At 71.2% G+C, this 56,062-nt stretch carries 54 protein-coding genes and 2 riboswitches (1 of these 56 cut by a window edge); of the genes, 20 read left to right on the top strand and 34 right to left on the bottom strand.

Going from position 1 to position 56,062, the window contains the following annotated elements; translation table 11 throughout:
• The 3 genes from thiE to ACGFU6_RS12725 all read right to left on the bottom strand — a co-directional run.
• Positions 1-409: the 5' portion of a thiamine phosphate synthase gene (gene thiE, locus ACGFU6_RS12735; RefSeq protein WP_393610276.1), read on the bottom strand. Its footprint begins 245 nt before the window's first position; only the first 409 of its 654 coding nucleotides appear in the window; its start codon is at positions 407-409; its stop codon lies beyond the left edge, outside the window.
• A gap of 137 nt (positions 410-546) precedes the next feature.
• Entirely contained in the window at positions 547-912 is a 366-nt protein-coding gene (locus ACGFU6_RS12730) for an Rv2175c family DNA-binding protein (RefSeq protein ID WP_393610275.1), read from the bottom strand.
• Between the two features lie 82 nt (positions 913-994).
• Positions 995-2,179, bottom strand: coding sequence for an NAD(P)/FAD-dependent oxidoreductase (locus ACGFU6_RS12725; RefSeq protein WP_393610324.1), 1,185 nt, complete (start codon positions 2,177-2,179; stop codon positions 995-997).
• A gap of 193 nt (positions 2,180-2,372) precedes the next feature.
• Positions 2,373-2,485, top strand: a riboswitch (TPP riboswitch).
• On the opposite strand from ACGFU6_RS12725, the gene thiO reads away from it, so the two are divergent.
• The 6 genes from thiO to ACGFU6_RS12695 all read left to right on the top strand — a co-directional run bounded on the left by thiO (position 2,483) and on the right by ACGFU6_RS12695 (position 8,202).
• Entirely contained in the window at positions 2,483-3,661 is a 1,179-nt protein-coding gene (gene thiO / locus ACGFU6_RS12720) for a glycine oxidase ThiO (protein WP_393610322.1), read from the top strand. It overlaps the preceding riboswitch by 3 nt.
• Entirely contained in the window at positions 3,658-3,876 is a 219-nt protein-coding gene (gene thiS, locus ACGFU6_RS12715) for a sulfur carrier protein ThiS (RefSeq protein ID WP_393610274.1), read from the top strand. The genes thiO and thiS overlap by 4 nt, the downstream gene beginning before the upstream one ends.
• 2 nt (positions 3,877-3,878) lie before the next feature.
• On the top strand, positions 3,879-4,673 hold the full coding sequence (locus ACGFU6_RS12710) for a thiazole synthase (RefSeq protein WP_393610272.1): 795 nt from the start codon (positions 3,879-3,881) through the stop codon (positions 4,671-4,673).
• A gap of 124 nt (positions 4,674-4,797) precedes the next feature.
• Complete coding sequence (pknB, locus tag ACGFU6_RS12705; protein WP_393610271.1) at positions 4,798-6,717, top strand: Stk1 family PASTA domain-containing Ser/Thr kinase; 1,920 nt, start codon at positions 4,798-4,800, stop codon at positions 6,715-6,717.
• 6 nt (positions 6,718-6,723) lie between these two features.
• Complete coding sequence (locus tag ACGFU6_RS12700; protein ID WP_393610269.1) at positions 6,724-7,581, top strand: deoxyribonuclease IV; 858 nt, start codon at positions 6,724-6,726, stop codon at positions 7,579-7,581.
• A 156-nt stretch (positions 7,582-7,737) separates the two neighbouring features.
• Positions 7,738-8,202 (top strand): DUF4396 domain-containing protein, encoded by a 465-nt coding sequence (locus ACGFU6_RS12695; protein ID WP_393610268.1) that lies wholly within the window; start codon positions 7,738-7,740, stop codon positions 8,200-8,202.
• A 14-nt stretch (positions 8,203-8,216) separates the two neighbouring features.
• Here the strand turns inward: ACGFU6_RS12695 and ACGFU6_RS12690 are convergent, their stop codons facing one another.
• Positions 8,217-8,849: a sulfite oxidase-like oxidoreductase gene (locus ACGFU6_RS12690; protein WP_393610267.1), complete on the bottom strand. Its 633-nt coding sequence runs from the start codon at positions 8,847-8,849 to the stop codon at positions 8,217-8,219.
• 154 nt (positions 8,850-9,003) lie between these two features.
• Between ACGFU6_RS12690 and bfr the strand changes: the two genes are divergently transcribed.
• On the top strand, positions 9,004-9,483 hold the full coding sequence (gene bfr, locus ACGFU6_RS12685; protein ID WP_123470058.1) for a bacterioferritin: 480 nt from the start codon (positions 9,004-9,006) through the stop codon (positions 9,481-9,483).
• A gap of 37 nt (positions 9,484-9,520) precedes the next feature.
• Here bfr and ACGFU6_RS12680 read toward each other — a convergent pair whose 3' ends face one another.
• Together ACGFU6_RS12680 and ACGFU6_RS12675 are read right to left on the bottom strand one after the other, a co-directional pair.
• Positions 9,521-9,787 carry a bacterioferritin-associated ferredoxin gene (locus tag ACGFU6_RS12680; RefSeq protein WP_393610265.1) on the bottom strand — a complete coding sequence of 89 codons (267 nt, stop codon included), beginning with the start codon at positions 9,785-9,787 and terminating at the stop codon, positions 9,521-9,523.
• Positions 9,788-9,957: 170 nt separating this feature from the next.
• On the bottom strand, positions 9,958-11,304 hold the full coding sequence (locus tag ACGFU6_RS12675; RefSeq protein ID WP_164494414.1) for a class II 3-deoxy-7-phosphoheptulonate synthase: 1,347 nt from the start codon (positions 11,302-11,304) through the stop codon (positions 9,958-9,960).
• Positions 11,305-11,500: 196 nt separating this feature from the next.
• On the opposite strand from ACGFU6_RS12675, the gene ACGFU6_RS12670 reads away from it, so the two are divergent.
• The 3 genes from ACGFU6_RS12670 to ACGFU6_RS12660 all read left to right on the top strand — a co-directional run bounded on the left by ACGFU6_RS12670 (position 11,501) and on the right by ACGFU6_RS12660 (position 15,826).
• Positions 11,501-13,558 carry an N-acetylmuramoyl-L-alanine amidase gene (locus tag ACGFU6_RS12670; protein WP_393610264.1) on the top strand — a complete coding sequence of 686 codons (2,058 nt, stop codon included), beginning with the start codon at positions 11,501-11,503 and terminating at the stop codon, positions 13,556-13,558.
• A 206-nt stretch (positions 13,559-13,764) separates the two neighbouring features.
• Entirely contained in the window at positions 13,765-13,821 is a 57-nt protein-coding gene (locus tag ACGFU6_RS12665; RefSeq protein WP_073735655.1) for a trp operon leader peptide, read from the top strand.
• A gap of 100 nt (positions 13,822-13,921) precedes the next feature.
• On the top strand, positions 13,922-15,826 hold the full coding sequence (locus tag ACGFU6_RS12660) for an anthranilate synthase family protein (protein ID WP_393610262.1): 1,905 nt from the start codon (positions 13,922-13,924) through the stop codon (positions 15,824-15,826).
• A gap of 33 nt (positions 15,827-15,859) precedes the next feature.
• Here ACGFU6_RS12660 and ACGFU6_RS12655 read toward each other — a convergent pair whose 3' ends face one another.
• The 5 genes from ACGFU6_RS12655 to ACGFU6_RS12635 all read right to left on the bottom strand — a co-directional run bounded on the left by ACGFU6_RS12655 (position 15,860) and on the right by ACGFU6_RS12635 (position 20,879).
• Positions 15,860-16,864, bottom strand: coding sequence for a 2-hydroxyacid dehydrogenase (locus ACGFU6_RS12655; RefSeq protein WP_393610260.1), 1,005 nt, complete (start codon positions 16,862-16,864; stop codon positions 15,860-15,862).
• Positions 16,865-16,995: 131 nt separating this feature from the next.
• Complete coding sequence (locus tag ACGFU6_RS12650; RefSeq protein ID WP_393610259.1) at positions 16,996-18,024, bottom strand: 6-phosphofructokinase; 1,029 nt, start codon at positions 18,022-18,024, stop codon at positions 16,996-16,998.
• 111 nt (positions 18,025-18,135) lie between these two features.
• Positions 18,136-18,828: a response regulator gene (locus ACGFU6_RS12645; protein WP_393610258.1), complete on the bottom strand. Its 693-nt coding sequence runs from the start codon at positions 18,826-18,828 to the stop codon at positions 18,136-18,138.
• Positions 18,825-20,051, bottom strand: a complete 1,227-nt coding sequence (gene macS, locus ACGFU6_RS12640) for a MacS family sensor histidine kinase (protein WP_393610320.1) — start codon at positions 20,049-20,051, stop codon at positions 18,825-18,827. Before macS ends, ACGFU6_RS12645 begins: the two co-directional genes overlap by 4 nt.
• Positions 20,052-20,105: 54 nt before the next feature.
• Complete coding sequence (locus ACGFU6_RS12635) at positions 20,106-20,879, bottom strand: lysophospholipid acyltransferase family protein (RefSeq protein ID WP_393610256.1); 774 nt, start codon at positions 20,877-20,879, stop codon at positions 20,106-20,108.
• Between the two features lie 194 nt (positions 20,880-21,073).
• On the opposite strand from ACGFU6_RS12635, the gene ACGFU6_RS12630 reads away from it, so the two are divergent.
• Both ACGFU6_RS12630 and ACGFU6_RS12625 read left to right on the top strand, forming a co-directional pair.
• On the top strand, positions 21,074-21,853 hold the full coding sequence (locus ACGFU6_RS12630) for an alpha/beta hydrolase (RefSeq protein WP_393610254.1): 780 nt from the start codon (positions 21,074-21,076) through the stop codon (positions 21,851-21,853).
• Positions 21,846-22,529, top strand: a complete 684-nt coding sequence (locus ACGFU6_RS12625; protein WP_393610252.1) for a hypothetical protein — start codon at positions 21,846-21,848, stop codon at positions 22,527-22,529. Before ACGFU6_RS12630 ends, ACGFU6_RS12625 begins: the two co-directional genes overlap by 8 nt.
• Before the next feature lie 6 nt (positions 22,530-22,535).
• Here ACGFU6_RS12625 and ACGFU6_RS12620 read toward each other — a convergent pair whose 3' ends face one another.
• The 6 genes from ACGFU6_RS12620 to ACGFU6_RS12595 form a co-directional block, all read right to left on the bottom strand.
• Positions 22,536-23,294, bottom strand: a complete 759-nt coding sequence (locus tag ACGFU6_RS12620; RefSeq protein WP_393610250.1) for an endonuclease/exonuclease/phosphatase family protein — start codon at positions 23,292-23,294, stop codon at positions 22,536-22,538.
• Between the two features lie 79 nt (positions 23,295-23,373).
• The gene (locus tag ACGFU6_RS12615) at positions 23,374-24,315 is read right to left on the bottom strand and encodes an ROK family glucokinase (RefSeq protein ID WP_393610248.1); all 942 of its coding nucleotides are present in this window, start codon (positions 24,313-24,315) and stop codon (positions 23,374-23,376) included.
• 74 nt (positions 24,316-24,389) lie between these two features.
• On the bottom strand, positions 24,390-24,848 hold the full coding sequence (locus ACGFU6_RS12610; protein ID WP_393610247.1) for a DUF5304 domain-containing protein: 459 nt from the start codon (positions 24,846-24,848) through the stop codon (positions 24,390-24,392).
• A gap of 83 nt (positions 24,849-24,931) precedes the next feature.
• The gene (locus ACGFU6_RS12605; protein WP_393610245.1) at positions 24,932-26,188 is read right to left on the bottom strand and encodes an ArsA family ATPase; all 1,257 of its coding nucleotides are present in this window, start codon (positions 26,186-26,188) and stop codon (positions 24,932-24,934) included.
• Between the two features lie 4 nt (positions 26,189-26,192).
• Positions 26,193-26,642: an SRPBCC family protein gene (locus ACGFU6_RS12600; RefSeq protein ID WP_123526541.1), complete on the bottom strand. Its 450-nt coding sequence runs from the start codon at positions 26,640-26,642 to the stop codon at positions 26,193-26,195.
• 117 nt (positions 26,643-26,759) lie between these two features.
• Positions 26,760-27,566, bottom strand: a complete 807-nt coding sequence (locus ACGFU6_RS12595; protein ID WP_393610243.1) for a metallophosphoesterase — start codon at positions 27,564-27,566, stop codon at positions 26,760-26,762.
• Positions 27,567-27,845: 279 nt separating this feature from the next.
• Between ACGFU6_RS12595 and ACGFU6_RS12590 the strand changes: the two genes are divergently transcribed.
• Positions 27,846-29,642 carry an AMP-dependent synthetase/ligase gene (locus tag ACGFU6_RS12590; protein ID WP_393610242.1) on the top strand — a complete coding sequence of 599 codons (1,797 nt, stop codon included), beginning with the start codon at positions 27,846-27,848 and terminating at the stop codon, positions 29,640-29,642.
• A 102-nt stretch (positions 29,643-29,744) separates the two neighbouring features.
• Here ACGFU6_RS12590 and ACGFU6_RS12585 read toward each other — a convergent pair whose 3' ends face one another.
• Complete coding sequence (locus ACGFU6_RS12585; RefSeq protein ID WP_393610240.1) at positions 29,745-30,887, bottom strand: glycosyltransferase family 4 protein; 1,143 nt, start codon at positions 30,885-30,887, stop codon at positions 29,745-29,747.
• A gap of 101 nt (positions 30,888-30,988) precedes the next feature.
• On the opposite strand from ACGFU6_RS12585, the gene ACGFU6_RS12580 reads away from it, so the two are divergent.
• Positions 30,989-32,218: a glycosyltransferase 87 family protein gene (locus ACGFU6_RS12580; protein WP_393610238.1), complete on the top strand. Its 1,230-nt coding sequence runs from the start codon at positions 30,989-30,991 to the stop codon at positions 32,216-32,218.
• 17 nt (positions 32,219-32,235) lie between these two features.
• On the opposite strand, the gene ACGFU6_RS12575 is transcribed toward ACGFU6_RS12580, so the two are convergent.
• The 5 genes from ACGFU6_RS12575 to ACGFU6_RS12555 all read right to left on the bottom strand — a co-directional run bounded on the left by ACGFU6_RS12575 (position 32,236) and on the right by ACGFU6_RS12555 (position 37,726).
• On the bottom strand, positions 32,236-33,489 hold the full coding sequence (locus tag ACGFU6_RS12575) for a hypothetical protein (protein ID WP_393610237.1): 1,254 nt from the start codon (positions 33,487-33,489) through the stop codon (positions 32,236-32,238).
• 16 nt (positions 33,490-33,505) lie between these two features.
• Positions 33,506-34,537: an NlpC/P60 family protein gene (locus tag ACGFU6_RS12570; protein ID WP_393610235.1), complete on the bottom strand. Its 1,032-nt coding sequence runs from the start codon at positions 34,535-34,537 to the stop codon at positions 33,506-33,508.
• Between the two features lie 236 nt (positions 34,538-34,773).
• Positions 34,774-35,799, bottom strand: a complete 1,026-nt coding sequence (locus ACGFU6_RS12565; RefSeq protein ID WP_393610318.1) for an NlpC/P60 family protein — start codon at positions 35,797-35,799, stop codon at positions 34,774-34,776.
• Between the two features lie 285 nt (positions 35,800-36,084).
• Complete coding sequence (locus ACGFU6_RS12560; protein ID WP_393610233.1) at positions 36,085-37,449, bottom strand: NYN domain-containing protein; 1,365 nt, start codon at positions 37,447-37,449, stop codon at positions 36,085-36,087.
• A gap of 34 nt (positions 37,450-37,483) precedes the next feature.
• Positions 37,484-37,726, bottom strand: coding sequence for a hypothetical protein (locus ACGFU6_RS12555; RefSeq protein WP_024494175.1), 243 nt, complete (start codon positions 37,724-37,726; stop codon positions 37,484-37,486).
• A gap of 160 nt (positions 37,727-37,886) precedes the next feature.
• On the opposite strand from ACGFU6_RS12555, the gene ACGFU6_RS12550 reads away from it, so the two are divergent.
• Entirely contained in the window at positions 37,887-38,624 is a 738-nt protein-coding gene (locus tag ACGFU6_RS12550; protein ID WP_123526533.1) for a rhomboid family intramembrane serine protease, read from the top strand.
• A complete protein-coding gene (locus ACGFU6_RS12545; protein ID WP_123526532.1) occupies positions 38,621-38,902 on the top strand; it encodes an Lrp/AsnC family transcriptional regulator in 282 nt (93 codons plus the stop codon). The genes ACGFU6_RS12550 and ACGFU6_RS12545 overlap by 4 nt, the downstream gene beginning before the upstream one ends.
• 76 nt (positions 38,903-38,978) lie before the next feature.
• Here ACGFU6_RS12545 and ACGFU6_RS12540 read toward each other — a convergent pair whose 3' ends face one another.
• The 6 genes from ACGFU6_RS12540 to ACGFU6_RS12515 all read right to left on the bottom strand — a co-directional run bounded on the left by ACGFU6_RS12540 (position 38,979) and on the right by ACGFU6_RS12515 (position 46,135).
• Complete coding sequence (locus ACGFU6_RS12540) at positions 38,979-40,394, bottom strand: aminotransferase class V-fold PLP-dependent enzyme (protein WP_393610231.1); 1,416 nt, start codon at positions 40,392-40,394, stop codon at positions 38,979-38,981.
• Between the two features lie 172 nt (positions 40,395-40,566).
• Positions 40,567-40,684: riboswitch (SAM riboswitch) on the bottom strand.
• A 96-nt stretch (positions 40,685-40,780) separates the two neighbouring features.
• Positions 40,781-41,845 (bottom strand): anthranilate phosphoribosyltransferase, encoded by a 1,065-nt coding sequence (trpD, locus tag ACGFU6_RS12535; protein ID WP_393610229.1) that lies wholly within the window; start codon positions 41,843-41,845, stop codon positions 40,781-40,783.
• A 126-nt stretch (positions 41,846-41,971) separates the two neighbouring features.
• Positions 41,972-43,597 (bottom strand): cytochrome bc complex cytochrome b subunit, encoded by a 1,626-nt coding sequence (locus ACGFU6_RS12530; RefSeq protein WP_393610228.1) that lies wholly within the window; start codon positions 43,595-43,597, stop codon positions 41,972-41,974.
• A complete protein-coding gene (locus tag ACGFU6_RS12525; protein WP_393610226.1) occupies positions 43,594-44,646 on the bottom strand; it encodes a Rieske 2Fe-2S domain-containing protein in 1,053 nt (350 codons plus the stop codon). Before ACGFU6_RS12525 ends, ACGFU6_RS12530 begins: the two co-directional genes overlap by 4 nt.
• A complete protein-coding gene (locus tag ACGFU6_RS12520; RefSeq protein WP_123526527.1) occupies positions 44,643-45,452 on the bottom strand; it encodes a c-type cytochrome in 810 nt (269 codons plus the stop codon). The genes ACGFU6_RS12525 and ACGFU6_RS12520 overlap by 4 nt, the downstream gene beginning before the upstream one ends.
• Before the next feature lie 62 nt (positions 45,453-45,514).
• Positions 45,515-46,135, bottom strand: a complete 621-nt coding sequence (locus ACGFU6_RS12515) for a heme-copper oxidase subunit III (RefSeq protein ID WP_024494183.1) — start codon at positions 46,133-46,135, stop codon at positions 45,515-45,517.
• Positions 46,136-46,337: 202 nt separating this feature from the next.
• Here ACGFU6_RS12515 and ACGFU6_RS12510 point away from each other — a divergent pair, with 202 nt between their 5' ends.
• Entirely contained in the window at positions 46,338-46,739 is a 402-nt protein-coding gene (locus tag ACGFU6_RS12510) for a hypothetical protein (RefSeq protein ID WP_123526526.1), read from the top strand.
• Positions 46,740-46,818: 79 nt separating this feature from the next.
• Here the strand turns inward: ACGFU6_RS12510 and ACGFU6_RS12505 are convergent, their stop codons facing one another.
• The 4 genes from ACGFU6_RS12505 to coxB form a co-directional block, all read right to left on the bottom strand.
• A complete protein-coding gene (locus ACGFU6_RS12505; protein ID WP_393610224.1) occupies positions 46,819-48,072 on the bottom strand; it encodes an Ig-like domain-containing protein in 1,254 nt (417 codons plus the stop codon).
• Positions 48,073-48,194: 122 nt separating this feature from the next.
• Positions 48,195-48,593 (bottom strand): cytochrome c oxidase subunit 4, encoded by a 399-nt coding sequence (locus tag ACGFU6_RS12500; protein WP_393610222.1) that lies wholly within the window; start codon positions 48,591-48,593, stop codon positions 48,195-48,197.
• A complete protein-coding gene (gene ctaD / locus ACGFU6_RS12495; protein WP_073735590.1) occupies positions 48,590-50,326 on the bottom strand; it encodes a cytochrome c oxidase subunit I in 1,737 nt (578 codons plus the stop codon). The genes ACGFU6_RS12500 and ctaD overlap by 4 nt, the downstream gene beginning before the upstream one ends.
• Positions 50,323-51,285 carry a cytochrome c oxidase subunit II gene (gene coxB, locus ACGFU6_RS12490; RefSeq protein WP_393610220.1) on the bottom strand — a complete coding sequence of 321 codons (963 nt, stop codon included), beginning with the start codon at positions 51,283-51,285 and terminating at the stop codon, positions 50,323-50,325. Before coxB ends, ctaD begins: the two co-directional genes overlap by 4 nt.
• A gap of 270 nt (positions 51,286-51,555) precedes the next feature.
• Between coxB and ACGFU6_RS12485 the strand changes: the two genes are divergently transcribed.
• The gene (locus ACGFU6_RS12485; protein ID WP_393610218.1) at positions 51,556-52,938 is read left to right on the top strand and encodes a cysteine desulfurase/sulfurtransferase TusA family protein; all 1,383 of its coding nucleotides are present in this window, start codon (positions 51,556-51,558) and stop codon (positions 52,936-52,938) included.
• Between the two features lie 6 nt (positions 52,939-52,944).
• On the opposite strand, the gene ACGFU6_RS12480 is transcribed toward ACGFU6_RS12485, so the two are convergent.
• Positions 52,945-53,919, bottom strand: coding sequence for a carbohydrate kinase family protein (locus ACGFU6_RS12480; RefSeq protein ID WP_393610216.1), 975 nt, complete (start codon positions 53,917-53,919; stop codon positions 52,945-52,947).
• Positions 53,920-54,073: 154 nt separating this feature from the next.
• Here ACGFU6_RS12480 and ACGFU6_RS12475 point away from each other — a divergent pair, with 154 nt between their 5' ends.
• Positions 54,074-54,271, top strand: a complete 198-nt coding sequence (locus ACGFU6_RS12475; RefSeq protein WP_393610214.1) for a hypothetical protein — start codon at positions 54,074-54,076, stop codon at positions 54,269-54,271.
• A 184-nt stretch (positions 54,272-54,455) separates the two neighbouring features.
• Positions 54,456-55,925 (top strand): hypothetical protein, encoded by a 1,470-nt coding sequence (locus ACGFU6_RS12470; protein ID WP_393610212.1) that lies wholly within the window; start codon positions 54,456-54,458, stop codon positions 55,923-55,925.
• The last annotated feature ends 137 nt before the right edge of the window (positions 55,926-56,062 follow it).

Here is a 56,062-nt window from a genome sequence, read left to right as displayed (position 1 = left end):
AGGGGCCGGTGCAGAAGTAGTCCACGCCCGCCTCGGCGACTGCGGCGTCGACCTCGGCCTCGGCGTGCGTGGAGCGGCCGATGACCACGTCCTGGCCGATGATCGCGCGGGCGGCCGGCACCGGCAGGTCGCCCTGGCCCAGGTGCAGCACGTCGGAGCCGATGGCGTGGGCGACGTCGGCCCGGTCGTTGACCGCGAGGAGCTTGCCGTGCCGCCGGCAGGCGTCGGCGAGGACCGCGAGGTGGTCGAGCTCCTCGGCCGCCTCCATGCCCTTGTCGCGGAGCTGGACGATGTCCACCCCGCCGGAGAGGACCGCGTCGAGGAACTCGGGGAGGTCTCCCTGGCGCCTGCGGGCGTCCGTGCACAGGTAGAGCCGGGCGTCGGACAGCTGCGCGCGAGGCGTGGACATGGTGCGGTTCCCCCCGGGAAAACGATGACGTTCGGTAGGCGGTGCGGATTCGGCAGGCGGTGCGGATTCGGCAGGCTGCGCTGAGGAGGGGATGCGGGCCGCGCCGTGCGGCCCGCATCCCCCTGTACGGCTGTCGGTCAGACGGCGAGCGCCTGGGCGCGGCGCTTCACCTCCGTGCCGCGATTCTCACTCAGCGCCTGCGCGGGCGTGCCCGGCAGGCTCGGGTCGGGGGTGAAGAGCCATTCCAGCATCTCCTCGTCGGAGTAGCCGTCGTCCCTCAGGAGCGTCAGGGTCCCCGCAAGGCCCTTGACCACCTTGTCGCCGTCGATGAAGGCGGCAGGCACCTGGAGCGCCCGGTTCTCACCACGTCGTACGGCGATGAGCTGGCCCTCCTTGACCAGCTGCCGCACACGCGCCACCTGGATATCGAACATTTCGGCGATATCGGGCAGGTGGAGCCAGGCAGGGACGAGAGCATCGATCTTTGCGTCAATCTCGGTCACGGGACAAGCCTGCCATCCCGGGCTGACAGCCGATACCCGGACTCCGCCCTTCAGGGCCCCGCGCCCCCCGGAGGAGGCCCGGCTACCGGGGCAGGGCCGACTTCAGCGGCACGGAGGCGTCGCCGGCCCGCTCCGGGTCGAGCCGTGTGCCGGCCTCGATGAGCCTGCGCCCCTGGATCAGGTCGCGCGGCCGGCCGACGGAGAGCACCGCGACCAGCACGCCGTCCCGCAGCCAGCACACGGACCAGGCGGGGCCGGCCGGATCACCGCGCCACAGCAGGGTGTCCGCGCCGTCGTGGTGGCCCGCGTACTGCACGAACCGGCCGAACTGCTCGGACCAGAAATAGGGCACGGGATCGTAGGCGGGCGACTCCTCACCGCCCTCCCCCGCCGCCCCGATGATGTGGGCGGCCGCGGTCCGCGGGCCCTGCAGCGCGTTGTCCCAGTGGTGGACCAGCAGCCGCGCCCCGTAGCGCGCGGAGGGGAAGGAGGCACAGTCCCCCACGGCGTACACGTCGGGCAGCGAGGTGCGCAGCGCCGCGTCGGCGGTCACCGATCCGTCGGGCCCGAGCTCGACGCCGGAGCCGGCGAGCCAGCCGGTGGCGGGCCGTGCGCCGATCCCGACGACGACGGCGTCGGCCGGGAGGGCGCGGCCGTCCGCCAGGACCACCCGGCCGGGCTCGACGCGGGCCACCCGCGCCCCGGTGAGGAGTTCGGCGCCGCTCTGCGCGTACCAGGCGGCCATCGGGGCGGCGACCTCGGCGGGCAGGGCGCCCGCCAGGGGCCGGGCGGCGGCCTCGACGACGGTGACCTCGCAGCCTGCGGCGCGGGCCGCGGTGGCGAACTCGGCGCCGATCCAGCCCGCGCCGACGACCACGACGGCGTGCCGGGCCTCCAGGACGGGCCGCAGCCGCGCCGCGTCGTCCAGGGTGCGCAGCAGATGGACGCCGGGCACACCCTCGGAGCCGGGCAGCACGACGGGTTCCGCGCCGGTGGCGACGACCAGGACGTCGTAGGGGACGGGCCCGTCGGAGGTGTCCAGTTCGTGGTCGGCGGCGCGCAGGCCCGCGACCTCGACGCCCAGCCGGAGCCCGATGCCGAGTGTCTCGAAGTCGATGTCGAAGGCGGATTCCTCGGCCTTGCCGAGCAGCACCGCCTTGGACAGCGGTGGGCGGTCGTAGGGCTGGTGGGGTTCGGCGCCGATGAGGGTGAGCGCGCCGGTGAAGCCCTGCTCCCGCAGGGCCACCGCCGTCTGCACGCCCGCCATGCCCGCACCGACGACGACCACCCGCCGCCCGGCCCGCTCCGACTGCCGTTCCGGTCGCTCCGCCCGCTGCTGCTCGTTCACCCGACCACCTTAATCAACTGACGGCCCGTCAGGAAAGGGGTTCCTCGCCGCCCCCGTACCGCCGCCCTCCTGCTTTACCCGGTGCGGGGGGCGGGGTCTAGGGTGGCCCACGTAAAAGACTCGCGGGAGCCCGGACGCACCGGGCTGAGAGGGAGGCTGGACGGCCTCCGACCGTACGAACCTGATCCGGGTCATGCCGGCGAAGGGAGGGGCTGGATGCCCATGCCTGTCCACCGCGCGAGCGGGTCCGACGTCCTCGTCATCGGGGGCGGGATCATCGGCCTGGTGACCGCCTGGCGGGCCGCGCAGCGCGGTCTGTCGACCGCCGTCGCCGACCCCGACCCGGGCGGCGGCGCCGCCCGGGTCGCGGCCGGGATGCTGGCCGCCGTCACCGAACTGCACTACGGCGAGGAGATGCTGCTGGGGCTCAACGTCGCCTCCGCCGCGCGCTATCCGGCGTTCGCGGCCGAGCTGGAGGCGGCGAGCGGGCAGGACATCGGCTTCCGCGCCTGCGGCACCCTGGCCGTCGCGCTGGACACCGACGACCGCGCCCATCTGCGGGAGCTGCACGAGCTGCAGCGCCGCTCCGGGCTGGAGTCGGAGTGGCTGACCGGCCGCGAGTGCCGGCGTCTGGAACCGATGCTCGCGCCGGGCGTACGCGGCGGCCTCCGGGTCGACGGCGACCACCAGGTCGACCCGCGCCGGCTGGCCGCCGCGCTGCTGACGGCGTGCGAGCGGGCCGGGGTCGTCTTCCACCGGCAGCGGGCCGAACGGCTCCGCGTGGTGCGCGACCGGGCGACCGGGGCCGTGCTGGCCGACGGTTCGGAGCCGGCCGCCGATCAGGTCGTGCTCGCCGCCGGCAGCTTCAGCGGCCGGCTCGCGGGCGTGCCCGATCAGGTCCTGCCGCCGGTCCGCCCGGTCAAGGGCCAGGTGCTGCGGCTGACCGTACCCACCGCGTACGCCCCCTTCCTCAGCCGCACCGTGCGGGCCGTGGTGCGCGGCAGCCACGTCTATCTCGTACCGCGCGAGAACGGCGAGCTGGTGGTCGGCGCCACCAGCGAGGAGATGGGCTGGGACACCACCGTCACGGCCGGTGGGGTGTACGAGCTGCTGCGCGACGCCCACGAGCTGGTGCCCGGCATCACCGAACTGCCGCTCACCGAGACCCGGGCCGGTCTGCGCCCCGCCTCCCCCGACAACGCCCCGCTGCTCGGCCGCACCGCGCTGCCCGGCCTCCACCTCGCCACCGGCCACCACCGCAACGGGGTGCTCCTCACCCCGGTCACCGGTGACGCCATGGCGCAGCTGCTGGCCGACGGCGAGCTGCCCGAGGTGGCCCGCCCCTTCTCCCCCGGCCGCTTCCCGGCCGCCGCCCCCGTCCGACAGGAGCAGCACGCATGACCGCGCCCACTTCCCTGGCCGTCTCCGTGAACGGCGAGGCCGTCACCGTCGCCGGGGGCACCACCCTGGACGCCCTCGTCGCGACCCTGACCCCAGCGCCGTCGGGTGTCGCGGCGGCGCTCAACGAGACCGTCGTACCGCGCGGGCAGTGGTCCGCCGCGACGCTCACCGACGGCGACCGGGTCGAGGTCCTGACCGCTGTCCAGGGAGGCTGACCGTGTCCGACGACCTCTTCACCCTCGGGGACACCGTCTTCGGCTCCCGGCTGATCATGGGGACGGGCGGGGCGGCCGGCCTCGACGTGCTGGAGCGCTCGCTGACCGCATCCGGCACCGAGCTGACCACCGTCGCGATGCGCCGCCTGGACCCGACCGTGCGGGGTTCCGTGCTCTCGGTGCTGGAGAAGCTCTCCATCCGCGTCCTGCCGAACACCGCGGGCTGCTTCACGGCGGGCGAGGCCGTGCTCACCGCCCGCCTGGCCCGCGAGGCGCTCGGCACGGACTGGGTCAAGCTGGAGGTGGTGGCCGACGAGCGCACCCTGCTGCCCGACCCGGTCGAGCTGCTGGACGCCGCGGAGATCCTGGTGGACGACGGTTTCACCGTGCTGCCGTACACCAACGACGACCCGGTGCTCGCCCGGAAACTGGAGGACGTGGGGTGCGCGGCGGTCATGCCGCTCGGCTCCCCCATCGGTTCGGGGCTCGGTATCCGCAACCCGCACAACTTCCAGCTGATCACCGAGCGGGCCCGGGTCCCGGTGATCCTGGACGCGGGCGCCGGGACGGCTTCGGACGCGGCGTTCGCCATGGAGCTCGGGTGCGCGGCTGTGATGCTCGCCTCGGCGGTGACCCGGGCCCAGGAGCCCGAGCTGATGGCCGCCGCGATGCGGCACGCGGTGGCGGGCGGGCGGCTCGCGTACCGCGCGGGCCGCATCCCGCGCCGCCACTTCGCCGAGGCATCGTCGCCGGTGGCGGGGCGTGCGGCGCTCGATCCGGAGCGCCCGGCGTTCTGATCCGGGCGTTCCCGGAGCCGAGGCGGCCGCGGATCGCGTGTCCCTGTCACGACTCGGCTGCAGTACGGCTCCGGGATCGCCCCGGGCAGTCGGCGGTGTCCGTGGCGGCTCGTAGACTCGCTGCGTGGATACGACCCTCCAGGACCCTCTCGTCGGGCAGCTGCTCGACGGCCGCTACCGCGTCGATGCGCGCATCGCCGTGGGCGGCATGGCCACGGTCTACCGGGCCATGGACACCCGCCTCGACCGGGTGCTCGCCCTCAAGGTGATGCACCCGGCGCTCGCGACCGACGCCTCGTTCGTCGAGCGCTTCATCCGCGAGGCCAAGTCGGTGGCGGGGCTCGCGCACCCCAACGTGGTCGGGGTGTTCGACCAGGGGGCCCAGGAGCAGTACGTCTACCTGGCGATGGAGTACGTCGCGGGCTGCACGCTGCGCGATGTGCTGCGCGAGCGGGGGGCGCTGCAGCCCCGGGCCGCTCTGGACATCCTGGAGCCGGTGCTCGCCGCGCTCGGCGCCGCGCACCGGGCGGGCTTCGTCCACCGGGACATGAAGCCGGAGAACGTGCTCATAGGCGACGACGGCCGGGTCAAGGTCGCGGACTTCGGCCTGGTGCGGGCCGTGGGCACGGTCACCAACACCACCGGGTCGATCCTGGGCACCGTCTCCTATCTCGCCCCCGAGCAGATCGAGCGCGGCACCGCGGACACCCGCGCCGACGTCTACGCGTGCGGTGTGGTGCTGTACGAGATGCTCACCGGCGCCAAGCCGCACACCGGGGAATCCCCCGCCCAGGTCATCTACCAGCATCTGAACGAGGACGTCCCGGCCCCCTCCGCCCTCGTCCCCGGTCTCCCGTCCGGGCTCGACCGGCTGGTGGCGAGCGCCACCGCACGGGACCCCGAGGTGCGGCCGTTCGACGCGGTGGCGCTGCTCGCCGAGTCCCGCACGGCCCGCTCCGGCCTCACCGACGCCCAGCTGGACGCCCTACCGCCGCAGGCCCTGGCCGAGGCGCGCGACGCCGCCGAGGACCGTACGAGCGTGATCCACCGGGTGCTGCCGGCCGGCCAGGGCACCGCGCACCACACCAGCCGGCTGGAGATGCCCCCGCCGCTGCCGCCGGAGCGGCCCGCCCGCCGGGCCGGGCTCCTGGGCGGACCGCGGCGCGGCATGATCGCGGCGGTCATCGCGGTGCTGCTGGTCCTGGGGGTCGGCGGCGGCGTCTGGTACATCAACTCCGGACAGTTCACCCATGTCCCCTCGCTCCTCGGCCAGAGCGAGAAGGCGGCCAAGGGGCGGCTGTCGGACGCCGGTCTCGAACTGAAGGGCGTCGAGCGCGCCTACAGCGACACCGTCGACCGCGGCAAGGTGATCGACAGCGACCCGAAGTCGGCCGCCCGCATCCGGGGCAACGGCTCGGTGGAACTCGTCGTCTCGCGCGGACCGGAGATCGTGCAGGTGCCCGACGTCGAGGGCATCGCACTGGCCGAGGCCAAGCGGAAGCTGACGAAGGCGGGCCTGGTGCCCGGCATGGTCACCAAGGAGTTCAGCGAGGACGCGGCGGCCGGTGAGGTGGTGCGCACGGACCCGGAGGCGGGCACCGATCGCCATCCGGACACCGCGGTCGCGATGGTGGTCTCCAAGGGCAGCCCGGTCGACGTCCCCGACGTCACCGGCCTCTCCGTCGAGGACGCCACCGACGCGCTGGACGACGAGGGGCTGAAGGCCAAGGTGCTGCCGGACCGGGTGAACTCCCCACAGGACGCGGGCGACGTCGCCCAGCAGTCCCCCGCCGAGGGCCGGGAGGCCGCCGAGGGCGACACCATCACGCTGACGATCTCCAAGGGCCCGCGGATGACCGACGTGCCGGACGTCACCGGCAAGGACGTCGACGACGCCCGCAGCGAGCTGGAGGACGCGGGCTTCGAGGTCAAGGTCGACCGTCCGTTCCTCTCCTTCAGCGACACGGTCGCGAGCCAGTCCGTGGACGGCGGCGACCGGGCCCCCGAGGGCAGCACCATCACCATCAAGACCAAGGGGCTCTAGATCCGTATGCGCAACCCTGTCGGCGGCCATGTCCCGGTGGCCGGCGGCCTCGCCAAGGTCGGCCTCCCCTACGCCCGCGAGATGGGCGCGGAGGCCGTCCAGGTCTTCGTCGCCAATCCGCGCGGCTGGGCGGCCCCGGCCGGGAGCCCGGCACAGGACGAGCGTTTCCGCGCCGAGTGCGCCGCCGGGTCGATACCTGCGTACGTCCATGCCCCGTACCTGATCAACTTCGGCTCGCACACCGCGGCGACCGTCGAGAAGTCCGTGGACTCGCTGCGTCACTCCCTGCGCCGGGCCCGCGAGATCGGTGCCCTGGGGGTCGTGGTGCACACCGGGTCGGCGACCAACGGCCGGCCGCGCGAGGAGGCGCTGGCCCAGGTGCGCACGCACATGCGGCCGCTGCTGGACGAGCTGACGCACGACGACGACCCGTTCCTGCTGCTGGAGTCGACCGCCGGCCAGGGCTTCTCGCTCTGCTCGCGGACCTGGGACTTCGGCCCGTACTTCGAGGCGCTCGACGCCCATCCGAAGCTCGGCGTCTGCCTCGACACGTGCCACATCTTCGCGGCAGGACACGATCTGGCCGGTCCCGGCGGGATGAAGGAGACGCTGGACCTGCTGGTGGAGACGGTCGGCGCGGGACGGCTGAAGCTGATCCACGCCAATGACTCCAAGGACGTGGCCGGCGCCCACAAGGACCGGCACGAGAACATCGGCGCCGGTCACATCGGTGAGGAGCCGTTCCGGGAGCTGTTCTCCCACCCGGCCACCGAAGGCGTGCCGCTGATCATCGAGACACCGGGCGGCAAGGAGGGCCACGCGGCGGACGTGGCCCGGCTGAAGGAGCTGCGCGACCGGAGCTGACCGAGCCCGCCCACGGATGAGGGAATACCCCAGGGGGGTATATGGTTCCAGTAGTCGACAGGAACCGCCATCCGGCATTGGGGGATCGACATGCGGGACCACGCAGAGCACGCAGAGCCCACAGCCCGCTCAGGCCACGCAGGGCACGTTGAGCACATGAGCCACTCCGGTCATTCTCCCGGCGCCGTCGGGTGGCGGACGGCGGCTCGGGCCACCCTGCACTGCCTCACCGGATGCGCCATCGGCGAGGTGCTCGGCATGGTGATCGGCACGGCGCTCGGCTGGGGCAACACGGCGACGATGATCGTGGCGATCACGCTGGCCTTCTTCTTCGGCTACACGCTGACGCTGCGCTCCATCCGGAAGGCCGGCGTCGGCTTCCGCACGGCGTTCCGCGTCGCCCTCGCCGCCGACACCCTCTCGATCGCGGTGATGGAGCTGATCGACAACGGGCTGATCGCCCTGTGGCCCGGCGCCATGGACGCGACACTCGCGGACACGCTGTTCTGGGGGACGCTCGCGCTCTCGCTCGCCTTGGCCTTCGTCGTCACCACACCGGTCAACAAGTGGATGATCGCCCGGGGCAAGGGGCACGCGGTGGTGCACCAGTACCACCACTGAGTGGGGCCGGGGCCTCAGAGCTCGGGGCCGTCCCCGGGCTCCTCCTGGTAGGAGTAGCGCTGCTCCCGCCACGGATCGCCGATGTTGTGATAGCCGCGCTCCTCCCAGAAGCCGCGGCGGTCGGCGGTCATGTACTCGATACCCCGGACCCATTTGGGGCCCTTCCAGGCGTACAGCTGCGGAACGACGAGCCGGAGCGGGAAGCCGTGCTCGGCGGTAAGCAGCTCGCCGTCCTTATGGGTGGCGAAAAGAGCCCGATCGGCCATGAAGTCGTCGATCCTGAGGTTCGAGCTGAATCCGTATTCGGCCCAGACCATCACATGGGTGACATGGGGTGCGGGCGGCGCGAGTGCGACGACGTCACGGACGAGCACCCCGCCCCACTCTGCGCCGAGCATGCTGAATTTCGTCACGCAGTGCAGATCGGCGACGACCGAGGAGAACGGCAGCGCCGAGAATTCCCGATGGTCCCAGCAGTGCTTGTCACCATCGGCCGTGGCCCCGAAAACGCGGAATTCCCAGCGGTCGGGTTTGAACTTCGGCACCGGCCCGTAATGGGTGACCGGCCAGCCGCGCTGCAGTCGCTGTCCCGGCGGAAGCTCGGACTGCTCTGATGCGCGGTTTTCCCGGCTTTCCGGCTGACCCATGACTCCATGGTGACAGACAGGCAGGGGTGGTCATGACCAGCGCAGAGACGATTCGGGCATGCCTTACTAAGCATGTACTTACTGGACGGCCACCGGGTGCGATGCGAAGATGCGGCCAACTTGCCCAGTTCACCGGTTGGAAGGAGCCTCTGCGATGCAGGGCGACCCCGAGGTCCTTGAGTTCCTGAACGAGCAGCTGACCGCCGAATTGACTGCCATCAATCAGTATTTCCTGCACGCGAAGATGCAGGACAACTTCGGCTGGACGAAGCTCGCGAAGTACACCCGCTCCGAGTCGTTCGACGAGATGAAGCACGCCGAGATCCTGACCGACCGGATTCTGTTCCTCGACGGACTGCCGAACTACCAACGGCTCTTCCACGTCCGCGTGGGCCAGACGGTCACCGAGATGTTCCAGGCGGACCGCCAGGTCGAGGTGGAGGCGATCGACCGCCTCAAGCGGGGCATCGAGCTGATGCGCGGCAAGGGCGACATCACGTCCGCGAACATCTTCGAGTCGATCCTGGCCGACGAGGAACACCACATCGACTACCTCGACACCCAGCTGGAACTGGTCGAGAAGCTCGGCGAGCCGCTTTACATCGCGCAGCTGATCGAGCAGCCGGAGAGCTGACCTGCCCGCACGTTCCGGTGCCCGCGCCCGGCCGGGCTCAGGCGGCTTCGGGGAACCCGGCCGCCGGCGCGGGAGCGGTGCCCGCGTCGAGGCGCTCGACGGTGCCGGCCGGCTGCTTCTGGTCGAGCAGATCGCGGCGCGGACAGGCGCCGCGGCCGAGCATCGCCTGGATGGTGCGCACACAGCCGCCGCAGTCGGTGCCCGCCTTGCAGGCGGAGGCTATCTGGCGGGGCGTGCAGGCGCCGGCTTCCGCATGCTTCTTGACCTGCTGCTCCGTAACGCCGAAGCACGAGCAGACGTACATGCGGTTTCACCTCCCGGCGGGATGGGTCATGGCGGCCGCCCCGATAATCGGTGAGGCTAACCTAACCTTACCCGCCACTCAAGGTGGGTAAAAGCCCCGGAACGCCCTGTGGGGCACGGATCACATCGATCCGTGCCCCACAGTCGTAGCCGTGCTACCGGTGGTGATGCCTACTGGTCCCGGTACATCTCGGCGACCAGGAACGCGAGGTCCAGCGACTGGCTACGGTTGAGCCGGGGGTCGCAGGCCGTCTCGTAGCGCTGGTGCAGATCGTCCACGAAGATCTCGTGGCCGCCGCCGACGCACTCGGTGACGTCGTCACCGGTGAGCTCGACGTGGATGCCGCCCGGGTGGGTGCCGAGGCCCTTGTGCACCTCGAAGAAGCCCTTGACCTCGTCCAGGACGTCGTCGAAGCGGCGGGTCTTGTGGCCGGACGCGGCCTCGAAGGTGTTGCCGTGCATCGGGTCGGTGACCCAGGCGACGGTCGCGCCGGAGGCGGTGACCTTCTCGACCAGCTCGGGCAGCTTGTCGCGGACCTTGTCGGCGCCCATCCGGACGATGAAGGTCAGCCGGCCGGGCTCGCGCTCGGGGTCGAGGCGGTCGATGTAACCGAGCGCCTCGTCGACGGTGGTCGTCGGTCCGAGCTTGATGCCGATGGGGTTGCGGATCTTCGAGGCGAACTCGATGTGCGCGCCGTCCATCTGGCGGGTGCGCTCACCGATCCACACCATGTGGCCCGAGGTGTCGTACAGCTCGCCGGTGCGCGAGTCGGTGCGGGTCAGCGCCGACTCGTAGTCCAGCAGCAGGCCCTCGTGCGAGGCGTAGAACTCGACGGCCTTGAACTCGGCCGGGTCCGTGCCGCACGCCTTCATGAAGTTCAGCGCGTTGTCGATCTCGCGGGCCAGTGCCTCGTAGCGCTGGCCGGACGGGGACGACTTCACGAAGTCCTGGTTCCAGGCGTGCACCTGGCGCAGGTCGGCGTAACCGCCGGTGGTGAAGGCGCGGACGAGGTTCAGCGTGGAAGCGGACGCGTGGTACATCTGCTTCAGCCGGTCCGGGTCCGGAACGCGCTCGGCCTCGGTGAAGGCGAAGCCGTTGACGGAGTCGCCACGGTAGGTCGGCAGGGTCACGCCGTCGCGGGTCTCGGTCGACTTGGAGCGGGGCTTGGAGTACTGGCCGGCGATCCGGCCCACCTTGACGACGGGCACGGAGGCCGCGTAGGTGAGGACGGCGCTCATCTGGAGCAGCGTCTTCAGCTTGGCGCGGATGTGCTCGGCCGACACGGCGTCGAAGGCCTCGGCGCAGTCACCGCCCTGGAGCAGGAACGCCTCGCCCTTGGCGACGGCTCCCATGCGGGCGCGCAGCTGGTCGCACTCGCCGGCGAAGACGAGCGGCGGATACGACGCGAGGTCCGCGAGTACATCGCGCAGCGCCTCGGAGTCGGGGTACTCGGGCTGCTGCGCCGCGGGAAGGTCTCGCCAGGTGTTGCCACCGGCGACGGAGGTATTGGCGTTCACGGTCACGGGTCCCACATTACGGGGTCGTGTCGACTGCTTTTTCTGGTGCTCAGGGTCTGAGACGGATGACCTGGCGCGCCAGTGACGCGGGACACAGCCGGGGACTGCTAGCGTCTCGCTTTTCGCATTTGACGCATTCGACCACAGGGGTGGGGTTTTGAAGCGGAACCACCGCAAAGATCTCAGGAAGCGGCGAGTGTTCCACGGGGTGGGGGCGGCGGTCGTGGCGACCGCCGCGATCACGACCGTCGCCATGGCGTCCCAGGCCCCCGTGGCGGCCGACAGCAAGGCGGCCCCGGTTGCGACCGCCGCGCTGCAGGCCCAGTTCAGCGCCGCGGCGCGCGAGTTCGGCGTACCGCAGAGCGTGCTGATGGCGGTCTCGTACCGCCAGACGCTGTGGGAGAGCCACGACGGCGAGCCGAGCACCAGCGGCGCGTACAACGTGATGGGGCTCACCCGGGTCACCGCGGACGACGTCGAGCAGCCGACGGACGCGGAGCGGCTCGCGCACCTCGACATGAGCGGCGACCCGGCGGTGACGAAGCACTTCGACGCCGCCCGCGCGCTGCGCACCCTGCCGAAGCGGGTGGACACCGGCGCGGCCGAACTGCACACGCTGGACGAGGCCGCGAAGCTCATCGGCAGGCCGGCCGGCGCGGTGCGGGAGGACACGGCGCAGTCCGTCCGCGCGGGCGCGGCGCTGCTCGCGAAGTACCAGCGCGAGGCCACCGGCTCGCTGCCCGACGACGCCGGGGCGTGGTACCCGGCCGTGGCGCGCTACAGCCAGGCGGCGGACACCAAGGGCGCCACGCTCTTCGCCGACCGGGTCTTCGACTCGGTCAGGAGCGGTGAGAGCCGGCTGACGGCGGACGGCCGGCAGCTGTCGCTGCCCGCCGACCCGTCGGTGACCCCGGTCAGGCCCGCGGACATGCCGCCGGCGGCGGCCGACGCGAGCACCACCGCCGCCCCGGCGCCGGAGTGTCCGTCCGGGCTGAACTGCGACTTCAAGCCCGCCGGGTACAAGCAGAACAGCTCCACCCCGGACCACTTCGGCAACTACAACGTCGCGAACCGTCCGGCGAGCGGCGAGGACATCCGCTACATCGTCATCCACGACACGGAGGGCGGGTACGAGGGTTCGCTGGCCACCTTCCGGAACCCGGCGTCCTACGCGAGCGCGCACTATCTGATCCGGGCCAAGGACGGCCTGGTCACCCAGATGGTCGAGACCAGGAACGAGGCGTGGCACGCGGCGAACAAGACCGTGAACATGCACTCGGTGGGCATCGAGCACGAGGGCTACGCGATCAAGTCGGGCAGCTGGTACACCGAGCCGCAGTACGAGTCCTCCGCGGCGCTCGTGAAGTACCTCGCCGCCCGGTTCGCCATCCCCCTGGACCGTGAGCACATCATCGGCCACGACGAGGTGCCGGGCCCGCTGGACGCCAACGTCGCGACCCAGCACTGGGACCCGGGCCCCTTCTGGGACTGGAACCACTACATGTCCCTGATCGGCGCCCCGACCGGGGCGGGCGGCGCGGGCGGCCCGGTCAAGGCCGGCCAGGTCGTCAGGGTGGTGCCGCCGTTCACCACGGCCAACCGGCCGACGCTGACGTACGACGGCGGCACGGTGGCCAGACAGCCGGCGAACTTCGGCTACCTCTACACCTCGGCCTCCACGGCGTCGGCGATGATCACCGACCCGTACATGCCGAACGTGAAGGCCACCGACGGCCCGAACTGGGGCAACAAGGTCGTCGCCGGCGGCAGGTACGTCGTCGCGGCGGCCGAGGGCGACTGGACGGCCATCTGGTACGGCGGGAAGAAGGCCTGGTTCCAGAACCCGGGCGGCCGGTTCACCGAGGCGGTGGCCAAGACCGCCCAGCCGGTGCTGAAGCCCAGGGCCGGCCGGGCGTCCATCCCGGTGTACGGGCGCGCCTACCCGGAGGACGGCGCCTACCCGGGCACCGGCGTCCCGGTGCAGGAGAAGAACAGCGAGCCGTTGTCGAAGTACACCGTCCCGGCCGGCCAGGCATATCCCCAGGCCGGTCCGGCGCAGGCCGGTGACTACTGGTTCGCGGGTACGTTCGCCGGCACGGCCGACAACGACCGCACCCTGGTGAAGGGGAGCACGAACCTCTTCTACCCGATCCGGTTCAACCACCGCATCGGCTGGGTGAAGGCGAGCGACGTCCAGCAGGCGAGCAGTGCCGTCCCGGATGCCGGGACGGCATCCGGGATCCGGTCGGGGTGAACGGATCGGGGGAGCTCCGGTCCGTCAAGGGCACCGGCGGTGCGGCCAAGCCCTTCTCCGCCAGGGCGAAGGCCGGCACCGGCCGGCAGCTCAGCAACTCGCTGTTCTGATCCCGGCCCGGCACAAGACCTGTTCCGTCCGAGGCCCGTTCCGCCCATCGGGTGGGACGGGCCTCCTGGTGCCCGATCGTGGGTTATGGTTCAGCCATGTTCGCGCACTCGACCCGTAATTGGTGGTGGACCGCTCATCCGGCGGCCCACTGACTGCGCGTACACCGAAAGACGCAGAGGCCGCCCGAGGGGCGGCCTTTTTCCGTTTCACGGGGCCGTTCCTCCCAGCTGATCCACTGGAAGGAACCCCGGCATGACACCGCACCTGACCCCCCGCCCGGCACCGCACACGATCATCCAGCGACTCCTGGGCGAGGACTGCCCGCCGTTCGCACTGCTCCGCAGGCGCACCCCCGGCCATGACCACGACACCGTAGAGGTGCTGATCGGTGACGTGCGGGAGGTGGACCGGCTGGCGGACCTCCCGGTCGGTGAGCGGCCCTCGCTCGCCCTGGTGCCGTTCCGGCAGATCGCCGAGCGCGGCTTCGACGTGCGGGACGACGGGACGCCGCTGTCCGTACTGGTCGCGGACGAGACGTACGCGCTGCCGCTCGACGAGGCGCTGGAACTGCTCCCCACGCACGAGGTGCGGGTCATGGACGGGGCGTTCGACGTCGCGGACGAGGAGTACGCCGGGACCGTCCGGCGGGTCATCGAGGACGAGATCGGCCGGGGCGAGGGCGCGAACTTCGTCATCCGGCGGACCTTCCGGGGCGAGATCCCCGGGTTCGGGCGGGCGGACGCGCTGGCGCTGTTCCGGCGGCTGCTGGCGGGCGAGCGGGGCGCGTACTGGACGTTCGTCGTGCACACCGGGACCAGGACGCTGGTCGGGGCCAGCCCCGAGGTGCATGTGCGGATGTCCGGCGGAACGGTCGTGATGAACCCGATCAGCGGCACCTACCGCTACCCCGCCGAAGGGCCGACCGCCGAGAACCTGCTGGCGTTCCTCGGGGACCGCAAGGAGACCGAGGAGCTCTCCATGGTGGTCGACGAGGAACTCAAGATGATGTGCACCGTCGGCGACATGGGCGGCGTCGTGATCGGCCCCCGGCTCAAGGAGATGGCCCATCTCGCGCACACGGAGTACGAGTTGCGCGGGCGCTCCTCGCTGGATGTGCGCGAGGTGCTGAAGGAGACCATGTTCGCGGCGACGGTCACCGGGTCCCCGGTCCAGAACGCCTGCCGGGTCATCGAGCGCTACGAGTCCGGCGGGCGCGGCTACTACGCGGGCGCGCTGGCGCTGCTGCGGCAGGGCCCGGACGGGGCGCAGACCCTGGACTCGCCGATCCTGATCCGGACCGCCGACATCTCGCCCGGAGGTGAGCTGCGGGTTCCGGTCGGGGCGACGCTGGTGCGGCACTCCGACCCGGAGAGCGAGGTGGCGGAGACCCACGCCAAGGCGGCCGGCGTGCTGACCGCGCTGGGGGTGCGGCCGGGACGGCCGAGGGCCGAGGGCTCCCGGCCCCGGCTGGCCGACGACCCCCGGGTGCGGGCGGCGCTGGATGCCCGGCGGGACGGGCTCGCGCCGTTCTGGCTGCGGATGCAGGAGCGCACCGACGCGCTGTCCGGCCACGCCCTGGTGATCGACGGCGAGGACACGTTCACCGCGATGCTGGGGCACGTGCTGCGCGCGTCGGGGCTCGATGTGTCGGTGCGCCGCTACGACGAGCCGGGGCTGCGCGAGACCGTGCGGGCGCACGAGGGGCCCGTGGTGCTGGGCCCGGGGCCGGGGAATCCGGGCGACCAGGACGATCCGAAGATGCGGCTGCTGCGGGCGCTGGCCGCGGAGCTGGTCCGGGATCACCGGCACGGGCTGCTGGGGGTGTGCCTGGGCCATGAGCTGATCGCGGCGGAGCTGGGGCTCGACATCGTCCGCAAGGCGGTGCCGTACCAGGGTGCGCAGACCCGGATCGATCTGTTCGGCCGCCCGGAGACCGTCGGCTTCTACAACAGCTTCACCGCGCGCTGCGACGAGGCGGCTGTCACCGAGCTGGCGGCGCACGGCATCGAGGCGAGCGTGGACGGTGCGACCGGGGAGCTGCACGCACTGCGCGGGGACGGCTTCGCCTCGGTGCAGTTCCACCCGGAGTCGGTGCTGACACTGCGCGGCGCGGCGATCGTGGGCGAACTGCTGGCGGGGCTGCCGGTGCGCGGCTGAGAGGCCGTCGGAGGCTGCCCGGGTCCGCCGCGGTCAGGACCCGGGCGCCGCCGGGACCAGGACGTTCTCGCCGTGGCGGCGGGCCAGGTAGTCGTCGACGTTGCGGACGGTGGCCTCGATGATCTGGCCCACCGCGTCCTCGGTGTAGTACGCCTGGTGCGAGGTGACGATGACGTTGGGGAAGGTGACCAGCCGGGCCAGGGTGTCGTCGTCGACGCCCTCCAGGGACTTGTCCAGGAAGAAGAGCCCGGCCTCGGCCTCGTACACGTCGAGCCCGACCCCGAGGAACCGGCCGGCCCGCAACTCCCCCACCAGGGCGTGGGTGTCGACGAGTCCGCCCCGGCTGGAGTTGATCAGGATCGCGTCGTCCTTCATCCGGGCCAGCGCGTCCCTGCCGATGACGTGGTGGGTCGCGGGCAGCAGCGGGACGTGCAGGCTGATCAGGTCGGACTCGGCCAGGAGCTGCTCCTTGTCGACGTAGCGCATGCCGAGCTCGACGCAGGCCGGGTTCTCCGTGACGTCCCAGCCCAGCAGATTCATGCCGAAGCCATGGGCGATACGGGTGAAGGCCTCACCGATCTTGCCGGTGCCGATGACACCGGCCGTGCGGCCGTGCATGTCCCGGCCGAGCAGCCCGTCGAGGCGGAAGTCGAAGTCGCGGGTGCGGCTCGCGGCCCGGATGACGCGGCGGTTGACCGCCATGGCGAGGGTCCAGGCGAATTCGGCGACGGAGTACGGGGAGTAGTAGGAGACCCGGGCGACGCGCATGGCCAGGCGCTCGGCGACGTCCAGGTCGATGTTGTTGAAGCCGGTGGAGCGCTGGGCGATCATCTGGGTGCCGCCGGCCGCGAGGGTCTGCAGCACACCGCTGCCCAGGTCGGCGTTGACGCTGGTGGAGATGATCTCGTAGCCGGCGGCGATGGGTGCGGTGTCCCGGTTCAGGAAGACGTCCAGGCAGCGGACCTCGTGCTTCCCGGCGAAGGCTTTCTCGATCAGCGGCTTCTCGTCGGACTGCACACCGAAGGCCAGGATTTCCACGACGTCTCCCGTGACTGGTGCGGGCGGGCTGCCGGGTCCGGCCCGCACCGGGGGTGCGGGCCGGACCCGGCCCGGTCTTCGCGAATATAAGGCCGGGCTCCCCGGCCCGCCGCCCGGCCGGACGCGGCGGCTCAGCCGAAGAAGACCTCCGCCTCCGCGTAGAGCGCCGGGTCGACCGTCTTGAGCCGGGCGGTCGCCTCCGCGATCGGCACCCGCACGATGTCCGTGCCGTTCAGGGCGACCATCTTCCCGAAGTCGCCGTCGTGCACGGCGTCGATGGCGTGCAGCCCGAACCGGGTGGCGAGCCAGCGGTCGAAGGCGCTGGGGGTGCCGCCGCGCTGGACGTGGCCCAGGACCGTGGTCCTGGCCTCCTTTCCGGTGCGGCGCTCGATCTCCTTGGCCAGCCATTCACCGACCCCGGAGAGCCGGACATGGCCGAAGGAGTCCTGCGAGCCGTCCTTGAGGACCAGCTCGCCCTGCGCGGGCATGGCCCCCTCGGCGACCACCACGATCGGGGCGTAGCTCGCCCGGAACCGGGAGGCCACCCAGGCGCAGACCTGGTCGACGTCGAAGCGCTGTTCCGGGATGAGGATGACGTTGGCGCCGCCGGCCAGTCCCGAGTGGAGCGCGATCCAGCCGGCGTGGCGGCCCATCACCTCGACGACCAGGACGCGCATATGGGACTCGGCCGTGGTGTGCAGCCGGTCGATGGCCTCGGTCGCGATGTTGACGGCGGTGTCGAAACCGAAGGTGTAGTCGGTGCCGGACAGGTCGTTGTCGATGGTCTTGGGTACGCCGACGCAGTGGATGCCGTACTCCTCGGACAGGGTCGCCGCCACTCCGAGGGTGTCCTCGCCGCCGATGGTGACGAGTGCGTCGACCTCGTACCTGTCGAGGTTGTCCCGGATCCGGCGGACGCCGTGCTCCGCCTTGAGCGGGTTGGTGCGCGAGGAGCCGAGGATGGTGCCGCCGCGCGGCAGGATGCCGCGCACCGCCGGGATGGAGAGCGGGACCGTCACTCCCTCCAGCGGCCCCCGCCAGCCGTCCCGGAATCCGATGAAGTCGTAGTCGTACTCCTGCACGCCCTTGCGGACGACGGCACGGATGACCGCGTTGAGCCCGGGGCAGTCGCCGCCCCCGGTCAGTACTCCGACCCGCATGGAAGCATCCCTTCGCCGAAGTGAGCCCATTCATCACCACGCTAAGGGTGATCCAGGTCACTTCGGGATGGGTCGGACGGTCAATTCCCGTGCAATGCGGGGGAATTGATCTCAGGCGTCGTCGAGGCCGCGCTCGATCGCGTACCGCACCAGCTCCACCCTGTTGTGCAACTGGAGCTTGCCCAGGGTGTTCTGGACGTGGTTCTGGACGGTGCGGTGCGAGATGACCAGCCGCTCCGCGATCTGCTTGTACGAGAGTCCCTTGGCGACCAGCCGCAGCACCTCGGTCTCCCGGTCGGTGAGCTCCGGGGCCTTGGGTTCGTCGGAGGCGGCCGGCGCGGGCTCGGAGGCCAGCCTGCGGTACTCACCGAGTACGAGCCCGGCCAGTCCGGGGGTGAAGACCGGGTCGCCGGCCGCGGTGGAGCGGACCGCCTCGGTCAGCTCCTGGGTGCTCGCGGACTTGAGCAGGTAGCCGGTGGCACCCGACTTGACCGCCTCCAGCACGTCGGCGTGCTCGCCGCTCGCGGAGAGCACCAGGACCCGCAGCCCGGGGTGCGAGCCGACGAGCTCCTTGCAGACCTGGACGCCGGGCATCCCGGGCAGGTTGAGGTCGAGGACCAGGACGTCGGGGGTGACCGCCCCGGCCCGGCGGACCGCCTGGGGGCCGTCTCCGGCGGTCGCCACCACGTCGAAGCCGGACTCCGCGAGGTCGCGGGCGACGGCGTCGCGCCACATCGGGTGGTCGTCGACCACCATCACCCTGATCGCCCGCTCCTGGGCACCCTCTTCGTGTGCTGCGTTCATCGGACCGCGCCCGCCTTCCCCCGTGAGATCTTCGGAACCTTCAATTCGACCTCGGTGCCCTGTCCGGGCACCGAGATCAGCTCTGCCGTACCGCCCAGCTCCCGCAGCCGGCCGCGTATCGACAGGGCGACGCCGAGCCGCCCCTCGCCCTCGGCCTGGGCGAGCCGCCCTTCCGGGATGCCCGGCCCGTCGTCCCGGACCGTGACGATCACCTCGTCCGGCCAGTCCTCGACCAGGATCCAGGCCTGGGCGTCCTGCCCCGCGTGCACCCGGACATTGTCCAGGGCGGCGCTGACCGCGGCCGCCAGCTCCGTCGCCGCCTCGGGCGCCAGCAGCACCGGGGCGCCGGGCTCCGCGAAGCTGACCCGGGAGCCGGCGTGCGGGGCGAGCAGGGCGCGCAGATCGGTCTCGCCGGGCGCGCCGCTCTCGTCGTCGTCCATCTCGACGGTACGCACCACGGCGCCGTCCGCGGCATCCTCGGAGAGCCGGGTGGGCGGCACCAGGCCGCTGGAGACCAGGGTGCGCAGGGCGACCTCCTGCTCCCCGGCCATCCGGCCCAGCTCGGCGGCCTCGCCGCCGATCGCCGCACCCCGTCGCTGCACCATCGCCAGGACCTGGAGCACGCTGTCGTGGATGTCGCGGGCGAGGCGCTCCCGTTCCCGGGTGGCGGCCTCGATCTCCAGGGCGCGGGCGAGGGTGCGCTCACTGGCGCGGGCCACCTCGACGACGTAGCCGATCGCGATGGAGGCGACCCAGACCAGCAGGACGTTGTGCAGGGTGTCGCGGCTGGGTTCGGCGCGCTCGACGAGGTTGGCGACCGCGACGAAGGTGGAGGCGAAGGCCGCCCAGCGCCAGCCGCCCTTGATCGCGAAGGCCAGTACGGAGCCCGCGGTCCAGATGGACGGCAGGGTCGGGCCGTCGATGTGCTGGGCCTGGAAGTCGGCGAGCGGGGTCAGGAGGATACCGGCGAGGGCGAGCGCCAGATCGGTGCCGAGGAAACGCTTGGTGCAGGCCACCGCACCGGCGACCCTCGGCAGGGTGGCGAGCGTCCAGATGGTCATGACCGTCAGGAAGGCGATGGCCACCCACGGCCGTTCGTACTTGTCGCGTCCGAAGACGGCGAGCAGGATCGCGTAGAGCATCGTCAGGATGCGGTACGCGGTCAGGGCACGCCACAACGGCTGCTCGACCGACATCCGCACGACCCGCACGCGCTTGACCATCTTCTTCTCCCCCACGCCGGACTTCTCCCCGCCCCCGGACCGGCCGGCGCCCGCTCAGGCGCCGCCGCGGTCCTCGTCCGTACCCGGCTGCTCGTCCCGGCGTCCGGTCCCGGCCTTCTTCGCCGCCTCCGCCTGCCGCTTCGCCTCGTCCGCGAGCTGCCGCTTGGCGGCGGTCGCGTAGATGTCGACGTACTCCTGCCCGGAGAGCCTCATGATCTCGTACATCACCTCGTCGGTGACCGAACGCAGGATGAAGCGGTCGCCCTCCATGCCGTGGTAGCGGCTGAAGTCGAGCGGCTCGCCGATCTTGATCCCCGGGCGCATCAGCCTGGGCATCACCTGGCCGGGCGGCTGGATCTTCTCCGTGTCGATCATCGCGACGGGGATGACCGGCGCCCCGGTCGCGAGCGCCACCCGGGCGAGCCCGCCGGGCTTGCCCCGGTAGAGCCGGCCGTCGGGCGAGCGGGTGCCCTCCGGGTAGATGCCGAAGAGGCCGCCGCTCTCGATCACCTCGATGCCGGCCTTGATCGCCGCCTCGCCGGCTCCCCGGGCGCCGGAGCGGTCCACCGGGAGCTGGCCGACGCCCTTGAAGAACGCGGCGGTCAGCTTGCCCTTGACCCCCGGCGCGGTGAAGTACTCGGCCTTGGCGATGAAGGTGACCTTGCGGTCCAGGACAGCGGGCAGGAAGAAGGAGTCCGAGAACGACAGATGGTTGCTCGCGAGGATCGCCGGTCCCTGCGCGGGGATGTTCTCCAGGCCCTCCACCCATGGCCTGAAGGCGAGCTTCAGAGACCCGCCGATGGAGAACTTCATAGCGCCGTAGATCAACTCGGGTGCCTCCTGTGTGCCGTCGGTCAGACCCTAACCCGTCCTGCCTCCCCCACTCCTGCCCGGCAGGGCCCCGGGCACCCGGCCCGTGCCGGTGACGGCCCTGGTCGGTGTCGGTCCGGTCGCGTACGGTGAAGTAATCCTCTGCACTCCCCCTTTCGCTCCCCCGTGAGCCTCACGAACAGGAGACCCCGGTGCCGGTCCTTCCTGGAGCCGAGCCGTTCCGCCACGAGGGCGGAGAGGTCGGCGTCCTCCTCTGTCACGGATTCACCGGTTCACCGCAGTCGCTGCGCCCCTGGGCCGGCTATCTGGCGGAGCGCGGGCTCACGGTCTCGCTGCCGCTGCTCCCCGGGCACGGCACCCGCTGGCAGGACATGCAGGTGACCGGCTGGCAGGACTGGTACGCGGAGGTGGACCGGGAGCTGCGGTCGCTGCTGGAGCGGTGCTCGCAGGTCTTCGTCTTCGGTCTCTCCATGGGCGGCGCCCTGGCGCTGCGGCTCGCGGCGAAGCACGGTGACGCGGTCCGGGGTCTGGTGCTCGTCAACCCGGCCAACAAGGTGCACGGCCTCGCGGCGCACGCGCTGCCGGTCGCCCGCCATCTGGTGCCGACGACGAAGGGCCTGGTCAGCGACATCGCCCTGGCGGGCTCGGAGGAGGTCGGCTACGACCGGGTGCCGCTGCACGCGGCGCACTCGCTGCGGAAGTTCTTCCGGCTGGTCGACGCCGAACTGCCCCAGGTGACCCAGCCGCTCCTGCTCCTGCACAGTCCGCAGGACCACGTCGTGCCGCCCGCCGACTCGGCCCGGATCCTGAGCCGGGTGTCGTCGCGGGACGTCGAGGAGATCCTGCTGGAACAGAGCTACCACGTCGCGACGTTGGACCACGATGCGGAGCGGATCTTCGACGAGAGCTACTCGTTCATCGGCCGCCTCGCTCCGAGCGTCGGGAAGAAGGGGAGCACGTCCGGTGGCTGAGCACGACGCGGATCGCGCGGGCAGCGAGGAGGAGCGGGAGCCGCTCCCCGCCGAGGAAGCGGCCGTCCCCGATGACGGCGGCGCACCACCGCCGGAGGCCCCGGGCGCGGACCGGGCAGGCGACGGGGAACGCCCGGTGGACGAGGACGCCGTCTGGAAGGCGATCGTCGCGGGGTACGGCGACGAGCCGCCGGACCCGCCGGGCGCCAGGCCGTTCCGGTCCATCGAGGACGTCGCCCTGCTGGAGGACGGTCCGCTGACCGCCCTGGACCCGGACAAGGGCATCGGCAAGCGGCCGCCCAAGCCCCCGGAGAAGCCGCTCGGCAGCTCGGTGGTGTTCGCCCCCGGCGTCGGCGCCGGCCCGCGCGACTACGAGCCGGCGGAGCCGGCCCCGGGTGAGGCGGACGACGGCGACGACGACAGCGGCGAGGGCCACTTCGTGCCGCCGGAGCCGCCGCCGCTGCCGGAGGCCGATGTCACGGCCAAGTTCGCCTGGCTGGCGGTGATCGGCGGACCGGTCCTGCTGCTGCTCGCGGTGCTGCTGCGGTGGGAGATGACCTGGTGGCTGACGACGGTCTGCGTCGGCGGCTTCCTGGGCGGCTTCGCGACGCTGGTGGCGCGGATGGAGCACGACGACGAGGACGGCGACGACCCCGGCCGCGGCGCGGTGGTCTGAGGGGCCTCAGACCCTGCCGGCCGGCACCCGCAGCGCGGCCAGCACCGGCAGGTGGTCGGAGGCGGCCAGCAGGTCGTCCTCGGCCACCCCGGGCAGCCCGGCCGGGACGCCGCAGCCCAGCACCTCGATGCCACCGGTCGCGAAGAGCGCGTCGATCCGCTTGCGCGGGTCGTGCGGCGGGAAGGTGTGCTCGCCGCCCCTGGGCCGTACCGTCCAGCAGTCCTGGAGCCGGGTGGCCAGCCGCCGGAACGCCTGGCCGCCCGGTGTCTCGTTGAGGTCGCCGCCCACCACGGCGTGCTCCACGCCCATCGCGTCCAGCCGGCCGAGCAACGCCTCCGCCTGGGCGAGGCGCTCCTCGCGGCGCAGGCTCAGATGGCAGCTCAGCACACCGATCCGGGTGCCCGCGATCCGGACGACCGCGGTGGCGAAGCCCCTGCGGTGCAGTCCCGGGGTGAGCGGCAGCAGGACGTCCTCGGTGCGCTCCGCCGCGACGCGCAGCGAGCAGAGCAGCAGCGGCCCGGCCGCGGTGGCTCCGCCGCCGAGGATCACCAGCTCACTGGCGGCGGCGAGCCGGGCGGCGTATTTGCGCCAGCGGAAGAAGCGCGGCGCCTCCTGGATGAGGACCAGGTCCGGTGCGCAGGCGCGGATGACCCGGGCCAGCGCGGCGGGGTCGTCGCGCATCGACCGGATGTTGTAGCCGAGCACTCTGATGACGGCCGAGCCGTCCTGCTCGGTACGGGACTCTGGCAGCGACATCATGGCCATGGCGCTCACGATACGACGGACGCCCGCCGCTCCCCGAGAGGGTCGCGACGGGCGTCCGGTGTGTCCGTATCCGGTCGGATCAGCCCTGCCGGGCCAGGTCCGCAGCGCCCACCAGACCGGCCTTGCCGCCCAGTTGGGCCGCGAGGAGCTGGGCGTGCGGGCGCCACTCGCCGCCGATCAGCCAGCGCCGGAACGACCTGCGGATCGGGTCGAGCACCAACTCGCCCTCGTCCGAGACGCCGCCGCCGACGATGAAGGCGGACGGGTCGAACAGCGAGGCGAGGTCGGCCAGTCCGGCTCCGGCCCAGCGGGCCAGTTCGCGGAACGAGTCGACGGCCACGGGGCAGCCCTGGCGGGCGGCCTCGCTGATGTGCTTGCCCTCGATGCCCTCGACCGTGCCGTCGCCGAGCGACAGCAGGATCGTGGCGTTCTCGGGGGTGGCGTTGGCGCGCTGCTTCGCGTACCGGACGAGCGCCCGGCCCGAGGCGTACTGCTCCCAGCAGCCCTGGCTGCCGCAGCCGCAGAGCAGACCGTCCGGGACGACCCGGATGTGGCCGAACTCGGCGGCCACGCCGAAGCGTCCGCGGCGCAGCTTGTTGCCGATGATGATGCCGCCGCCGAGACCGGTGCCGAGCGTGATGCAGATGACGTCGTCGTGGCCCTGGCCCGCGCCGAAGCGGTATTCGCCCCAGGCCGCCGCGTTGGCGTCGTTCTCCACGACCACCGGAAGGCCGACGCGCTGCTCGACCTTGTCCTTGAGCGGCTCGTGCCGCCAGTTGATGTTCGGTGCGAACAGCACCGTGGCCCGCTTGTCGTCGACGTATCCGGCCGCGCCGATGCCGACCGCCTCGACCGGGTGCCCCTCGCTCGCGCCGGACACCGCCGCCGCGATCGCGTCCACGATGCCTTCGGCCGTCGGCGGGGTCGGCACCTTGAAGGTCGAGAGGATGTGGCCCTCTTCGTCGACCACTCCAGCTGCGATCTTCGTGCCGCCGATATCGACGCCGATGGTGAGTCCCATGAATCCCTCAGTTTCGGTCGAGCCCCGCTGGGGGCAACCGTACCCGAGGCCGGGCCCCGTCCTGTCGGCGCCGGTCAGTCCAGGTCGATCTGTTCGCCGGTGCCCGGCCCCTCGTCCCGGGGGTCGGTGGGCTCGTCCGCCTTCTTTTCGGTGCCCGCCGGGTCCCCCGCGCCCTGGGTCCAACGGCGTTCCTGACCCTCGACGGCCGAGCGGTAGGCGGCGAGCAGTTCACCGCCCGCTGCGGCGATGTGGTCGAAAACGTCCGGATTGCGCTCGATGACTGGCTCGACCGCGGACTTCGCCTGCCTGATGACCTGCTGCACCGCGCCCTGGGCCGCCATGCCGAACAGCGGCGACTGGAGGGAGGAGACCTTGTCGGCCACGGCGTCCATCAGCTTGCGCAGCTCCTCGGCGGCGGAGCCGGGCGGTGGGCCGTAGTCGGCGCGGCGGCGGGCCTTCTCGGCGGCGAGGTCCTCGGCGCAGGCCTGTGCCCACGCGTCGTCGTCGGCGGGACGATCGGTGGCTTCGCTCATGGCGGACTCCTGCGAGGTGGGTGGCCGGCGGCCCGGCACACGGGACCCGTACTTACGACGTTACCCGAACGGCCGCGAGCCGTTCAGCCCGTCCTGGGCCACAGGTCCGGGTCGGGCGTGAACCGGACACGCAGCACCCCGTCGGTGAGCGCGGCGCCGGAGACGGTGCAGCGGCGCAGCGCGGACTCCAGGGGCACGATGCGGTGGAACGGGCCGACGGTGAGCAGGAGTTCGCTGCCGCGCCGGACCAGCTGGAGGTCCTTCTTGACCGCACCGGGCAGCCGCAGGCACCAGATCAGTATCCCGTCCGGGGCGTGTGGGGCCTCCGAGCCGTCACCGCCGGCCGCTCCGGCCGCTCCCTCCGGCGCGCCGGACTCCTCGATCCACCAGGGGTCCTCGGCGCGGCCCGGGGCCCGGCCCTCCACGGACAGGCCGAGCGCGTCGTCGGCGCCGGTGAGGGCGATGAGGTCGTCGGGGCCCTGCGGGTCGCGGCCCAGGTGGGGCACCTCCACCGGCGGGGCCTCGGCGGCCCACTCCTCGCGCCAGTGGTCGAGGCACTTGTCCTGCTGTGCGGCGAGCGCCGCGAACCAGGGGTCCGGGGAGTGCCGGGGCAGTACCCGGTTGGCCACCAGGGCGTCGACGCGCAGCCCCTGGAGGGCGAGTCCGGTCCGGGCGGCGCGCAGGGCGTCCTCGGCGGCCGGGCCCGGCTCCGCGACGATGCGCAGGGTGGTGGCGCGGTCCTCGACGATGGCCTGGACCTGGGCGAGTTCGGCGTCGCGCCGGGCGGCCGCCTCGTACAGCCACTGGGCGGGCATCGGCACACCGGCCAGCTGGGCGAGCATCGGGCGCAGGGCGCGGGCGGCCTGGCGCTCCTGGGGCAGCAGCCGGCGCAGGTAGCGGCGCAGCTGTTCGGGCAGGGCCAGTACGGCGAGGGCCTCGCGCAGCGGCGGCAGGTCGACGACGAGGAGGTCGTAGCCGTCCCGGGACCAGTCGCCGTGGGCGGCGCGGCGCAGGCTGTGCAGGAGGGCGAGCTGGTCGCTGCCGGGGAGTTCGGTGAGTTCCTCACCGTCCAGCCGGTTGCCGCCCAGCAGGCCGAGCACTGCGGACAGCTGGTCCTGGAGGGCGAGGAGTTCGCCGCGGAAGTGCTCCGCGGAGTCGGTCCGTACGGACCACAGAGTGCCGGTGACCTGCGCGGGTTCGGTGGCGGAGGGGAAGCCGGGTATGACGTCCGCGGAGATCAGCAGGGTGCGGGCGCCGCGGCGCGAGCCGGCCAGCGCGGTCGCCGCCGCGACGGTGGTACGGCCGGCGCCGCCGGGGCCGGTGACCAGGACCGTACGCACCGGGTCAGGCCTTCGGGACGGATTCGACGCGCTTCTTCAGTCCGGCCAGGGCGCGGTCGATGATGACCTTCTCGGCCTTGCGCTTGATCATGCCGAGCATCGGGATCTTGACGTCGACGGTCAGCCGGTAGGTGACCTCGGTGCGGTCGCCGTCGCCGAGCGGGGCCAGCGCGTAGGAGCCGTCGATGGCGCGCAGCATCTGGGACTTGACCAGGGTCCAGCTGACCTCGTAGTCACCGATCCAGGTGTACGCGAGGGTGTGGTCGTCCTTGATCGCTCCGGCGTCGAGGACCAGGCGGACCTTCTCGGCGCGGCCGTGGTCGTCGGTGGCGAGCACCTCGGCCTCCTTGACCTCGCCGGTCCATTCCGGGTAGCGGTCGAAGTCGGCGATCACGCCCATGACGTCGGCCGGTGCCGCCTCGATCGTGATCGTCGAGCTGGTGTGTTCAGCCATCGCTGTGGCCCTCCAGTGCGGTGTACCGGTCGGTCGGCAGAGGCCTGCCGCCAGAAGGCTATCGCGTGTGCGATGCGCCTCGGCCCAGGGCCTGCCGCGATGTCCGGCCGGAGCGGGTCACCACTCCAGCGCCCACGGGGTGCCGGTCGAGGCGAAGTGGCCGACGTTCACGCACTCGGTGGCGCCGATCCGCATCCGGCGGACCAGGGGCTGGTGGACGTGGCCGAACAGCGAGTACCGGGGCCGGGTGCGGCGGATGGCGGCGAGCAGGGCGCCGCTGCCGCGTTCGAACCGGCGCGCCACGGTGTCGTACGTCAGCTCCGGCACGTCCGGCGGGATGTGGGTGCAGAGCACGTCGACCTCGCCCACCGCCTCGATCTTGGCGGCGTACTCCTCGTCGCTGATCTCGTACGGGGTGCGCATCGGGGTCCGCAGGCCGCCTCCGACGAAGCCGAAGACGCGGCCGCCGATCTCGACGCGCTCGCCGTCCAGGACGGTGGTTCCGGGACCGGCGTACTCGGGCCACAGGCCGGGGATGTCGACGTTGCCGTAGGTGGCGTACGTCGGAGTGGGCAGCGCGGCGAACATCTCGGCGTACTGCTTGCGCACCGCGGCGACGATCGCGGAGTTCCGGTCCATGCCCGCCCACAGTTCCCGGCCGAAGTCCCGGGCCTCCTCGAAACGGCGCTCGGTGCGCAGGGCGACGATGCGGTCGGCGTTCTCCACACCGAAGAGTTGCGGGAAGATGCCGCGCGAGTGGTCGGCGTAATCGAGGAAGAGCACCAGGTCGCCCAGGCAGACCAAGGCGTCGGCGCCCTGCCCGGCGCGGGCCAGCGCCTCGGTGTTCCCGTGCACGTCACTGACCACGTGGATGCGGGTGCGCCGCTCGGCGGCGGCCCCCGGGCTGTTCGGTCCTGCTCGCATGACGATCACCCTAGAACCCTCGCGTCCGCATGGGTAGAGGCCACCGGACCTGCGGTTACTTCCGGGGCACGGCGCGGGTGCACTACTGTGCGCGAAAGGTCGGCAGATATGTGTGACGCGTAAGACATCTGGCCGGAACCCCCTATCCGGAACCGAGTACTGGTGGGTAACGTCCGGGCAGTCCAGTTGTGCTCACCCCACTGAGCACCCGCCATCTTGGACCGCATCCGGTGCGTCACACAGAGCCGTGGCACCGGAGCCCGATGAGGAGCAGCAGTCTTGCGCGAGTTCAGCCTTCCGGCCCTGTACGAGGTCCCCTCGGACGGCAACCTGACGGATCTCATCCGCCGCAATGCCGCTCAGCATCCCGATGTCGCGGTGATGAGCCGCAAAGTGGCGGGCGTCTGGAGCGACGTCACCGCCACACAGTTCCTGGCCGAGGTCAGAGCCGCCGCCAAGGGACTGATCGCCGCCGGTGTCGAACCCGGCGACCGGGTCGCCCTGATGTCCCGCACCCGCTACGAGTGGGTGCAGCTGGACTTCGCGATCTGGAGCGCGGGCGCCGTCACCGTCCCGGTGTACGAGACCAGCTCGGCCGAGCAGGTCCAGTGGATCCTCGGCGACTCGGGCGCCGTCGCGGTCCTGGTGGAGAGCGACGCCCACGCGGACGCCGTGGCCTCCGTGCGCGACCGGCTGCCCGAGCTGCGCCAGGTCTGGCAGATCGACAAGGGTGCGGTCGGCACGCTCACCGCTTCGGGCGCCGAGGTCCCGGAGGAGACCGTGGACCAGCGCAGCAGGAGCGCCAAGGCCGACGACCCGGCCACCATCGTCTACACCTCGGGCACCACCGGGCGCCCCAAGGGCTGTGTGCTCACGCACCGCAGCTTCTTCGCGGAGTGCGGCAACGTGGTGGAGCGGCTCAAGCCCCTCTTCCGTACCGGCGAGTGCTCCGTACTGCTGTTCCTGCCGGCCGCGCACGTCTTCGGACGGCTGGTCGAGGTCGCCTCGGTGATGGCCCCGATCAAGCTCGGCTGTGTACCGGACATCAAGAACCTCACCGATGAACTGGCCTCGTTCCGGCCGACCCTGATCCTCGGGGTGCCACGCGTCTTCGAGAAGGTCTACAACTCGGCGCGCGCCAAGGCCCAGGCCGACGGCAAGGGCAAGATCTTCGACAGGGCCGCGAACACGGCGATCGCCTACAGCCGTGCGCTCGGCACACCGCAGGGTCCGTCCGTGGGCCTGAAGTTCAAGCACAAGGTGTTCGACCGGCTGGTCTACAGCAAGCTGCGGGCCGTGCTCGGCGGACGCGGCGAGTACGCGATCTCCGGCGGCGCGCCGCTCGGTGAGCGGCTCGGCCACTTCTACCGGGGCATCGGCTTCACCGTCCTGGAGGGCTACGGCCTGACCGAGACGTGCGCGGCCACCGCGTTCAACCCGTGGGACCGCCAGAAGATCGGCACGGTGGGCCAGCCGCTGCCCGGCTCGGTCGTGCGGATCGCGGACGACGGCGAGGTGCTGCTCCACGGTGAGCACCTGTTCTCCGGCTACTGGAACAACGAGACCGCGACGGCCGAGGCGCTGGCCGACGGCTGGTTCCACACCGGTGACATCGGCACCCTCGACGAGGACGGCTACCTCGCGATCACCGGCCGCAAGAAGGAGATCATCGTCACGGCGGGCGGCAAGAACGTCGCTCCCGCCGTGATCGAGGACCGCATCCGCGGGCACGCCCTGGTCGCGGAGTGCATGGTGGTCGGCGACGGACGCCCGTTCGTGGGCGCGCTGGTGACGCTGGACGAGGAGTTCCTGGGCCACTGGGCCGAGGAGCACGGCAAGCCCGTCGGCTCCACCGCCCTGTCGCTGCGCGAGGACCCGGAGCTGCTGGCCGAGGTGCAGCGGGCGATCGACGACGGCAACGCCGCGGTCTCCAAGGCCGAGTCCGTACGCAAGTTCCGCATCCTGGCGGCCCAGTTCACCGAGGAGGCGGGCCACATCACGCCGTCGCTGAAGCTGAAGCGGAACGTGGTGGCGAAGGACTTCGCGGACGAGGTCGAGTCGATCTACCGAGGCTGATCAGCGATCACGCGCACGAAAAGGGGTCCGCACCGGGAACGGTGGCGCGGGCCCCTTTCGTGTACGCGGGCTCAGAGCGGCGCCCTGAGCCTCTCCGCGCGTTCAGAGCAGCGCCCTGAGCCTCTCCGCCAGCAGGTCCCAGCGCCACTTCTCCTCGACCCAGGCCCGGCCGCGCTCCCCCATCCGCCGGCGCAGCTCCGCGTCACCGAGCAGCGCGACGATCCGCTCCGCCGACTCCTCGGCCGAACCGCCGCGCACCACCCAGCCGGTCTCGCCGTCGAGCACCGCGTCCGGGGCGCCGCCCGAGTCGCCCGCCACCACCGGCAGCCCGGTCGCGGACGCCTCCAGGTAGACGATGCCCAGGCCCTCCACGTCGAGGCCGCCGCGCCGGGTGCGGCACGGCATCGCGAAGACGTCACCGGCCCCGTAGTGCGCGGGCAGTTCCGCCCACGGCACGGGTCCGGTGAACCGCACCGAGTCCCGCACCCCGGTCTCGGCGGCCAGCTTCCGCAGCTCGTCCGCGTACGGTCCGCCGCCGACGATCAGCAGCACGGCGTCGGGCACCTCGGCCAGGATCGCGGGCATCGCGAGGATCAGGGTGTCCTGGCCCTTGCGGGGCACCAGCCGGGACACGCAGACGACGACCGGCCGGTCGGTGAGCCCGAGCCGGGCGCGGACCGCGTCGCCGCCCGAGTCCGGGTGGAAGGTCTTCTCGTCCACCCCGGGCGGCAGCTGGACCATCCGGTCCGCGGCAGCCGGCGTGAGCGCGGCGGCGATCCGGGAGCGGGTGTACTCACCGAGATAGGTGATCGTGTCCGTGGACTCCCCGATCCGGCGCAGCAGCTGCCGGGAGGCGGGCAGCTGGGCCCAGCCGGCCTCGTGCCCGTGCGTGGTGGCGACCAGCCGGCGGGCCCCGGCCCGGCGCAGCGCCGGTGCCATCAGCCCGAGCGGGGCGGCGGCGCCGAACCAGACGGACGAGCAGCCGTGGGTGCGCAGCAGCTGCGTCGCGCGCCGGGTCACCCGCGGGGTCGGCAGCAGCATCGTCGTACGGTCGCGGACCACGGTGAAGGGCTGCTCGGCGTCGAAGGCGGCGGTGGCCTCGGCGCCCTCGGGGCCGCGCTTCCAGGTGGAGGCGTAGACGACGATCCGGTCCGGGTCCAGCCGGAGCGCCATGTTGTGCAGGAACGCCTGGATGCCACCGGGGCGGGGCGGGAAGTCGTTGGTCACGATCAGGGTCTTGTCCATCGCCGCCGACAGTACCGGGCGGCCCCGCCTCGTCGCTCTCGCACAGCGGCTGCGGGCATCATGTCCTGTCGTACCACCGACGGAACGGACGAGGGCGGGACATGACGGGTTCGAGCAGCGCACGACCGGCCTTCGTGGTGTGGGCCCTCAGCAGGGCCCTGCTGCTGCTCTGTGTCGTGAAGGTGATCACGCTGCCGGGCCCGGACGTGACGAGCGACGTGTCGGTGATCTACCACGGCTGGTATGACGTGCTGCGCTCCGGCAGCTATCCGCAGTCCGACGTCACCTGGCAGTACCCGCCGCTCGCGGCCCTCGCGATCCTCTCCCCCGCGCTGCTGCCGTTCCTGGACTACGCGTCGGCCTTCTTCGTCCTGGCGTTCCTCTGCGACGCGCTGGTGTTCGCTCTGCTGCTGTACGCGGGCCGGGGCGCCGCCCGGCGGACGGCCGGGGCGTGGGTGTGGGTGGCGGGGGTGCCGCTGCTGGGGACGACCGCGTACGCCCGGTACGACGTGATGGTGACGGCCGTCGCGGTGGCGGCGCTGCTGGCCGGGGTGCGGCATCCCCGGGTGCTGGGGGTGCTGGCGGCGTTCGGCGCGCTGCTGAAGGTGTGGCCCGCGCTGGTGCTGGCCGGAACGGCTCGGGGGCGCCGGACCCGGCTGGCGTGGTCGACGGCGGCCGGGGTGGCGGCGGCGCTGCTCGTGACGTGCGCGGTGGCGGCGCCCGGCGCGCTGGCCTTCCTCGGTTCCCAGCGCGACCGGGGCACCGAGGTCGAGTCGCTGGGTGCGCTGGTCTTCCATGTGGCGCGGCAGTTCGGCTGGCAGGGCCGGGTGGAGCTGAACTACGGCTCGCTGGAGTTCCTCGGCCCGCACGTGCCGCTGGTGAGCACGCTCGCGCTGGGGCTGAGCGTGGTGGCGTTCGGCTGGCTGCTGGTGTGGCGGCTGAAGGCGCGTTCCTTCGGCGTGAGTACGCCGGCGGACGCGGCGTTCACCGCGGTGCTGCTGTTCACCACCACGAGCCGGGTGATCAGCCCGCAGTACATGCTGTGGCTGGTCGGTCTGGCCGCGGTCTGCCTGGTCTTCCGGGAGAGCCGGATGGCGCTGCCGGCCTGTCTGGTGCTGGTGGCGACGGGCGTCACGCAGCTGGAGTTCCCGCTGGGGTTCATCCATGTGGTGACGAGCGACGCGACGGGCGTGGTCCTGATGTTCCTGCGCAACGGGCTGCTGGTCGCCGCGACGCTGATCGCGGGCGGGCGGCTGTGGCGGGACACGGTGACGCGGCCGGCTCCGGAGGCCTCCGCGTCCGCCCCGGCGCCGGAGACGGTCGCCGGCTGAGCTCGCGGGGCCCCGGGTCAGCCGAGCCGGTCGCGTACGTAGTCCCGCCAGCGCGCCGTGAAGTCCTGCGTGGTGGTGCCGAGCACCTCGTGCAGGGCCTGCTCCACCGCCCCGTCCCGCCCTGAGTGCCCTCCGACGGCCCGGTAGAAGGCGAACAGCTTCTCCTCGCCCCAGCGCCCCGCGATGAGCTCGCAGGCCAGCCAGCCGCCCTCGTAGGCCCTCGCGAGGCGGTCCGGGTCCTCGGTGAAGCCGAAGTCGTCGTCGGTGGGCAGGTCGGCGGGCGGCTCGCCGCGCCGGACGGCGTCCGCCAGCTCGGGCGCGACCTCGGCGGCGGTGCGCTCCCCGTCCCGGTAGGCCGCCCAGTCCGCGAAGCCCTCGGAGAGCCAGGTCGGGGTGGCGGACGAGGTGCGGGTGCGGGTGGCGACGTGGGTGGTCTCGTGGGTGAGGACGACGCGCTGCCCGAAGCTGCCGAGCAGTGCGTACGCCTGCGGGTTGACGATGACCCGGTCGGCGGGCGCCGTACCCGAGCCGCCGGTCTCGCCGGTGGTGACCGCCGCTATGCCCCGGTAGTTCGCGGCGGGCGAGCCGAGCAGCTCCGCCATGTCCTGCACGGTGTCCGGGACCAGCACCACCACGCGGCCCGCCCAGTGCTCCGGCCAGGCGTCGGAGACGGCGGGCACCGCCCGGTCCGCGGTGTCCGCGATCCCGGTCAGCTCCTCGCGGGAGCGGCCGACACCCAGCACCAGGCTGTGCTCGCCGCGCACCGCCTCGATGTCGCCCTGCTGCCAGAGCTGCCGGCCGCCGCCCTTCGCCGGGCGGTCCGCGGTGAGGTACCAGCGACCGTCCGCCGGGTCCCGTTCGAGGTCGAGCACCCGGTCCACGAAGACCGGCGCACTGTCGTAGCCCTTGATCCGGTAGCCGAGCCGCACGTCGGCGCTGGCCCGGTCAGCGCCGTGCGGCGAGACGTCCGTCAGCCGGTACGTCCAGGAGCCGATCGGCAGGTCCGCGAGATGGCCGAGCTCCTTGCGCTGCGCGGCCCGCAGGTCGGTGGCGTCCTTGGCGACGACCGAGACGTAGGCGTCCGCGTCGTGGTGCAGCACCGCGTCGGCCCGGCGGTCCAGGGTGGCGCGGATGTCGGCGGCCGCGGTGTCCGGCAGCTCGTCGGCCGGGGCCGAACAGGCGGCGGCGCACAGCAGCGCGGCGAGGACGGCGCCCGCCGCACGCCGTCGTCCACCACGCGCCCGTCCTGCGGTACGCCCCTGATCTGCCACCTGACCGAGAGTACGGTCAGACCCGGGTCACCGAGGAGACGGGCATCATGCCGACGGGGTCGTAGCGGACCGGGGCGCCGGGGTACGGGGCGTGGATTACCTGGCCGTTGCCCACGTACATCCCGATATGACTGGCGTCCGCGCGGTAGGCGACCAGGTCGCCGGGGCGGGCATCGGAGAGCGGCACGATGTGGCCGGCGTACCGCTGGGCCTGCGAGGTGCGGGGCAGGCTGACCCCGGCCTGCGCGTACGCCCACTGCATCAGACCGGAGCAGTCGAATCCGGCGGGGCCGTTCCCGCCCCAGACGTACGGGCGGCCCAGCGCCCGGTGGACGGCCATGACGGCGGCCGCCGCCCGCGCGGAGCCCGCCGGAAGCCCGGCGACCGTCCCGTTCGCGTTGTCCCGGCCGCTGCGCGAGGCCCGGTCGAGGGCTGCCCGCTCGGAGCCGGGCAGCGAGCCGAGCAGCCGCCTGGCCTCGGCGAGTTTGCGTACGACGGTCCGCTTGTGCCGGCCGAGGGCGGCCCGGTCGCGCTCCAGGCCGGCGAGCGAGTGCGCGGCCTCGGCCCGGGTCTGGGCCAGCGCCCGCTGGGCCCTGCGGAGTTCGGTCAGGGCGCTCGCCCGGCTGTCGTTCACCCGGCCCAGCACGGCGGCCCGGTCGAGGTAGTTGTCCGGGTCGGAGGAGAGCAGCAGGGCGAGCGAGGGGTCGATGCCGCCGGACCGGTACTGCGCGCGGGCCTGGGAACCGAGCTCCCTGCGCATCCCGTTGACGCGTTCCTGGCCCCGGGCCGCCCGGTCCTGCGCCCGGCTCACCTCACCGCGCCGCCGCCCGACGTCCTCACCGGCCTTGTTGTACTGCTCGGTGGCGCGTTCGGCCTCGGCGTAGAGGCGGTCGACCCGGGCCCCGGCGCTCTGCGGGGTGTCCTGCGGCTCGGCGTTCGCGGTGGCCGCGCCGAGCGTCGCGGCGGCGGTCGCCGCCGCGGCCGACAGGACAGTGGCCCGGGCGCTCCGGCTCAGGCCGGGCTGTGTGGAACGGCGATGGGACACCACAGGACGCCGCACTCCCTTCCGCTGTACGCAGGCGTGCGCAGCCCCTGCCGCCCGGGCGGGCGGACCGACACCTGGAGCTGCGCGGCAGCCAGACAGTAGTCGGACGATCACGGAGCGGACAAAGAACGCGCCGGGCGGACGGGTGCCGTAAACAGCGACGCCCCGCCGGTGACCTGTGGTCTCCGGCGGGGCGGGCAGTCAGTACGGGGCGCGGGAATTCGCCCGTTCGGGCGTGATCAGATGCGTACGGCGGTCTGGTAGCTGCCGACGGTGTTCATCGACTCGTAGCGGACCACGGCGCCCGGCTTCGGGGCGTGCAGCACGGTGTTGTTGCCCGCGTAGAGGGCCACGTGCGAGGTGTTGCTGAAGAAGACCAGGTCGCCCGGCTTCAACTGGCTGCGCCCGATCTGGGTGCCCTGGTTGATCTGGGTGTACGTGGTGCGGGTGATCTGGACGCCGGCCTGGGCGTAGGCCCACTGGGTCAGGCCCGAGCAGTCGAACGAGTTGGGGCCGGTGCCGCCGGAGACGTACGGCTTGCCCTGCTGGGTGGAGGCGGCCTGGAGTGCGGCGGCGCCACGTGCGGAGGCGGGAACCTCGCTGCCCAGGTCGACCCGGTCACCGGCGGAGCGGCTGGCGCGCAGGTCGTCCGCGCGCATCTTCTCGCGCTCGGCGGCGGTCAGGGTGTTGAGCACCTTCTGCGCCTCGGCGAGCTTGCCCTGCTGCTGCTTCTTCTTCTCACCGAGCGTCTTGCGGACGTCGGCGAGGTCGGCGAGCTTGTCCTGGGCCTCCTTGCGCTCCTGCGCGAGGGACCGCTGCTTCTCCTGGATCTTCGTCAGCGACTCGGCCTGCTTGGCCGAGAGCTGGTCGAGCGACGAGGCCTGGTCGAGGAAGCTGTCCGGGTCCGAGGCGAGGAAGAGCTGCACCGAGGGGTCGATGCCGCCGGAGCGGTACTGCGCGGCGGCGAGCGAACCGAGTCCGCTGCGGAGCGTGTTGAGCTCCTCCTGACCGCGGGCCACCTTGTCCTGCAGCGCGCCGACCTGCTTCTCGAGCTTCTCCTGCTTCTCCTTGGCCCCGCTGTACTGCTCGGTGGCCGTCTCCGCCTCGTGGTAGAGCTTGTCGACCTTCGCCTTGACCTCGCTCTTGGTCGGCTTGGGGTCGGCGTGAGCGGCCTGCGAGGTGAGGGCCACGGCCGCGGCGGCGGTCGCGGTGAGCACGGTCACACGGGCGCGGCTCGGGTTCCTGGGACGACGGTGGGACGCCACGAAGGCGAGCTCCTTCTTCCTCGAGCCGCCTACCGGGATGCTGGGGGACATGAATCCCCGGCTCCGTGCGAATCACGGAATCGGCGGTTCCTTCACTGCCACCCCGGATGGGTGATCAACCGTGCGAAGGTTCGAGGCCCGACCATAGTGACCATCCTGTGATCAGTTCAAATCCTCACAGGAAAAACTTCGTCACACCGGGTACTTCTTTGCCCACACCACACTGCGTGTAGCTGCGAACTGACGGCCCGTTCCGTAATTTACGGCAATCCGCGACAAGCTTCGTCAAACCCGTGAAAGCCGCTTCAGGAGCAAGACGGACGCAACGGGTCTCGCGCCCGCCTTCGCCACTCCGTCGGCCACTTCGCGGTCGGTGGAGACCACCACGACGGGCCTTCCTGACGGTTCGGCACGCGCGAGCTGCCGGATGAGCTCGTCCGCGGTGACGCCCGCCCGGCTGAACAGCACCCGCACCCCGCGCGGCGGCGCGAGCAGCACCGGGGCCGCCAGCTCGGCCCCGTCGAAGACGCAGGTCATCTCCGCGCCCGTCTGGGCGGCGAGCATCGACAGACCGCCCAGCAGCCGCAGCCGCTGCTTCTCCAGCGGCAGCTGCGGATAACCGGTCTTGGTGACGTTGTAGCCGTCCACGATGAGGTGTGCCTGCGGCAGCGCGAGCAGCTGGTCCAGCAGCGCCGGATCGGTGTCCGAAAGTGCTCTGGCGGCAACGTCCTTGGGCGACATCCGGCCGGGCTCGACCGCGTCCACGGTGTCCGCGGGGCGCATCGAGGACGGCGGCAGGGCCAGTTCGCGCCGCAGTCCGCCGGCCGCTTCGAGCACCGTGTCCAGCAGCAGCCGCAGCCGCATGTCCTCGACGGAGCGCCCCTCACGGGCGGCCCGGCGCCCCGCCTCGACGGATGCCTCCGCCTCGCCGAGCCGGGCCCGCAGCCGGCGGGTCTCGCTCTCGGCGGCGGACACCTGGGCGGCCGCCTCGGCGCGTACGGCGTCGCTCTCGGCCCTGCCCCGGCGCAGCGCGGCCTCGCCGCGCTTCACCTCGTTGGCCGCGCTGCGCAGCTTGCGCTGGAGCGACTCGGCCTCCTTGCGGGCCGCGTCGAGGTCGCTGCGGAGCCGTTCGGTCTCGCTCTTCGTCTGCGCGCGGGCCTGGGCCAGCTCCTCGCGCAGCCGTTCCAGTTCGCGCCGGCTCTCGTCGTCGGCGCGTTCGGCGTCGGCCCGCTGGGCCTCCTCGCCCGCCGCGGCGAGGAGCTTCACCCAGCCGTCCGGGCGCAGCACGTAGGCCGCGGCGGCCACATCGAGGGGATCGGCGGCGGCGGGCGGCGAGCCGGCCTCCAGGGCGCCACTCAGCTCCGGCTGGGTCTCCCGCAGCCGCTCACCGATGCGTCGCCGGAAGACGGCGTCGCCCTCCAGGGCGGCCGCCATCGCGTTCCCGGCGAACTTGGCACGCCGGGTCGGCGTGAACCGGGCGTACTGTCTGAGCTGAGCCGGGAGTTCGGTGACCGTGAGGCCGCCGAACGCGTCCGACACCAGCGCGACGACCCGGCGCCGTACACCTTCGGGCAGCGGGCGGTCGAGCATCTCCACGGCATCGTCGGCCGCGTCGTCCGACGCGGCGCCGCCGGCGGGCTGCTCCACCATCCGTCACCTCAAACTGTATGTCCGCACGGCCCCGTCAGGAGTCGGCACCCGGCCTGTCGACTAGCTCGATCTGGTCCACCGCGTTGCACCAACGGCAGCGCACCGACTCGATGGTCTCACTGACCACCTCGCGTTCTTCGACGCTCGACTCCCCGGCCAGGTCGAGATGGACGTATTCGACGACCTTGGAGGAGCGCGTCACGTCGAATCGCGTGAGGTTTCCGCAGAGCGTGCAGCGCCAGCGGGTCGCCTCGGTCGGCTGGGGAACCGTCGTCATCGTTGCGTCCTCTTTCGTCGGGCCTCGTGCTGCCACATAAGGATCTCGCGGTGCGCCGTCGAACTGCGGATGTCCTGTCGTAACCCTACGGCCTCGCCGCATACCACCGGCACGGCGAGGCGCTCTGTCCGGTTCCCTCCGCTTGCGTCATGCTCTGTTCATGATCGATCGGCGGGCTGCGGCCGGCAGACTCCTGCGGGCGGCCACCTCGGGCGGACCGCCGGTCACCTACGCCCTCATCGCCCTGTGCTGCGTGGTCTTCGCGATCAGCCCGCTCTCCGGTCTCGCCCCGGTGTACGGCAGCGCGGACGCCCTGCTGTCGGCCCAGGCCGGGTACTTCGAGCGCTGGGGCGTGATCCCGAGCGAACTGTGGGACGGCTCCGCGCACGCCCTGCTCACCCCGCTCACCGCGCTCTTCGTGCACGGCAGCTGGCTGCATCTCCTGGGCAACGTGCTGTTCCTGTACGTGTTCGGAGCGATGGCCGAGGAGCGCATGGGCCACACCGAGTTCGCGTTCTTCTACCTCGGCTGCGGCTACCTCGCCCTGCTCGCCTACGCGGCCGCGCACGCCACGTCCGACCAGACGCTCGTCGGCGCCTCGGGGGCGATCTCGGCGGTGCTGGGCGCCTTCCTCTACCTCTTCCCCAGGGCCAGGGTCACCAGCGTGTTCCCGTTCCTGCTCTTCCTCCCGCTGCGCTTCCCCGCCTGGATCGTGCTGATCTTCTGGTTCGTGCTCCAGTGGCTGGCCGCGGAGGGCGCCGGCAGCGGCCCCGGCGTGGCCTATCTCGCCCATGTGGTCGGCTTCGCCGTCGGCTTCCTTTACGCGTGGGGGCGCTACGGGCGTGGGGCTAGAGTGAAGTCTCCAGCCACGGCCACCGAGGGAGAAAGCCAGCCGTGATCACCGCGATCGTGCTCATCAAAACCAGCGTGGACCGGATCCCCGAGATCGCCGAGGCCGTCGCGGCGCTGGACAGCGTCAGCGAGGTCTTCTCGGTAACCGGCACGTACGACCTGATCGCCATGGTCCGGGTGGCCAAGCACGACGATCTGGCCGAGGTCATCCCCGGCCGGATCAGCAAGATCCCCGGCGTCGAGGGGACCGACACCCACGTGGCGTTCCGTACGTACTCGCAGCACGACCTGGAGGCGGCCTTCGCCATCGGCCTGGACGGCTAGTCTCCGTGAAACGCGTTCGGGGGGGGGGGGGGGGGGGGGCCCCCCCCCCCCCCCCCCCCCCACCGCTTTACACGGCTCAGTGCTGTGCGGTGCCCCGGTCCGGGACGCAACGGCCGTCCTCGGTGCGGTACTTCCACTGGGCGCCCTCGCTCACCAGCTCCTTGACGGCCCGCACGAAGCGCTCGATGTGCTCGTCCGGCGTACCGGCACCGAAGCTGACCCGGATCGCGTTGAGCGACCGCTCGCCCGGCTCGGCCTCCGGCGCGCCGCACTCGCCGACCTCCTGCGGGTCACTGCCGAGCAGGGTGCGCACCAGCGGGTGGGCGCAGAACAGTCCGTCGCGTACCCCGATGCCGTACTCGGCGGAGAGCGCCGCGGCGAAGTGCGAGCTGTTCCAGCCCTCCACCACGAAGGAGATGACGCCGACCCGGGGCGCGTCGTCACCGAACAGTGAGAGCACCTTGACCTCGGGGACCTCCGCGAGTCCGGCGCGGACCTCGGAGACCAGTTGCTGCTCGCGGGCGACCAGGCTGTCGAACCCGGCCTCGGTGAGCGCCTTGCAGGCGGAGGCGATGGAGTAGACACCGATGACGTTGGGCGAGCCGGCCTCGTGGCGGGCGGCGGTGCTGTGCCACTCGACGTCCACCCCGCCGTCGGCGCGCCGGGCGACCTTGCGGGAGGCGCCGCCGCCGGCCAGGTAGGGCTCGGCGTCGCGCAGCCAGTCGGAGCGGCCGGCCAGCACGCCGGAGCCGAAGGGCGCGTACAGCTTGTGGCCGGAGAAGGCGACCCAGTCGACGTCCAGCTCGCTGATGTCGACGGGGTGGTGCGGGGCGAGCTGGGCCGCGTCGAGGACGATCCGGGCGCCGTGGGCGTGCGCGGCGGCGGCGAGCTCCTTGACGGGCCACAGCTCACCGGTGACGTTGGAGGCTCCGGTGACGCAGACGAGCGCGGGGCCAATGGGTCCTCCCCTGCTCGAACGAAGCTGAGAGCTTGGGGAAGAGTCGCGGTCCGCCAGGGCCCGCTCCAGCGTGGCGACGGCCTGCGCGGGGGTGCGCGGGGCGTTCAGGTAGGTCACCCGGGCATCGCGCCAGGGCAGCAGGGACGCGTGGTGCTCGGTCTCGAAGACGAACACCTGGCAGTCGGCGGGGAGCGCCGCCGCGAGCAGGTTGAGCGAGTCGGTGGTCGACCGGGTGAAGATCACCTGGTCGTCGGCGCGGCAGCCGAGGAACTCCGCGACGGTCACGCGGCTGGACTCGAAGAGGTCCGTGGAGAGCTGCGAGAGGTAGCCGGCGCCTCGGTGGACGCTGCCGTAGTACGGCGCGTACGCGGCGACGTCGTCCCACACGCGCTGCAGGGCCGGGGCGCTGGCGGCGTAGTCCAGTGCGGCGTACGTGACCTCACCGCCGGTCACCAGCGGAACCGTCACATCCTTGCCCAGAACGGGCAGTGGGGTACAAATGGACTGGTCGGTGGCAGCGGTGAAGACAGACATGACGAACTCCCGTAACAGGCAGGCGAATTCCGGTGCCTGCGGATACGCGGCAGCACGGAAGGAAGAAAAGAGGGTGTGCGGAGGAGGGCCGAAAAGCCCTATCGCATTCGCTTGCTCACAGAGGCTCCCTGAGGACCAGGACCCCACGGGTGGACGCCTTACGACGTCGAGGGGTCCGCGCTTGCCGCAGACCTCGCTGCCTACGGCCTGGTCTTCACCCGGGGCACCCCGCCACGGACGGAGGGTTGCCGGACAGCGGGCCGGGGCCGTAGTCGCTGTCACTCATGACCTGCGCAGCATCTTGCCATACGTGGGAGAACGCGCAAGGCGCAGTCCATGATCTGGACTGCGCCTCGCTCCGTGTTCCGTGTGTCAGGGTCGCGTGCTCAGGCGTTGCTGGCCGCGACCCATCTCTCCAGCGCGCGCCCCGCGGACCCGGAGTCGATGGACTCGGCGGCCCTCGCCATACCGGCGGCGAGCTGCTCGTCGAGCGTGCCGTCGCCCGGGTCGAGCGCGACCAGCGCCGCCGCCGCGTTGAGCAGGACGGCGTCCCGTACGGGCCCCGTTTCGCCGGCCAGCAGCCGGCGGGCCACATCGGCGTTGTACGAGGCGTCGGCGCCGCGCAGCGCCTCCACCGGCACCAGCTCCAGCCCGACGTCGCGCGGGTCGAAGGCCTGCTCGCGCACGACGCCGTCGCGGGCCACCCAGACCCGGGAGGTCGCGGTGGTGGTCAGCTCGTCCAGGCCGTCGTCGCCGCGGAAGACCAGCGCGGAGTTGCCTCGTTCGGCGAGCACGCCCGCGACGATGGGCGCCATCCGCAGATCGGCGACACCGATGGCCTGGGAGCGCACCTGGGCCGGGTTGGTGAGCGGGCCCAGGATGTTGAAGGTGGTCGGGGCGCCCAGCTCCGCGCGGGCCTTCGCCGCGTAGCGCAGGGCGGGGTGGAACTTCACCGCGAAGCAGAAGGTGATGCCCGCTTCCTCGGCCACCTCGACGACGCGCTGCGGGGGCAGGTCCAGGTTGACGCCGAGCTTGCCCAGTACGTCGGAGGAGCCGCTGGCCGAGGAGGAGGCGCGGTTGCCGTGCTTGACGACCTTGGCGCCCGCCCCGGCCAGGACGATCGCGGACATGGTGGAGATGTTGACCGTCTTGGCCATGTCGCCGCCGGTGCCGACGATGTCGACCGTGCGGCCGGGCACGTGGATCGTGGTGGCGTGCTCGTACATCGCACGGACCAGGCCGGTGACCTCCGTGACGGTCTCGCCCTTGGCGCGCAGGGCCACCGCGAAGCCGGCGATCTGCACGTCGGTCGCCTCGCCGCTCATGATGCGGTCCATCGCCCACGCGGTGTCGTCCGCGCTCAGGTCCTCGCCGCGCAGCAGCGGGGTCAGCACGCCGGGCCAGGTACGAGCCGCCACGCTGTCGCCGCCGACCGGGGTCACAACGTTCATGGTCCGCTCCTGGGGTCCACAGCCGATATAGGGATGCGACCACCCTATCGAGCGCCGGGGACAGCGAAGAGCCCCGTCCATCGTATGGATGGACGGGGCTCCCGCTGTGGCGATCAGCTCAGGTGATCAGTGGTGGCCGTGGCCCTCGGTGATCTCCTTGTACTCCTCGGGGGACGCCTTGGGGATCTGGTTGTGCTCGCCGAAGTAGCTCTTGCTGAGCTTGGCGCGCACCTTCTCCACCGGCGACACCTTGCGCTTGACACCGTTCTCGTCGACCAGCGGGCCGAGCTCGACCGGCGCGTACTGCTCGTGCGCGGTGAGGGTGTGCAGCTGGCCCTGCGACAGCGGCTCGTGGACCTCGACGAACTCACCGTGCGGCAGGCGCTTGATGAGCCCGGACTCGCGCCCGTGCAGCACCTTCTCCTTGTCCCGGCGCTGGAGGCCGAGGCAGATCCGCTTGGTGGCGACGAACGCGAGGACCGGTCCGACGAAGAAGAAGATCCGGACGAACCACGAGATCGAGTTCAGCGACAGGTGGAAGTGCGTCGCCCAGAGGTCGTTACCGCCGCCCACCAGACCGATGAAGTACACCGTGATCCACGCGACACCGAAGGCCGTACGGGTCGGGGCGTTGCGCGGGCGGTCCAGGATGTGGTGCTCGCGCTTGTCCCCGGTGACCCAGGACTCGATGAACGGGTACATCGCGATCGCACCCAGGATCAGCCCGAAGAGCACCAGTGGGATGAGCACGCCCAGGACGAGCGTATGACCCCAGAGGTTGATCTCCCAGCCAGGCATCACTCGGACGAGACCCTCGGCGAAGCCCATGTACCAGTCGGGCTGGGCGCCGGTGGACACCTGGTCCGGGCGGTACGGGCCGATGGCCCAGATCGGGTTGATCGAGGCGATGCCCGCGATGACGGCGATGACACCGAAGACCAGGAAGAAGAAGCCTCCGGCCTTGGCCATGTACACCGGCAGCAGCGGCATGCCCACGACGTTCTTGTTGGTCCGGCCGGGACCCGCGAACTGCGTGTGCTTGTGGTAGAAGACCAGGATCAGGTGGCCCACCAGAAGCCCGAGCATGATGCCCGGCAGCAGCAGGATGTGCACCGAGTAGAACCGCGCGACGAAGTCGCCGCCCGGGAACTCCCCGCCGAACAGGAACATCGAGATGTAGGTGCCGACGATCGGCATCGACAGGATCGCGCCCTGGGTGAAGCGGACACCCGTACCCGAGAGCAGGTCGTCCGGGAGCGAGTAGCCGGTGAAGCCGGTGAACATACCGAGCACGAACAGCAGGAAGCCGAACAGCCAGTTGATCTCACGCGGCTTGCGGAACGCGCCCGTGAAGAACACGCGCATCATGTGCACGAACATGCCGGCCAGGAAGATCAGCGCGGCCCAGTGGTGGATCTGCCGGACCAGCAGACCACCGCGGACGTCGAAGCTGATGTTCAGCGTCGAGGCGTAGGCCTCGGACATCCGGATGCCCTGCATGGGCTCGTACGGACCGTGGTAGACGGTCTCGGCCATGCTCGGGTGGAAGAACAGCGTCAGGTACACACCCGTGAGGATGATGATGATGAAGCTGTAGAGGCAGATCTCACCGAGCATGAAGGACCAGTGGTCCGGGAAGATCTTACGCATGTTGGCCTTGGCCAGGGAGTAGATCCCGAGCCGGCCGTCCGCCCAGTCGGCCATCTTCTCACCGGCGGGCGCCTTGCGCTTCGTATCGGTCGCAGTACTCATCCGCGCTCCCAGAATGCAGGACCGACGGGCTCTTCGAAGTCACCGAGCGCCTCGAGGTTACCCTCGCTGTTCACGCCGATCCGCAGCTGCGGGAGAGCGTGACCGGCCGGACCGAAGATGACGCGGGCGCCGTCGGAGAGGTCGAAGGTTGACTGGTGGCACGGGCAGAGCACGTGGTGCGTCTGCTGCTCGTACAGGCTGATCGGGCAGCCGACGTGGGTGCAGATCTTCGAGAAGGCCACGATGCCCTCGTGGGCCCACTCGCGCTCGCGCTTGTCCTTGATGTTGGACGGCTCGATGCGAATGATCATCAGCGCAGCCTTGGCGATCTGCGTCTGGAAGTCGTGAGCGTCCTCCTCCAGGCCCTCGGGCATGGCGAAGGTCAGCGAACCCACGGCCACGTCCTCGGGGCGGAGCGGCTCGTTCGTGTTCATGTTGATGAGCTGCTTGCCCTTGGCCCACAGGGTCGAGCGGAGCTTCTTCTCCGGCAGCGGACCGAGGTCGCGCAGCAGCACCACACCGGCGAGCGGCACCAGGGCCAGCGCGCCGAACATGGTGTTGCGGATCAGCTTGCGCCGGCCGAGCACGGACTCCTCGGCACCGGCCGCGAAGTCCGCGAGGACCTGCGCCCTGACCTCGGGCTCGGCCGCGATCGGGTGCCGTTCGGCCGGGACCTCGACGTCGGACATCAGGGTGCGCGCCCAGTGGACGGCGCCCGCGCCGATCGTGAAGAGCGCCACGCCCAGGGTCAGTCCCAGGGAGAAGTTGAGCGCGCTCACATGACCGAACGGGAAGATGTAGACGATCTGGTCGACCGGGAAGATGACGTAGGAGGCGATGAAGCCGACCGTCGCCAGCATGGACAGCGTGAACAGGAACGCGACCACGCGCTCCGACCGGTCCGCGGCCCGTTCGTCGATGTCCTGGACGCGCGGCTTGTGAGCCGGCAGCCCCGGGTCCGCGAACGGGTCGTCCGCGCCCTCTACCGCGCCGTGCGCGGGGACCTGCTCTGCGGGCAGGTTCTCTTCTGGAATCTCTTGGCTACTCATGACTTCTTGGCCTTAGCGGTGTGGGCCGCGACCCAGATGGCAACTGCGATCAGTGCGCCGAGCCCGAAGATCCAGCCGAACAGACCCTCACTGACCGGACCGAGACCGCCCAGCTTGAGGCCACCGGGGCTCTCGGCCTGCGCGCTGTTCACGGTCTGGACGTACGCGATGATGTCCTTCTTCTGCTGCTCGGGCATCGTCGTGTCCGGGAAGGACGGCATGCTCTGAGGCCCGGTCTGCATGGCCTCGTACATGTGCTTCGGGTCCACGCCCTCAAGGCTGGGAGCGAACTTGCCCTTCGTCAGGGCACCGCCCTCGCCGGTGAAGTTGTGGCACTGGGCGCAGTTGGTACGGAACAGGTCGCCGCCCTTGGCCACGTCCGCGCCCTCGGGGCTGACCTGGCTCTTGGTGGGGACGATCGGGCCGGCGCCGAGCGACGCGACGTACGCCGCGAGCTGGTCGATCTCGGCCTGGTTGTAAATGACCTTCTTCTTCGGTACCTGGGCACCCGGCTGCTGCGCGGGCATACGGCCGGTACCGACCTGGAAGTCCACGGCTGCGGAGCCCACGCCGACAAGCTGGGGACCGTCGGTGGTTCCCTCACCGCCGGTTCCGTGGCAGCTGGCGCAACCGACGGAGTACAGCTTCTTGCCCTCGTCGATGGCGAGGGACTGGGCGGTTTCGTCGGCCTGCGCCTTACTCGCGGGCGCAAACGCGGCGTACAGCCCCCCGGTAGCCGCAAGCGCGAGGAGTAGTACGACGACCGCCGCCAACGGATGGCGTCGTCGTGCGGAGAGCTTTTTCACGGATTACCCCGGTGTCAGGATCTTCTGCGTCGATGCTGGATGTGGTTCGGGCTCGAGCCCGGTTACTTGATCAAGTAGATCGTGGCAAAGAGGCCGATCCACACAACATCGACGAAGTGCCAGTAATAGGACACGACGATGGCAGCGGTCGCCTGTTCATGGGTGAACCTCTTGGCTGCGTATGTCCTGCCCAGAACGAACAGGAAGGCGATCAGACCGCCTGTCACATGCAGACCATGGAAGCCAGTGGTCAGGTAGAACACCGAGCCGTACGGATCCGAGGACAGCGAGAGGCCGTCCTTCTTCACCAGCTCGGTGTACTCGAAGATCTGGCCTCCGATGAAGATCGCACCCATCACGAACGTGATCACGAACCAGGCGCGGAGCTTCTTCACATCGCCCCGCTCCGCGGCGAAGACGCCGAGCTGGCAGGTGAGTGATGAGAGCACCAGGATGGTGGTGTTCGTCGCCGAGAACGGAACGTTCAGGGACGACGCCATTTCCTTCCAGTGATCTGGTCCGGTCACCGATCGCAGGGTGAAGTACATCGCGAAGAGGGCCGCGAAGAACATCAGCTCGGAACTCAACCAGATGATGGTTCCGACGCTGGTGAGGTTCGGCCGATTGACCGACGGGTGCGCGTGCCCGGTTTCTACTGTCGTTGCTGTCGCCACGACCGACATTATGTCGGTCGCTTATCCCGCCCTCACTCCGGGGGGTGCCGTTCGGTGTGTCAGAGGGGTGTGTCCTCCCCGAACGGCCCATGAATCCGCTGTCCCGGGCGGTGCTGACAGGCTGTCGGGCGGAGTACGATCCGCGCATCGGACAGCCCTCACGAACCGAGTGCCCCGAAAGCCCCGAAGACACGGATGTCACGGAGGAACAATGCAGCCGACCGCCACGGTCCTGGTCTACAGCGACAACGCCCACACCCGTGAGCAGGTGAGGCTGGCAGCAGGGCGCAGGCCCGCGGCGGACGTGCCGCCGGTGGAGTTCCTGGAGTGCGCCACCCTGCCCGCCGTCCTGGACGCCCTGGAGCAGGGAGGCGTCGACGTCTGCGTGTTGGACGGTGAGACCGCCCCGGCGGGCGGGATGGGCGTCTGCCGGCAGATCAAGGACGAGGTCTTCCGCTGCCCGCCGGTGCTGCTGCTCATGGGGCGCCCGCAGGACGCCTGGCTGGCCACCTGGAGCCGCGCGGACGCCGCGGTGACCCTTCCGGTCGAGCCGGTCGGGTTCGCGGACTCCCTGGCCGCCCTGCTGCGCAGCAGGCTCTCCGTGGGCGCCTGAGGGCCCCTGGGAGCCCGGGGGGCCGCTGCCGGCCCCTCCTCCTGCCGCTGGTTCCTCCGGGGGGCAGCGCACTCCCCGGTCAGACCCCGGGGCGCAGCCGCGCCGCCTGAACCGGGTCCACCCGGTCGGGCGTGTCGTTCTGCAGTGCGCTGCCCTTCTGCCATTTCGCCCAGGAGAGGTTCCAGTCGCCGTACCCGTTGTCGAACGGCGTCATGGTCTCGCCCTCGCTGCCGACGACGCTGACGACGTCGCCCTCGCGGACGGTGTTGTAGAACCACTCCGCCTCGCTGGTGCTCATTCCGGTGCAGCCGTGGCTGACGTTGGCGACTCCCTGCGAGCCGGTCGACCAGGGCGCCGCGTGCACGTACTCGCCGCTCCAGGTGACCCGGGTCGCGTAGTAGACCGGCAGGTCGTACGAGTCGGACGAGCCCTCCGCGATGCCGATGGTCTCCCCGCGCATACGTACGTAGTACTCCTTGCCCAGCACGACCTTGACGCCGTTGCGGGTGGAGAAGCCGGGCTTGCCCGTGGTCACCGGAATGGTGTTGATCACCTCACCGTTGCGCTTGACCGTCATGGAGTGCTCCGAGGCGTCGGTGATGGCCTCGATGCGGTCGCCGGTAGTGATCTTCAACGCTTTCGTGGGTGCCCCGTACAGCGCGTTGGCCACCTTGATGCCGGTGAGACCGCTGCTGACCTCGATGGAGGCCTTGGCCGGCCAGTACTCCTTCGGCCGGTAGTGCAGCGTCTTGTCGTCCACCCAGTACCAGGAGCCGGTCACGGCGGGGGTGGAGCGCACGGTCAGCGCGCGCTCCACGGTGGCGCGGGAGGCCTTGTCGGCGATCGGGGCGCTGAGTTGCGCGGTGATGGGCTGTCCGACGCCGTAGGTGCCCGTCTGAGGGCCGAAGGTGACCTTCAGGAACCTCTTGGCGGCCGCGGTCCCGAAGGACAGCGTGCGGCTGCCTGGGGCGCCGTCGTCGTCCTCCATGCTGACCTTGACGGTGTACCGGGTGCCTGCGGCGAGCGGGGCGGTGGAGTGCCAGCGGTGTCCGTCGGCGTCGAGTTCGCCCGCCAGATGGCGTCCTTCGGCGTCCACGGCCGTCACGTCGGTGATCCGGCCGTCGTCGCCGTCCACGCTGACTTCGAGGGGCTTGTCCGGGTCGACCTTCTCACCGCCGTCGGGCGTGTTGGAGGAGATCTCATCCGCCGCGTCGTACGGCTTCGCCGCGAGCGGATGACTGTCGGACGCCCCACAGGCGGTCATCCCTGCGACCAGGGTCACGACCAGCAGAGTGCAGCTCACTACGGGACGGATGCGCGGCGTGTGGTTCATGAACCCACGCTAAGAAGATTCATCCGTTTCAGCGCGCGGGGTGACTGCAAACGGGGGGCCCGCACTTCTCGTGGAAGTGCGGGCCCCCCGTCAGGTGGAGCGGTGTCACGGGTGAAGCGGTGTCACTGGGTGCGGTTCTCGCCGCGGTAGTACTCGAAGACCCAGCCGAACAGACCGACCATGATCACCGGGAGCGAGAAGTAGAGCAGCCACCAGCCGAAGATGACTCCCATGAAGGCGAGTGCGCCGCCGACCGCCAGCGAGAGCGGCTGCCAGCTGTGCGGGGAGAAGAACCCCACGTCGCCGGCCTCGTCCGCCACGTCGGCTTCCTTGTTGTCCTGCGCAAGCGCGTCGACCCGCCGGGCCGTGAAGGCCAGGTAGAAGCCGATCATGATGCTCAGGCCGAAGGCCAGGACGAGCGCGGTGGTACCGGCCGGCTCCTTGGACCACACGCCGTACGTGATGGCCATGGCGAGGATGAAGACCGATAGCCAGATGAACAGCTTGCCCTGGATCTTCACTTGCCCGCCTCCTTGCCGCCGGCGAGGGCCTTGTCGCCCTCGGAGTGGTGCTCCAGCTGCTCCAGCGCCGTGATTTCCGGGTGGTGCAGGTCGAACGCCGGGGATTCGGAACGGATCCGCGGCAGGGTGATGAAGTTGTGCCGCGGCGGCGGGCAGGACGTCGCCCACTCCAGCGAACGGCCGTAACCCCACGGGTCGTCGACCTCGATCTTCTTGCCGTACTTGGCCGTCTTCCAGACGTTGTAGAAGAACGGCAGGATCGACAGGCCGAGCAGGAACGAGCAGATCGTCGAGATCGTGTTCAGCGCGGTGAAGCCGTCCGCCGCGAGGTAGTCCGCGTAACGACGCGGCATGCCCTCGGCGCCCAGCCAGTGCTGCACCAGGAACGTGCCGTGGAAGCCCACGAACAGCGTCCAGAAGGTGATCTTCCCGAGCCGCTCGTCCAGCATCTTGCCGGTGAACTTCGGCCACCAGAAGTGGAATCCGGAGAACATCGCGAAGACGACGGTGCCGAACACCACGTAGTGGAAGTGCGCCACCACGAAGTACGAGTCCGAGACGTGGAAGTCCATCGGGGGCGAGGCCAGGATGACGCCGGTCAGACCACCGAAGGCGAAGGTGATCAGGAAGCCGACGGCCCAGAGCATCGGTGTCTCGAAGGACAACGAGCCCTTCCACATCGTGCCGATCCAGTTGAAGAACTTCACCCCGGTGGGTACCGCGATGAGGAACGTCATGAAGGAGAAGAACGGCAGCAGCACACCGCCGGTGACGTACATGTGGTGGGCCCACACGGTCACGGAAAGACCCGCGATGGCGATCGTCGCGCCGATCAGGCCGATGTATCCGAACATCGGCTTTCGACTGAACACCGGGATCACTTCGGAGACGATCCCGAAGAAGGGCAAAGCGATGATGTACACCTCTGGATGCCCGAAGAACCAGAACAGGTGTTGCCACAGCAATGCGCCGCCATTGGCCGCGTCGAATACATGCGCCCCGAATTTTCGGTCCGCCTCGAGCGCGAAGAGCGCCGCGGCGAGGACCGGGAAGGCCAGCAGGACCAGGACACCGGTCAGCAGGACGTTCCAGACGAAGATCGGCATGCGGAACATCGTCATGCCGGGTGCGCGCATGCAGATGATCGTGGTGATGAAGTTGACCGAACCGAGGATCGTGCCGAATCCGGAGAAGGCCAGACCCATGATCCACATATCGGCACCGACGCCCGGCGAGCGGACCGCGTCCGAAAGCGGGGAGTAGGCGAACCAGCCGAAGTCGGCCGCACCCTGCGGGGTGAGGAAGCCGGCCACCGCGATGATCGAGCCGAAGAGGTAGAGCCAGTACGCGAACATGTTCAGCCGCGGGAACGCCACGTCGGGCGCGCCGATCTGCAGCGGCATGATCCAGTTCGCGAATCCGGCGAACAGCGGCGTCGCGAACATCAGCAGCATGATCGTGCCGTGCATCGTGAACGCCTGGTTGAACTGCTCGTTCGACATGATCTGCGTGCCCGGACGGGCCAGCTCGGCGCGCATGAAGAGCGCGAGCAGACCGCCGATGCAGAAGAACGCGAACGATGTGACCAGGTACATCGTGCCGATCGTCTTGTGGTCAGTGGTGGTCATCCACTTGATGACGACGTTTCCCGGCTGCTTGCGCCGGACCGGCAGCTCGTCCTCGTACGAGTCGTCTGCTGCCGCGGCACCCTGAGGTTCGTTGAGGATGCTCACAGTTTGTTCGTCTCCGCATTCCTGGCCGGGTCAGTCTGCTCGATGCCGGCCGGCACGTAGCCCGTGTTGCCCTTCTTCGCCAGCTCCTTGAGGTGCGCCTGATAGCGCTCCGGGGAGACGACCTTGACGTTGAAGAGCATGCGGGAGTGGTCGACGCCACAGAGCTCGGCGCACTTGCCCCTGAAGGTGCCCTCCTGGTTGGGAGTCACCTCGAAGGAGTTGGCGTGGCCCGGAATGACGTCCTGCTTCATGAGGAACGGCACCACCCAGAAGGAGTGGATGACGTCACGCGAAGTCAGGATGAAGCGGACCTTCTCCCCCTTGGCCAGCCACAGGGTCGGACCGGGGTTGCCGTTCTGCGGGTTCCGGGTTCCCGGGACGCCGACGTCGTAGACGCCGTCAGCACCCTTGGGGAAGTCCTTGCGGAACCGGTCCGGGATGGCGTCGAGCTCCTTGGGGACCTCGTTGCCCGTGGCGGCCGAGCCGTCCACGTTCTCGATGTAGTTGAAACCCCAGCTCCACTGGTAGCCGACCACGTTGACCGTGTGGGCGGGCTTCGGGGAGAGCTCGAGGATCTTCGATTCGTCGCGCGCGGTGAAGTAGAACAACACCGAGACGATGATCAGAGGGACCACGGTGTACAACGCCTCGATCGGCATGTTGTACCGGGTCTGCGGAGGAACCTCCACCTTGGTGCGGCTGCGCCGGTGGAAGATGACGCTCCACAGGATCAGGCCCCAGACCAGCACACCCGTGGCGAGCGCTGCCGCCCACGAGCCCTGCCAGAGGGAAAGGATCCGTGGGGCCTCTTCCGTTACCGGTGTAGGCATACCAAGGCGGGGGAAATCCTTGTATGTGCAACCGGTTGCGGTCGCCAGGATCAGGCCCGCAGTCAGCACCTGCGGCAGCTTCCGCCGCATCGGGCGCCGCGACGAGCGGTCGGAGCCGTTGGGACTCACGTAGCGCCTTCCCGAGAGTCTCGCCCGCACGGTCGGCGCGCCCGTCTCGTTTGTCGGTCGCCGCCCCTGACGCGGGCAGGGGTTTGGATGTTTATGCGGACCAAACCCTACTGGACGCTATTTGGGGTCGCGCGGGGAGGGTGCCCAACGCGCCGTCCGACTCCCCGAAGGGGTGGAATCCGTGCCACCGGCCGCCATCTGACGCCCCCTCTCCTGACCCCGCGGGCGGGCGGTACCGAGCCGGTCCCCGGACCCGGCTAGCGTGGCCGGGTGCCCTACTTCGACGCCGCGTCCGCCGCCCCCCTCCACCCCGTCGCCCGCCAGGCGCTGCTTGCCGCGCTGGACGAGGGCTGGGCCGATCCGGCCCGGCTCCACCGGGAGGGGCGCCGGGCCCGGCTGCTGCTGGACGCGGCCAGGGAGGCTGCCGCGGAGGCCGTCGGCTGCCGCCCCGACGAGCTCACTTTCACCTCCTCGGGCACCCGGGCGGTGCACTCAGGAATTTCCGGGGCTCTCGCCGGGCGTCGGCGTGTCGGCCGCCATCTGGTGGTGTCGGCCGTCGAACACTCGTCCGTGCTCCATTCGGCCACCGACCACGAGGGCCGGGGCGGATCGGTCACCGAGGTGCCGGTGGACCGGTCGGGGGCGGTGAGCCCGCAGGAGTACGCGGCGGCGCTGCGCGAGGACACCGCGCTGGCGTGCCTGCAGTCCGCCAACCACGAGGTCGGTACCGAGCAGCCGGTGGCCGAGGTCGCCGGGCTCTGCCGGGAGGCGGGGGTGCCGCTGCTGGTGGACGCCGCCCAGTCGCTGGGCCTGGCACCGGTGCCGGGCGGCTGGTCGCTGCTCGCGGCGAGCGCGCACAAATGGGGCGGGCCGCCCGGGGTCGGGCTGCTGGCGGTGCGCAAGGGCGTCCGGTTCGCGGTCCAGGGTCCGGCCGACGAGCGGGAGTCGGGGCGAGCCGCCGGCTTCGAGGACATTCCGGCGATCGTGGCCGCGGCGGCCTCGCTGCGGGCGGTGCGGGCGGAGGCGGCCGCCGAGTCGGTGCGGCTGCGGGCCCTGGTGGACCGGATCCGGAGCCGGGTGCCCGAACTGGTGCCCGATGTGGAGGTCGTCGGTGACCCGGTACGGCGGCTGCCTCACCTGGTCACGTTCTCCTGTCTCTATGTCGACGGGGAGACCCTGCTCCTGGAGCTGGACCGGGCGGGGTTCTCCGTGTCGTCGGGCTCGTCCTGCACGAGCAGCACGCTGACCCCGAGCCATGTGCTGAGGGCGATGGGGGTGCTGTCGGAGGGCAATGTCCGCGTGTCGCTCCCGCCGGGCACCACCGAGGAGGACGTCGACCGCTTCCTCGACGTGCTTCCGGGGGCGGTGGCGGGGGTGCGCGAGAAGCTGGGGGCGCCCGCTGCGGCCGCGTCCTCGCCCGCCCCGGCGGCCTCCCTGGTCGTCGACGCGCTCGGCAGGCGCTGCCCCATTCCGGTGATCGAGCTCGCAAAGGTGATCGGAGGGGTACCGGTGGGCGGGACGGTGACCGTCCTGTCCGACGACGAGGCGGCCAGGCTCGACATTCCGGCCTGGTGTGCGATGCGCGAGCAGGAGTACGTGGGTGAGGAGCCGGCGGACCGGGGCTCGGCCTATGTGGTCCGCCGGCTGTCCTGACTCTTCTTACGCGAGGTGCGCGCGGACCTCGTCGGCGGCCTCGTGGCCGTAGGCCTTGGTGAAGCGGTCCATGAAGTGGGTGCGGTGCAGGGTGTACTCCTGGGTGCCGACCGTCTCGATGACCAGGGTGGCGAGCATGCAGCCGACCTGGGCGGCCCGCTCCAGGCCGACGCCCCAGGCGAGGCCGGAGAGGAATCCGGCACGGAAGGCGTCGCCGACGCCGGTCGGGTCGGTCTTGCTCTTCTCCTCGGCGCAGCCGACCTCGATCGGCTCCTCGCCGACGCGCTCGATGCGTACGCCCTGGGCGCCGAGGGTGGTGACGCGGTGGCCGACCTTGGAGAGGATCTCCTCGTCGGTCCAGCCGGTCTTCGACTCGATGAGCCCCTTCTCGTACTCGTTGGAGAAGAGGTACGTGGCGCCGTCGAGCAGGATGCGGATCTCGTCGCCGTCCATCCGGGCGATCTGCTGCGAGAAGTCCGCGGCGAACGGGATTCCGCGGGAGCGGCACTCCTCCGTGTGGCGGAGCATGCCCTCGGGGTCGTCGGCGCCGATGGAGACGAGATCCAGGCCGCCCACCCGGTCGGCGACGGCCTTCAGCTCGATCAGCCGGGCCTCGCTCATGGCACCGGTGTAGAAGGAGCCGATCTGGTTGTGGTCGACGTCGGTCGTGCAGACGAACCGGGCGGTGTGCAGGACCTCGGAGATCCGCACCGATCCGGTGTCGACGCCGTGGCGGTCGAGCCAGGCGCGGTACTCGTCGAAGTCGGAGCCGGCGGCGCCGACCAGGATCGGGGCGGTGCCGAGCAGGCCCATGCCGAAGCAGATGTTCGCGGCGACACCTCCGCGGCGCACGTCCAGGTTGTCGACCAGGAAGGAGAGCGAGACCGTGTGCAGCTGGTCCGCGACCAGCTGGTCCGCGAATCGGCCGGGGAAGGTCATGAGGTGGTCGGTGGCGATGGAGCCGGTGACTGCGATACGCACGGGAGACTGCTCCTGCGGAGGTCGAGGGAACGGTGTCCGCGTTCCCGGGTCGGCGTGACAGTTAACGCTACCGGTTCCGGCAACCAGGCGAAGCGGAAAAACTACCCGATAGTAGGGCTTTCCTCCTGAGCTCGGGGGTGCTTACGGTGCGGATATGTCGAACAACATCGCCCCGCCCGAGTCCGAGTCCGGTCTGGCCGAGCTGCGCGGAGACTGCGCACGGATGGCTCCGCACTGGGTGGTACCCACGAAGATCGCCGCGACCCCTGTGGCGCCGTCCCTGATTCACGGGGTGACGGTGCCTCCCGCCTCGGCCAGGCTGATCGACTCGATGTCGGAGTACGGCGACTGACAGGGCCGGCGGCCGGCGCCCGAAGACGGCGCGCCGGCCCCTCCCGGACCTCCCTCCCGCCGCAACTGCCGCCCCACGGGGGAACCGTGCGCTCCCGCGCCCCGTCCCATCGGTGTCCGCACCCGAGGGGCGGGCCATGTGCCGGCCAGGCACATGACGCCAATGCAGGCGAAGGAGCGATCCGGTGAGCACCGAGCGATCCGACAACGACGTGACCGGCCCCCGGCGGCGTTCGCCGCTCGCCGTGGCCTCGGTGGCGGCAGCCGTACTGCTGGCCGGTGGCGGCGGCGCGTACTGGGCCGCGACCGCGGCGGACGGCGGCAGCGGCAAGGACAGTGCGGGCAGCGGCACCGGCAACCCCCCGCCACTCTCCCTGGACGAGCGGACGGGCGTACCGGCCACGCACTCCTCCGACCCGTCGGCCCCGCCGAAGGGCATCGCCCCCGGCGAGCCCGATCCGCACGGCGGACGGCTGGTCTACCGGGCAGCCGGAGCGCTGCCGGACGGCCCGGCGAAGGCCGCCGTCCAGCGCACGAGCGGAACCGTCTCCTCGGCCGAGGTGGCCCGGCTGGCGAAGGCGCTCGGCCTCGACGGCACGCCGAGGGCAGAGGGCACCTCCTGGAAGGTGGGCCCCGACGGCGACGGCTCGGGGCCGGTGCTGCGGGTCGGCAAGCAGGCACCGGGCACCTGGACGTTCGCCCGTTACGGCTCCGGCGGCACGGACAACTGCGGGCACGAAAAGACCTGTTCGAGCAAGGGCGTGGCGCCCGGCGGCTCGGGATCACCGGTGAGCGAGAAGGCCGCGATGACGGCGGCGGCGCCCGTACTGAAGGCGGTCGGCCACGACAGCGCCGCCCTCGACGCCCGTCAGCTGATGGGCTCGACCCGCGTGGTGAACGCCGATCCGGTGGTGGACGGGCTCCCCACGTACGGCTGGGCGACCGGCGTCCAGGTCGGCACGGACGGGCAGGTGATCGGCGGCGGCGGGCAGCTGAAGGGCCTGGAGAAGGGCGCCGAGTACCCGGTGGTCGGCGCGGCCGACGCGCTGAAGCAGCTGAACGCCGCGCAGCCCTCGGACGGCCGCAAGAACATCGGCGGGTGCGCGACGGTGGCGCCCCTCGGCGGCGACCGGAAGCCGTCCGGGGAGTCCTGCGGCGCGCGGACCGGAGCCGAGCCGCCCACGACGACGGTGACGGTCGACAACGCCGTCTTCGGTCTGGCGGCGCAGTACGTGGACGGGAAGCAGTTGCTCGTCCCGTCCTGGATCTTCACGGTCCGGCCGGCGGCGGGCGGGGCGGGCAACACCGTCACGCAGGTCGCCGTGGACCCGGCGTACCTGACGAAGGACGCCCCGTCGGAGAAGACCCCGGACGCGGGCGGCACGACGCGGGCCGGCGGCACGGCCCAGTCGTACAGCGCCGACGGACGGACGCTCTCGGTGACCTTCTGGGGCGGCGCGTGCAGTACGTACAAGGTGAGCGCCAAGGAGGACGGCGACACGGTGCGGGTGCGCGTGGCGGAGTCGAAGCCGGACCCGGACAAGGTCTGCGTCATGATCGCCAAGGAGCTGACCCGTACGGTCACGCTGGACCAGCCGCCCGGCGACCGGAAGGTGGTCGACGCGGAGTCCGGCGGCGCGGTGCCGCAGAAGTGACCTGAGACCCCGCGCAGCGGACGACACAGCGGTACGGGGGGGGGGGGGGGGGGGGGGGGGGGGGGGGGGGGGGGGGGGGGGGGGGGGCGGGGGGGCGGGGGGGGGGGGGGGGGGGGAGTGGGGGGGGGGGGCCGGCG

The organism is Streptomyces sp. NPDC048462 (genome assembly GCF_043200175.1).
Taxonomy (GTDB): Bacteria; Actinomycetota; Actinomycetes; order Streptomycetales; family Streptomycetaceae; genus Streptomyces.
The sequence above is the reverse complement of the archived record's forward strand: the minus strand, read 5'-3'. Positions and strand labels throughout refer to the sequence as shown.

What these genes read in the sequence shown, in the direction of transcription:
- ACGFU6_RS12725 (WP_393610324.1), bottom strand. Translation starts at nt 2,179, where the DNA reads ATGGCGGGCGTGCAGACGGCGGTGGCCCTGCGGGAGCAGGGCTTCACC.
- thiO (WP_393610322.1), top strand. Translation starts at nt 2,483, where the DNA reads ATGCCTGTCCACCGCGCGAGCGGGTCCGACGTCCTCGTCATCGGGGGC.
- thiS (WP_393610274.1), top strand. Translation starts at nt 3,658, where the DNA reads ATGACCGCGCCCACTTCCCTGGCCGTCTCCGTGAACGGCGAGGCCGTC.
- ACGFU6_RS12700 (WP_393610269.1), top strand. Translation starts at nt 6,724, where the DNA reads ATGCGCAACCCTGTCGGCGGCCATGTCCCGGTGGCCGGCGGCCTCGCC.
- ACGFU6_RS12695 (WP_393610268.1), top strand. Translation starts at nt 7,738, where the DNA reads ATGAGCCACTCCGGTCATTCTCCCGGCGCCGTCGGGTGGCGGACGGCG.
- ACGFU6_RS12690 (WP_393610267.1), bottom strand. Translation starts at nt 8,849, where the DNA reads ATGGGTCAGCCGGAAAGCCGGGAAAACCGCGCATCAGAGCAGTCCGAG.
- bfr (WP_123470058.1), top strand. Translation starts at nt 9,004, where the DNA reads ATGCAGGGCGACCCCGAGGTCCTTGAGTTCCTGAACGAGCAGCTGACC.
- ACGFU6_RS12680 (WP_393610265.1), bottom strand. Translation starts at nt 9,787, where the DNA reads ATGTACGTCTGCTCGTGCTTCGGCGTTACGGAGCAGCAGGTCAAGAAG.
- ACGFU6_RS12660 (WP_393610262.1), top strand. Translation starts at nt 13,922, where the DNA reads ATGACACCGCACCTGACCCCCCGCCCGGCACCGCACACGATCATCCAG.
- ACGFU6_RS12650 (WP_393610259.1), bottom strand. Translation starts at nt 18,024, where the DNA reads ATGCGGGTCGGAGTACTGACCGGGGGCGGCGACTGCCCCGGGCTCAAC.
- ACGFU6_RS12645 (WP_393610258.1), bottom strand. Translation starts at nt 18,828, where the DNA reads ATGAACGCAGCACACGAAGAGGGTGCCCAGGAGCGGGCGATCAGGGTG.
- macS (WP_393610320.1), bottom strand. Translation starts at nt 20,051, where the DNA reads ATGGTCAAGCGCGTGCGGGTCGTGCGGATGTCGGTCGAGCAGCCGTTG.
- ACGFU6_RS12620 (WP_393610250.1), bottom strand. Translation starts at nt 23,294, where the DNA reads ATGGCCATGATGTCGCTGCCAGAGTCCCGTACCGAGCAGGACGGCTCG.
- ACGFU6_RS12615 (WP_393610248.1), bottom strand. Translation starts at nt 24,315, where the DNA reads ATGGGACTCACCATCGGCGTCGATATCGGCGGCACGAAGATCGCAGCT.
- ACGFU6_RS12610 (WP_393610247.1), bottom strand. Translation starts at nt 24,848, where the DNA reads ATGAGCGAAGCCACCGATCGTCCCGCCGACGACGACGCGTGGGCACAG.
- ACGFU6_RS12600 (WP_123526541.1), bottom strand. Translation starts at nt 26,642, where the DNA reads ATGGCTGAACACACCAGCTCGACGATCACGATCGAGGCGGCACCGGCC.
- ACGFU6_RS12595 (WP_393610243.1), bottom strand. Translation starts at nt 27,566, where the DNA reads ATGCGAGCAGGACCGAACAGCCCGGGGGCCGCCGCCGAGCGGCGCACC.
- ACGFU6_RS12585 (WP_393610240.1), bottom strand. Translation starts at nt 30,887, where the DNA reads ATGGACAAGACCCTGATCGTGACCAACGACTTCCCGCCCCGCCCCGGT.
- ACGFU6_RS12580 (WP_393610238.1), top strand. Translation starts at nt 30,989, where the DNA reads ATGACGGGTTCGAGCAGCGCACGACCGGCCTTCGTGGTGTGGGCCCTC.
- ACGFU6_RS12560 (WP_393610233.1), bottom strand. Translation starts at nt 37,449, where the DNA reads ATGGTGGAGCAGCCCGCCGGCGGCGCCGCGTCGGACGACGCGGCCGAC.
- ACGFU6_RS12555 (WP_024494175.1), bottom strand. Translation starts at nt 37,726, where the DNA reads ATGACGACGGTTCCCCAGCCGACCGAGGCGACCCGCTGGCGCTGCACG.
- ACGFU6_RS12550 (WP_123526533.1), top strand. Translation starts at nt 37,887, where the DNA reads ATGATCGATCGGCGGGCTGCGGCCGGCAGACTCCTGCGGGCGGCCACC.
- ACGFU6_RS12540 (WP_393610231.1), bottom strand. Translation starts at nt 40,394, where the DNA reads ATGTCTGTCTTCACCGCTGCCACCGACCAGTCCATTTGTACCCCACTG.
- trpD (WP_393610229.1), bottom strand. Translation starts at nt 41,845, where the DNA reads ATGAACGTTGTGACCCCGGTCGGCGGCGACAGCGTGGCGGCTCGTACC.
- ACGFU6_RS12530 (WP_393610228.1), bottom strand. Translation starts at nt 43,597, where the DNA reads ATGAGTACTGCGACCGATACGAAGCGCAAGGCGCCCGCCGGTGAGAAG.
- ACGFU6_RS12525 (WP_393610226.1), bottom strand. Translation starts at nt 44,646, where the DNA reads ATGAGTAGCCAAGAGATTCCAGAAGAGAACCTGCCCGCAGAGCAGGTC.
- ACGFU6_RS12515 (WP_024494183.1), bottom strand. Translation starts at nt 46,135, where the DNA reads ATGTCGGTCGTGGCGACAGCAACGACAGTAGAAACCGGGCACGCGCAC.
- ACGFU6_RS12510 (WP_123526526.1), top strand. Translation starts at nt 46,338, where the DNA reads ATGCAGCCGACCGCCACGGTCCTGGTCTACAGCGACAACGCCCACACC.
- ACGFU6_RS12505 (WP_393610224.1), bottom strand. Translation starts at nt 48,072, where the DNA reads ATGAACCACACGCCGCGCATCCGTCCCGTAGTGAGCTGCACTCTGCTG.
- ACGFU6_RS12475 (WP_393610214.1), top strand. Translation starts at nt 54,074, where the DNA reads ATGTCGAACAACATCGCCCCGCCCGAGTCCGAGTCCGGTCTGGCCGAG.